Origin of the sequence: Tissierella pigra, assembly GCF_009695605.1 — a bacterium.
GTDB lineage: Bacteria > Bacillota > Clostridia > Tissierellales > Tissierellaceae > Tissierella > Tissierella pigra.
This window is the reverse complement of sequence record NZ_VUNQ01000022.1, coordinates 1-57,671: the sequence shown is the minus strand read 5'-3', so window position 1 is coordinate 57,671 and position 57,671 is coordinate 1. Positions and strand designations below refer to the sequence as shown.

At 31.3% G+C, this 57,671-nt stretch carries 54 protein-coding genes (1 of these 54 running past the window's edge); 47 read left to right on the top strand and 7 right to left on the bottom strand.

All coding sequences use genetic code 11. The features are described 5' to 3' along the window. Positions 1–251 carry the 5' portion of a methyl-accepting chemotaxis protein gene (locus FYJ83_RS11225; protein ID WP_154440608.1) on the bottom strand. Its footprint begins 1,090 nt before the window's first position, so the window shows 251 of its 1,341 coding nt (coding positions 1–251); the start codon lies at positions 249–251; its stop codon lies beyond the left edge, outside the window. A gap of 272 nt (positions 252–523) precedes the next feature. Between FYJ83_RS11225 and dnaX the strand changes: the two genes are divergently transcribed. From dnaX to FYJ83_RS11180, 9 genes are all read left to right on the top strand, one after another. Further along, positions 524–2,155, top strand: coding sequence for a DNA polymerase III subunit gamma/tau (gene dnaX, locus FYJ83_RS11220; RefSeq protein WP_154440606.1), 1,632 nt, complete (start codon positions 524–526; stop codon positions 2,153–2,155). Between the two features lie 16 nt (positions 2,156–2,171). Then, the gene (locus FYJ83_RS11215) at positions 2,172–2,510 is read left to right on the top strand and encodes a YbaB/EbfC family nucleoid-associated protein (protein WP_154440604.1); all 339 of its coding nucleotides are present in this window, start codon (positions 2,172–2,174) and stop codon (positions 2,508–2,510) included. An 18-nt stretch (positions 2,511–2,528) separates the two neighbouring features. Continuing rightward, positions 2,529–3,128 carry a recombination mediator RecR gene (gene recR, locus FYJ83_RS11210; protein WP_154440602.1) on the top strand — a complete coding sequence of 200 codons (600 nt, stop codon included), beginning with the start codon at positions 2,529–2,531 and terminating at the stop codon, positions 3,126–3,128. Positions 3,129–3,645: 517 nt separating this feature from the next. Beyond that, positions 3,646–4,380, top strand: a complete 735-nt coding sequence (locus FYJ83_RS11205; protein WP_154440600.1) for a TrmH family RNA methyltransferase — start codon at positions 3,646–3,648, stop codon at positions 4,378–4,380. 281 nt (positions 4,381–4,661) lie between these two features. Further along, on the top strand, positions 4,662–5,627 hold the full coding sequence (locus tag FYJ83_RS11200; RefSeq protein ID WP_154440599.1) for an ABC transporter permease: 966 nt from the start codon (positions 4,662–4,664) through the stop codon (positions 5,625–5,627). A gap of 14 nt (positions 5,628–5,641) precedes the next feature. Further along, positions 5,642–6,481 carry an ABC transporter permease gene (locus FYJ83_RS11195; RefSeq protein WP_154440597.1) on the top strand — a complete coding sequence of 280 codons (840 nt, stop codon included), beginning with the start codon at positions 5,642–5,644 and terminating at the stop codon, positions 6,479–6,481. A 10-nt stretch (positions 6,482–6,491) separates the two neighbouring features. Further along, the gene (locus tag FYJ83_RS11190) at positions 6,492–7,463 is read left to right on the top strand and encodes an ABC transporter ATP-binding protein (RefSeq protein ID WP_154440595.1); all 972 of its coding nucleotides are present in this window, start codon (positions 6,492–6,494) and stop codon (positions 7,461–7,463) included. Next, positions 7,456–8,415 (top strand): ABC transporter ATP-binding protein, encoded by a 960-nt coding sequence (locus FYJ83_RS11185; protein ID WP_154440593.1) that lies wholly within the window; start codon positions 7,456–7,458, stop codon positions 8,413–8,415. The genes FYJ83_RS11190 and FYJ83_RS11185 overlap by 8 nt, the downstream gene beginning before the upstream one ends. A gap of 154 nt (positions 8,416–8,569) precedes the next feature. Continuing rightward, positions 8,570–10,180 carry an ABC transporter substrate-binding protein gene (locus FYJ83_RS11180; protein WP_154440591.1) on the top strand — a complete coding sequence of 537 codons (1,611 nt, stop codon included), beginning with the start codon at positions 8,570–8,572 and terminating at the stop codon, positions 10,178–10,180. 355 nt (positions 10,181–10,535) lie between these two features. On the opposite strand, the gene FYJ83_RS11175 is transcribed toward FYJ83_RS11180, so the two are convergent. After that, the gene (locus FYJ83_RS11175; RefSeq protein ID WP_154440589.1) at positions 10,536–10,781 is read right to left on the bottom strand and encodes a helix-turn-helix domain-containing protein; all 246 of its coding nucleotides are present in this window, start codon (positions 10,779–10,781) and stop codon (positions 10,536–10,538) included. A 106-nt stretch (positions 10,782–10,887) separates the two neighbouring features. Between FYJ83_RS11175 and FYJ83_RS11170 the strand changes: the two genes are divergently transcribed. The 4 genes from FYJ83_RS11170 to FYJ83_RS11155 all read left to right on the top strand — a co-directional run bounded on the left by FYJ83_RS11170 (position 10,888) and on the right by FYJ83_RS11155 (position 15,640). Beyond that, complete coding sequence (locus FYJ83_RS11170; RefSeq protein ID WP_154440587.1) at positions 10,888–11,616, top strand: GGDEF domain-containing protein; 729 nt, start codon at positions 10,888–10,890, stop codon at positions 11,614–11,616. A 303-nt stretch (positions 11,617–11,919) separates the two neighbouring features. Then, the gene (locus FYJ83_RS11165) at positions 11,920–12,483 is read left to right on the top strand and encodes a pyridoxamine 5'-phosphate oxidase family protein (RefSeq protein WP_154440585.1); all 564 of its coding nucleotides are present in this window, start codon (positions 11,920–11,922) and stop codon (positions 12,481–12,483) included. A gap of 510 nt (positions 12,484–12,993) precedes the next feature. Beyond that, positions 12,994–14,331, top strand: coding sequence for an HdeD family acid-resistance protein (locus tag FYJ83_RS11160; RefSeq protein ID WP_154440583.1), 1,338 nt, complete (start codon positions 12,994–12,996; stop codon positions 14,329–14,331). Between the two features lie 220 nt (positions 14,332–14,551). Next, positions 14,552–15,640, top strand: coding sequence for an NlpC/P60 family protein (locus FYJ83_RS11155; RefSeq protein ID WP_154440582.1), 1,089 nt, complete (start codon positions 14,552–14,554; stop codon positions 15,638–15,640). 77 nt (positions 15,641–15,717) lie between these two features. Here the strand turns inward: FYJ83_RS11155 and FYJ83_RS11150 are convergent, their stop codons facing one another. Then, on the bottom strand, positions 15,718–16,146 hold the full coding sequence (locus FYJ83_RS11150; protein ID WP_154440580.1) for a saccharopine dehydrogenase family protein: 429 nt from the start codon (positions 16,144–16,146) through the stop codon (positions 15,718–15,720). 375 nt (positions 16,147–16,521) lie between these two features. On the opposite strand from FYJ83_RS11150, the gene FYJ83_RS11145 reads away from it, so the two are divergent. The 3 genes from FYJ83_RS11145 (at position 16,522) to FYJ83_RS11135 (ending at position 20,564) form a co-directional block, all read left to right on the top strand. Then, entirely contained in the window at positions 16,522–17,823 is a 1,302-nt protein-coding gene (locus FYJ83_RS11145) for a methyl-accepting chemotaxis protein (RefSeq protein ID WP_154440578.1), read from the top strand. Between the two features lie 156 nt (positions 17,824–17,979). Continuing rightward, positions 17,980–18,705, top strand: a complete 726-nt coding sequence (locus tag FYJ83_RS11140) for a DUF5714 domain-containing protein (protein ID WP_154440576.1) — start codon at positions 17,980–17,982, stop codon at positions 18,703–18,705. A gap of 164 nt (positions 18,706–18,869) precedes the next feature. Continuing rightward, complete coding sequence (locus FYJ83_RS11135) at positions 18,870–20,564, top strand: methyl-accepting chemotaxis protein (protein WP_154440574.1); 1,695 nt, start codon at positions 18,870–18,872, stop codon at positions 20,562–20,564. Between the two features lie 49 nt (positions 20,565–20,613). Here the strand turns inward: FYJ83_RS11135 and FYJ83_RS11130 are convergent, their stop codons facing one another. Next, positions 20,614–21,282: an RluA family pseudouridine synthase gene (locus tag FYJ83_RS11130; protein ID WP_154440572.1), complete on the bottom strand. Its 669-nt coding sequence runs from the start codon at positions 21,280–21,282 to the stop codon at positions 20,614–20,616. A gap of 123 nt (positions 21,283–21,405) precedes the next feature. Here FYJ83_RS11130 and FYJ83_RS11125 point away from each other — a divergent pair, with 123 nt between their 5' ends. The 9 genes from FYJ83_RS11125 to FYJ83_RS11085 all read left to right on the top strand — a co-directional run bounded on the left by FYJ83_RS11125 (position 21,406) and on the right by FYJ83_RS11085 (position 31,438). Beyond that, on the top strand, positions 21,406–21,891 hold the full coding sequence (locus tag FYJ83_RS11125; RefSeq protein WP_154440570.1) for an LURP-one-related/scramblase family protein: 486 nt from the start codon (positions 21,406–21,408) through the stop codon (positions 21,889–21,891). Between the two features lie 88 nt (positions 21,892–21,979). Then, positions 21,980–23,005 (top strand): stalk domain-containing protein, encoded by a 1,026-nt coding sequence (locus tag FYJ83_RS11120; RefSeq protein ID WP_154440568.1) that lies wholly within the window; start codon positions 21,980–21,982, stop codon positions 23,003–23,005. Between the two features lie 164 nt (positions 23,006–23,169). After that, positions 23,170–25,029: a sensor histidine kinase gene (locus FYJ83_RS11115; RefSeq protein ID WP_154440566.1), complete on the top strand. Its 1,860-nt coding sequence runs from the start codon at positions 23,170–23,172 to the stop codon at positions 25,027–25,029. A gap of 79 nt (positions 25,030–25,108) precedes the next feature. Then, positions 25,109–25,492, top strand: a complete 384-nt coding sequence (locus tag FYJ83_RS11110; protein ID WP_154440564.1) for an iron-sulfur cluster assembly scaffold protein — start codon at positions 25,109–25,111, stop codon at positions 25,490–25,492. 106 nt (positions 25,493–25,598) lie between these two features. Beyond that, the gene (locus FYJ83_RS11105) at positions 25,599–26,762 is read left to right on the top strand and encodes a double-cubane-cluster-containing anaerobic reductase (protein ID WP_154440562.1); all 1,164 of its coding nucleotides are present in this window, start codon (positions 25,599–25,601) and stop codon (positions 26,760–26,762) included. Positions 26,763–26,775: 13 nt separating this feature from the next. Further along, the gene (locus FYJ83_RS11100) at positions 26,776–27,531 is read left to right on the top strand and encodes an acyl-CoA dehydratase activase (protein ID WP_154440560.1); all 756 of its coding nucleotides are present in this window, start codon (positions 26,776–26,778) and stop codon (positions 27,529–27,531) included. A 166-nt stretch (positions 27,532–27,697) separates the two neighbouring features. Further along, the gene (locus tag FYJ83_RS11095; protein ID WP_154440558.1) at positions 27,698–28,393 is read left to right on the top strand and encodes a cache domain-containing protein; all 696 of its coding nucleotides are present in this window, start codon (positions 27,698–27,700) and stop codon (positions 28,391–28,393) included. Positions 28,394–28,399: 6 nt separating this feature from the next. Further along, a complete protein-coding gene (locus FYJ83_RS11090; protein ID WP_154440556.1) occupies positions 28,400–29,689 on the top strand; it encodes a methyl-accepting chemotaxis protein in 1,290 nt (429 codons plus the stop codon). A 276-nt stretch (positions 29,690–29,965) separates the two neighbouring features. Continuing rightward, positions 29,966–31,438 (top strand): sigma-54 interaction domain-containing protein, encoded by a 1,473-nt coding sequence (locus FYJ83_RS11085; RefSeq protein WP_229768569.1) that lies wholly within the window; start codon positions 29,966–29,968, stop codon positions 31,436–31,438. A 125-nt stretch (positions 31,439–31,563) separates the two neighbouring features. Here FYJ83_RS11085 and FYJ83_RS11080 read toward each other — a convergent pair whose 3' ends face one another. Then, positions 31,564–32,988 carry a sigma-54 interaction domain-containing protein gene (locus FYJ83_RS11080; RefSeq protein ID WP_154440554.1) on the bottom strand — a complete coding sequence of 475 codons (1,425 nt, stop codon included), beginning with the start codon at positions 32,986–32,988 and terminating at the stop codon, positions 31,564–31,566. 236 nt (positions 32,989–33,224) lie between these two features. On the opposite strand from FYJ83_RS11080, the gene FYJ83_RS11075 reads away from it, so the two are divergent. The 13 genes from FYJ83_RS11075 to FYJ83_RS11015 all read left to right on the top strand — a co-directional run bounded on the left by FYJ83_RS11075 (position 33,225) and on the right by FYJ83_RS11015 (position 48,141). Continuing rightward, positions 33,225–34,052, top strand: a complete 828-nt coding sequence (locus FYJ83_RS11075) for a DAPG hydrolase family protein (protein ID WP_154440552.1) — start codon at positions 33,225–33,227, stop codon at positions 34,050–34,052. Positions 34,053–34,154: 102 nt separating this feature from the next. Then, complete coding sequence (locus FYJ83_RS11070; protein ID WP_154440550.1) at positions 34,155–35,114, top strand: flavodoxin family protein; 960 nt, start codon at positions 34,155–34,157, stop codon at positions 35,112–35,114. Between the two features lie 17 nt (positions 35,115–35,131). Beyond that, complete coding sequence (locus FYJ83_RS11065; RefSeq protein ID WP_154440548.1) at positions 35,132–36,604, top strand: FAD-dependent oxidoreductase; 1,473 nt, start codon at positions 35,132–35,134, stop codon at positions 36,602–36,604. Between the two features lie 83 nt (positions 36,605–36,687). Beyond that, complete coding sequence (locus tag FYJ83_RS11060; protein WP_154440546.1) at positions 36,688–38,778, top strand: FAD-dependent oxidoreductase; 2,091 nt, start codon at positions 36,688–36,690, stop codon at positions 38,776–38,778. Positions 38,779–38,789: 11 nt separating this feature from the next. Then, positions 38,790–39,893, top strand: a complete 1,104-nt coding sequence (locus tag FYJ83_RS11055; protein ID WP_154440545.1) for an NADH-ubiquinone oxidoreductase-F iron-sulfur binding region domain-containing protein — start codon at positions 38,790–38,792, stop codon at positions 39,891–39,893. Positions 39,894–40,077: 184 nt separating this feature from the next. Continuing rightward, a complete protein-coding gene (locus FYJ83_RS20295) occupies positions 40,078–40,911 on the top strand; it encodes a methyl-accepting chemotaxis protein (RefSeq protein WP_326828337.1) in 834 nt (277 codons plus the stop codon). A gap of 84 nt (positions 40,912–40,995) precedes the next feature. After that, positions 40,996–41,898: a bifunctional enoyl-CoA hydratase/phosphate acetyltransferase gene (locus FYJ83_RS11045; RefSeq protein WP_154440544.1), complete on the top strand. Its 903-nt coding sequence runs from the start codon at positions 40,996–40,998 to the stop codon at positions 41,896–41,898. Positions 41,899–41,935: 37 nt separating this feature from the next. Beyond that, positions 41,936–43,003, top strand: coding sequence for a butyrate kinase (buk, locus tag FYJ83_RS11040; protein ID WP_154440543.1), 1,068 nt, complete (start codon positions 41,936–41,938; stop codon positions 43,001–43,003). Positions 43,004–43,176: 173 nt separating this feature from the next. Beyond that, positions 43,177–43,800, top strand: a complete 624-nt coding sequence (locus FYJ83_RS11035) for a hypothetical protein (RefSeq protein WP_154440542.1) — start codon at positions 43,177–43,179, stop codon at positions 43,798–43,800. A gap of 80 nt (positions 43,801–43,880) precedes the next feature. Beyond that, positions 43,881–45,653: an indolepyruvate ferredoxin oxidoreductase subunit alpha gene (gene iorA / locus FYJ83_RS11030; protein WP_154440541.1), complete on the top strand. Its 1,773-nt coding sequence runs from the start codon at positions 43,881–43,883 to the stop codon at positions 45,651–45,653. Between the two features lie 8 nt (positions 45,654–45,661). Continuing rightward, the gene (locus FYJ83_RS11025; RefSeq protein WP_154440540.1) at positions 45,662–46,234 is read left to right on the top strand and encodes an indolepyruvate oxidoreductase subunit beta; all 573 of its coding nucleotides are present in this window, start codon (positions 45,662–45,664) and stop codon (positions 46,232–46,234) included. A gap of 51 nt (positions 46,235–46,285) precedes the next feature. Beyond that, complete coding sequence (locus tag FYJ83_RS11020) at positions 46,286–46,924, top strand: YczE/YyaS/YitT family protein (protein WP_154440539.1); 639 nt, start codon at positions 46,286–46,288, stop codon at positions 46,922–46,924. Positions 46,925–47,250: 326 nt separating this feature from the next. Next, positions 47,251–48,141, top strand: a complete 891-nt coding sequence (locus FYJ83_RS11015) for a LysR family transcriptional regulator (protein ID WP_154440537.1) — start codon at positions 47,251–47,253, stop codon at positions 48,139–48,141. Between the two features lie 37 nt (positions 48,142–48,178). Here the strand turns inward: FYJ83_RS11015 and FYJ83_RS11010 are convergent, their stop codons facing one another. Next, complete coding sequence (locus FYJ83_RS11010; protein ID WP_154440535.1) at positions 48,179–49,897, bottom strand: FAD-dependent oxidoreductase; 1,719 nt, start codon at positions 49,895–49,897, stop codon at positions 48,179–48,181. Then, a complete protein-coding gene (locus FYJ83_RS11005; protein ID WP_154440533.1) occupies positions 49,897–50,151 on the bottom strand; it encodes a 4Fe-4S dicluster domain-containing protein in 255 nt (84 codons plus the stop codon). Before FYJ83_RS11005 ends, FYJ83_RS11010 begins: the two co-directional genes overlap by 1 nt. A 252-nt stretch (positions 50,152–50,403) precedes the next feature. Between FYJ83_RS11005 and FYJ83_RS11000 the strand changes: the two genes are divergently transcribed. From FYJ83_RS11000 to FYJ83_RS10960, 9 genes are all read left to right on the top strand, one after another. Next, positions 50,404–50,622 carry a hypothetical protein gene (locus FYJ83_RS11000; protein ID WP_154440531.1) on the top strand — a complete coding sequence of 73 codons (219 nt, stop codon included), beginning with the start codon at positions 50,404–50,406 and terminating at the stop codon, positions 50,620–50,622. A 227-nt stretch (positions 50,623–50,849) separates the two neighbouring features. Further along, entirely contained in the window at positions 50,850–51,188 is a 339-nt protein-coding gene (locus FYJ83_RS10995) for a cupin domain-containing protein (RefSeq protein WP_154440529.1), read from the top strand. Positions 51,189–51,214: 26 nt separating this feature from the next. Next, the gene (locus FYJ83_RS10990) at positions 51,215–52,003 is read left to right on the top strand and encodes an SDR family NAD(P)-dependent oxidoreductase (protein ID WP_154440527.1); all 789 of its coding nucleotides are present in this window, start codon (positions 51,215–51,217) and stop codon (positions 52,001–52,003) included. Positions 52,004–52,017: 14 nt separating this feature from the next. Next, the gene (locus FYJ83_RS10985) at positions 52,018–52,953 is read left to right on the top strand and encodes a 3-hydroxyacyl-CoA dehydrogenase family protein (RefSeq protein WP_154440525.1); all 936 of its coding nucleotides are present in this window, start codon (positions 52,018–52,020) and stop codon (positions 52,951–52,953) included. A gap of 49 nt (positions 52,954–53,002) precedes the next feature. Continuing rightward, positions 53,003–53,938: a cyclase family protein gene (locus tag FYJ83_RS10980; RefSeq protein WP_154440523.1), complete on the top strand. Its 936-nt coding sequence runs from the start codon at positions 53,003–53,005 to the stop codon at positions 53,936–53,938. A gap of 174 nt (positions 53,939–54,112) precedes the next feature. Beyond that, positions 54,113–54,940 carry a beta-keto acid cleavage family enzyme gene (locus FYJ83_RS10975; protein ID WP_154440521.1) on the top strand — a complete coding sequence of 276 codons (828 nt, stop codon included), beginning with the start codon at positions 54,113–54,115 and terminating at the stop codon, positions 54,938–54,940. 56 nt (positions 54,941–54,996) lie between these two features. Further along, positions 54,997–56,307, top strand: a complete 1,311-nt coding sequence (locus FYJ83_RS10970) for an MFS transporter (RefSeq protein ID WP_154440519.1) — start codon at positions 54,997–54,999, stop codon at positions 56,305–56,307. A 247-nt stretch (positions 56,308–56,554) separates the two neighbouring features. After that, a complete protein-coding gene (locus tag FYJ83_RS10965) occupies positions 56,555–57,244 on the top strand; it encodes an AzlC family ABC transporter permease (protein WP_154440517.1) in 690 nt (229 codons plus the stop codon). Position 57,245: 1 nt separating this feature from the next. After that, positions 57,246–57,581, top strand: a complete 336-nt coding sequence (locus tag FYJ83_RS10960; protein ID WP_154440515.1) for an AzlD domain-containing protein — start codon at positions 57,246–57,248, stop codon at positions 57,579–57,581. The last annotated feature ends 90 nt before the right edge of the window (positions 57,582–57,671 follow it).

The following is a 57,671-nucleotide window of genomic DNA, read 5'->3' as shown; positions in this document are numbered from 1 at the left end:
CCTAGCCCAGAATCTCCATCAATTAATCCATTTATTTTCTTCTCTATTGTCTCTATAAGCTCATCTGCATTTTCTCCAGTTAATTCCAACTTAATAAGTCTCTGACTTCCCCCTCTAACTGAACCTGCATCATTAATTACCCTACTATCAGCTTCCATTTTCTCCAGTTGATAAAATACTGATACTGTACTGACTAGTGAAAAAAATAATAAGGCTATTACTATAACCTTTAGCTTAAAATTTATTTTCATATATTTCCTCCTTAGTTATCATTAAATTTTTTAAATATATTATCAGTCTCTAATCCATACCAGTAATAAATACCCCGTAGCTTAATATTGACGCATAGTATAAAAAATAATTTTTTATACTAATTTATCTTTTATAAATAATGGATTTCAGTAAATTTGTTCCAATAAAAGCTATATTTACTTTTTAAGGATGTAGCAGTATAAGATTAATAGGTGTAATCTAAGGCCAAATCTGATATAATATATTATATTATAAAAATGTAGGTGAGATTATGTACCAGGCCTTATATAGACAATATAGACCTAAAACCTTTGATGATGTCTTAGGTCAGAAACATATAACAATTACATTAAGAAATCAAATCCAAAAGGAAAATATTGGTCATGCCTATTTATTCTCAGGAACAAGAGGTACAGGTAAAACTTCTACAGCAAAGATATTTTCTAGAGCCGTAAACTGTCTTAATTCTCATGAGGGTAATCCATGTAATGAGTGTGAAATCTGCAAAGGAATATTAGATGAAAGCATAATAGATGTTATAGAAATGGATGCTGCCAGTAATAGAGGTATAGATGATATTAGGGAACTAAGGGATAAAGTAATATATCCACCAGCTAGGGCAAAATATAAAGTTTATATAATAGATGAAGTTCATATGCTGACTATTCAAGCTTTTAATGCACTGTTAAAGACTCTTGAAGAACCGCCTAAACATCTAATATTTATATTAGCAACAACAGAACCTGAAAAATTACCTCAGACAATTCTATCTAGATGTCAAAGATTTGATTTTAAAAGAATTACTACAAAAGATATAATTGAGAACATGGAGAGTATTTGTAGCAACTTAAATCTAGAAGTAGATAGAAAGGTACTGAGTTTAATAGCAAGAAATTCTGATGGAGCAATGAGAGATGCTTTGAGTTTACTTGATCAATGTGTATCATTTGGTAAAGGTAAAATCACTTATGAAGATGCCATAGGTATACTAGGCATAGTAAACAATGGACTAATAATTGATATAATAGATAATATAATATGCAAGAATCTAGAAAATGTATTGGAAACAATAGATGAGGTCATTCAAAATGGTAAGGATATTCATCAATTTATTAAGGATTTAATTATGCACTTCAGAAATCTGATGATAATAAAGACATCTAAAAATCCTCTAGAATTAATAGATATAGATGAAGACTTACTGGCAAAATATATAGAACAAAGTAAAAACCTAGAGTTAAATTTTATACTTAAATCCCTAGATACACTTACAATGGCAGATGAAAAGGCAAAATGGTCGACTCAACCTAGAATAATTCTCGAAATGGCAGTAATTCAAATAACTAAATTAGAGGATATTTATTCGTTGGAAGAAAGAATAAGAAGGTTAGAAGAAGGTGCACCAAAAGAAGTAAAGGTTATAGAAGAACAGCCTAAAGTAGAAAGTACTCATGTAGGAAATACACCAGAGATAAAAAAAGAAGAACTAAAAACAGAAGAACATGAGGAGAAAATACCTGAAAAAGAAAGCTTTTCAGATGACGGAAAGGACTTAGCCTTTGAAACAATAGTCAAGGAATGGCAACAAGTACTTCAAAGTATAAAATCTAAGAAGATGAATATTTTTGCTTTACTTATTGAAGGGAAACTTGTTAGTTATTCTAATAATACACTGACCATAGGATATAAAGAAGGTTTTGGTTTCCATAAAGATGCCATAGAAAAACCTGCTAATAAGGAATTTGTAGAAAATACTATTTCTGCTTATTTTAAGAAGAATATAGACATAAGATTTATAATGGGTAATGAAAAACCAAAAGTTGAAGATGAAAAAAAAAACAAGGATAAAGCTATAAAAGAGGTCATAGACTTCTTTGGAGAAGATATAGTACAAATAAAATAAGGAAGGAGAATTAATTATGGCAAAACGTGGATTCCCAGGAATGGGTGGAAATATGGGAAATATGATGAAACAAATGCAAAAGATGCAAAAACAAATGGAGGAAATGCAAAAACAATTGGAAGAAACAGAAGTAGAAGCAACTGCTGGTGGTGGAGCTATTTCTTGCAAAGTAAATGGTAAAAAAGAAGTTCTTGAAATTACCATAGATGAAAGTGTAGTAGACCCAGAAGATGTGGAAATGCTGCAGGATCTAGTTCTAGCTGCAGTAAATGAAGCTCTTAGAAAAGCTGAAGATATGATGACTAAGGAAATGAATAAGCTTACTGGTGGAATGAATATCCCAGGATTGTTCTAATAGAAGGAGAGTAAGATAATGGAGCAGTATGCACTACCAATAGCCAATTTAATAGAGCAGCTATCGCATTTACCAGGTATAGGTAGAAAAACTGCTCAAAGATTAGCCTTTTATATATTGGAAATGGAAGATATAGATGCAGAAAAATTATCTAAATCCATTATAGAGGCAAAAGATAAAATAAGGCTTTGTAGTATCTGCTGTAATCTAACAGATGAAGACCCATGTAATATCTGTAGAGATAACATAAGGGATAAGTCTATAATCTGTGTAGTAGAGGGAGCAAAAGATATTATAGCCATGGAAAAGTCTAGAGAGTATAAGGGACAATATCATGTACTTCATGGAGTTATATCTCCTATGGACAATGTAGGACCCAATGATATAAAAATTAAGGAACTTTTAGATAGATTGTCAAATGATGAAGTCAAAGAAATAATTCTGGCTACTAATCCGACAGTGGAAGGTGAAGCAACAGCTTTATATATTTCTAGACTGGTGAAACCCTTAGGAATAAAGGTAACAAGAATAGCCCATGGTATTCCAATAGGCGGAGATTTAGAATATTTTGATGAAATAACCATAGCAAAGGCTATAGATAATAGAAGAGAGATATAGGAAATAAAATTATATGTTTACATCAAATAAAGTCCTATCATTATGCAAATTTTTGATGGGAGTAAATAAAATTGTTTTAGGAAACATGGTTTAGAAGGGATAAGGAATCTCGGTTAAGCCATGTTTTTTTTATTAGATTTTCAAGAGTAAAGGAAATAAGGATAAGGTTTAAGTCTGGTAAAATCAATGAAATGGAAGGTTAAATAGACAAGCAAAATGGATAAAATTATCCTTTTAAAATATCGTAAGAGTACAAAACGAAAAAATATAGTTATCAAATTGAATTTTAAATATATTTTGAAAAGATAAAGGAATATTATGATATTATAACAGTTAAGGAGGTGATTTTAATGGCAATAAATTTTGGCGTTACACTAGGTGTACTCCATGCAAGGTCTATTGATAAACAGACTGCGAGCTTTGCATGGAGTAGAGATATCGCTGCATAGTATGATTCTGTTTATCATTTAGGCTTTGCACCCTTAAATACTTTAATATTTTAAGGAGCGGGGTCTATATGAAAAACAAATTAATTTTAAAACCATACAAGAAGGAATTTGATTATTCTTATACTTCTGGTGCATATGCAACTTATGAGTTGATAGAAATTAAGCCGGAAATTGTTAAAGCAGTTTATATCCATTCGAGATATTCTAACAAAGAGGAAATGGAAAGGGTTTGTAGAGATAATAAAATCACTTTTTTGTATGATGATAAAACTTTTATTCGAATAAGTCAGAAAGAGAATAGCTATATTATTGGAGTGTTTGAAAAACATTCATATATTTTGGACAAATCAAAACCTCATGTAGTTCTTGTAAACCCAAGTGATATGGGAAATATAGGAACTATAATAAGGACCATGGCAGGATTTAACATACATAATCTTGCAATAATTACTCCAGCAGCTGATATATTTAATCCTAAAACCATTAGGGCTTCTATGGGGGCGTTGTTTAGAATTAATTTTCAGTTATTCAATTCTTTTGAAGAATATAGACAAATATACTCAAGACATTGGTGTTATCCTTTTATGCTTAAGGGAGAAATATGCTTGAATATTGATAATTGTTCAGAAGGAAATCTTTTTAGTTTAATATTCGGCAACGAAGCAACAGGGCTTGATGAAAGTTTTCTAGGTATAGGGACAAGTGTAAAAATCCCTTCTTCAGATCTTGTTGACTCATTAAATTTATCAATTGCAGCAGGAATAGGCATTTTTACTTTTGCAAGTAAAAATGGTCTTATATAAAAAATTCTTTAAAGGCAGGAGAAAGAATGGACTAAAATCCAAGAAATCTCCTGCTTTTTTATTTGAAAAATTTAAATTTTAAGTTATAGATATAAAAAATTATATTAACAGCAATTTGAGTATTATTAAAACATATCAATAAATTTTTAGAATAGATAAATCCTATTTAACATACTGGAGATTAAATGTTATACTACTCAATGAAAAAGGAAATTGTTAGAAGTTTATCATATATTTTAGAATAATTTTTAGAAATGACGGATTAATTAGGAGGAAATATTATGAGAGATTATATTAGAAAGCGTATTACTACTGGAATCTTGACAATATTATTTTCTTTTTGTTTAACCTTTTTTTTAATTAGATATGCTCCAGGAAATCCTATAAAAGTTTTAGCAGGTACAGAAAATCCTAATCCAGAGCTTATAGAACATTTAACAGCTAAATACGGATTAGACAAATCTATTCCAATCCAGTTTGGTAATTATATAAAAAATATATTGAAAGGTGATCTTGGATATTCCTATATGAGCAATGAGCCTGTGTCAAAGTTAATCGGTGAAAAGTTATTTGCCACAATTTTACTTACTTTAACAGGGGTTATATTGTCAGTTATAGTAGGAACATTTTTAGGTGTATATGCAGCAAGGAAAGCAGGGTCTATATTTGATAGGCTTATGTGCAGTGCTTGCTATGTTTTTGATGCTATTCCTGGCTTTTGGCTTGGATTAATTTTGATACTTATATTTGCATCTAAATTTGGAATTTTACCTACTTCAGGAATGTATGATTTAAGAGCAGAACATCAAGGGTTTGCTCGTGTTTTAGACGTTGTAAAGCATATGATTTTACCTGTCAGTACCCTATTTATAATTCAGATGCCAATGTATTTCAGAATAGCTAGATCCTCAGTTTTGCAAACTATGTCAGAGGATTTTATTTTGACTTTAAGAGCAGCAGGAATGAAAGAAAATAAGATATTTAATAAATATGTGTTGAGAAATGCTATAATCCCTACTATTACAAAACTCAGCTTATCTTTGGCATTTATAATTAGTGGAGTAGCTTTGATAGAGATAGTTTTCGCATGGCCCGGTATGGGCAGACTTATTATGGATGCAATAATGAAAAGGGATTATCCATTGCTAACAGGTGTATATCTGATGATCTCTGTATCTATTTGTGTAGTTATGATTATTACTGATATTATCTATGCCTTAATAGATCCAAGAATTAGGCTTGAATAAGGATGTGCTATATTATGAAGAATGTGCAATATATATTGAAGAAAATATGCTCTAGTAAGGAACTATTGATTGGCATTACAATTCTTATAATATTGATTTTAGTAGCAATATTGTCCCCCTTTATTGCTACTAATGATCCTTATTTTTTAAACGATGATTTAACTGCAAGGCCTTCTTCTAAATATATTTTTGGTACTGATGGTTTAGGCAGAGATGTATTTAGCATGGTAGTTTGGGGTGCTAGGACATCATTAAAGGTAGGAATTGTAGTTGCCTTTATATCGTCGATTATAGGAACATTAATAGGAGGTATTGCAGGATATTTAGGGGGAAAGACTGATAAAATAATTTCTGAGATAATAAATATTTTTTTAATGCTGCCAACTTTTTTTCTAATATTAATTATTATTGCAATCTATGGCAGCAGTTTAACTAATATAATAGTTGTTATGGCATTAACAAGCTGGACAGGCACTGCAAGATTGATGCGTTCACAAGCAATATCCTTAAGAGAAAGGACATTTATAAAAAGCGCTCAAACCATTGGTGAAGGCAATATTAGGATATTGTTTAGGCATATTATACCTAATGGAATTTTCCCCATTATAGCAGATTCCACAATGGCTATATCGTCAGCAATATTATCTGAGGCAGGCTTATCTTTCTTGGGTCTTGGAGACCCCAATGTTATAAGCTGGGGCAAGATAATTGCAAATGGAAAAGTATACCTCCCACGAAGCTGGTGGATATGCACTTTTCCAGGTTTGGCAATTGTATGTACAGTGCTTTCCTTCTATTTAATTGGAGAAGGAATGAATCATCTGTTAAACCCTAAATTTAATGGGAAAGACTGAGGAGGATAAAATGTCATTACTTAATATAAATTATCTAAATATTGTATATAAAGTTAAAGGGAAAAAGATTAAAGCAGTGAAGGATTTATCTTTGAATATAGAATCAGAGGATTCTGTTGGAATAGTCGGTGAATCCGGGTCAGGAAAGTCAACATTTGCTATGTCGATTCTTAGTCTCCTTCCCAAGGAAATAACAGAAATAACGGGAGATATTATATTTGATGGAACTGATCTATTAAAAATAGATGAAGAAAGATTGAGACAAATAAAGTGGAAGGAAATTGCATATGTTTTCCAAAAATCAATGAATTCCCTAAGTCCCGTACATAAAATCGGGCTTCAAATGAATGATATATATAAAATTCATGAGGCAAATGCTACAGATAAAGATACTAAGGAGAGAATACTTGAACTATTTAATCTTGTGAATCTATCGAAGGGAGTATATAATCTTTATCCTCATGAATTATCAGGAGGAATGATCCAAAGAGTCAGTATAGCTCTTAGTTTGCTTCATTACCCGAGGCTATTGATATTAGATGAGGCAACAACTGCCTTAGATGTTGTGACACAAGGACAGATACTTGAGGAGATAATGGAGCTTGAAGAAAAGTTAAAATTGACAAGAATAATGATAACTCATGATGTGTCAGTAGTATCTTTAACATGTAAAAAGGTTGCAGTGATGTACGCAGGTTACCTTCTTGAATCAGGATATGTGGAAGATGTCTTTAGTTTGCCTAAGCATCCTTATACTAGGGAGCTTTTGAATTCCTATCCATCTCTTACAGGAGAGAGAAATAGGTTAAAGGGGATTCCAGGTTCTTTTCCAGATCTTAGTGTGGTACATAGGGGATGCATTTTTGCTGATAGATGCAAAGATTCTATGGATATATGCTTTGTCAGAGAGCCAAAGACCGTAGAGATATCAAATGATTGGAAGGTAGCATGTCATTTAGTGGGAGGTGAATATAATGGCTAGCCTCATAACGGTAAAGGATTTAAGAAAATGGTATGTTCAAAAAAAGAAACAAACTATCAAGGCTGTAGATGGAGTTAGCTTTTCCCTTGAAAGAGGAAACATATTGGGAATAATAGGTGAGTCTGGCTGTGGTAAATCTACTTTGGGAAAATTATTAGTTGCTTTAGAGAGTCCCACAGAAGGAATTATTGAATTTGAGGGCAAGTCTATTGAATACATATTGAGAAATAAAGATTTAAAATTCAGGAGAGATTGTCAAATGATTTTCCAAAATCCATTTGATACCTTTGACCCTAGAGATAATGTTAAAAGGATATTGACTACTGCATTAAAGATACATGGTATAGGGAATTCTGAGGAAGAAAGAATAAATATTTGTATAGCGGCTATGGAGAAGGCAGGTATAAGACCAGCAAAGGACTATCTTTCCAGATATCCCCATGAGCTTTCTGGAGGACAGCTTCAAAGAATATCTATAATTAGATCTATGCTATTGAATCCCAAGATTATTATTGCTGATGAACCTGTTTCTATGCTGGATGTATCAGTTCGTGCAGATATAATAAATCTATTGCTGCAACTTACTGAGGAGCGAGGGGCTGGAATGATATTTATAAGTCATGATATTGCAACCACACGTTATATATCCCATAGGATTGCAGTAATGTATTTAGGTAAAATAGTTGAGATTGGGCAAACAGACGATGTAATACATAATCCAAGGCATCCATATACAAAGGCATTGATTTCAAACTGTGGATCTATAAATCCATTTGATAATAAAGATTTAATTAGAATAAAGGGTGAACCGCCTACTCCTGTTGATACAGGTCCAGGATGTTATTTTGCTCCAAGATGCTATAAGGCAGGTGAAAAGTGTAATAAATCATATCCTATTATGGAAGAGGTGGGAGATAATCATTATGCAAGCTGTTTTTATTTATTTAATTAAGGAATTCATTCCTTAATTAAATAAATAAAAAATGAAAGGAGAGGTGAAAAAATATTCCAATGACAAAGAAATTCATTGGATTAGCTTGAGATAAAATAATTAATCAAGCTGTATAAGTAAATATATTACATATAAAAAAATGGAGGGAAAGTAAATGAGAAAAATATCTTTACTTCTTGTTATAGTTCTATGCCTTGGACTATTTACAGGATGTGCTAAGAAAAATGAAGTACCAGAAGCTAATAAAACAGAGGATGTGGCAAAAATTGACTCTGAGCCAGAGGTTTCATCTGAACCTAAGGAAGGTGGAACCTTTATAGCAAGTGTATCTAGAGAACCTCAAACATATAATCCTGATGCTCATTCTGATGATGGTGCATATCCAGTGATTCAAAATATTTTCAATAAGCTTGTAAAGATCAATGGATATGATCAAGTGGTTCCAGATCTTGCTAAAGAATGGGAATTCTCTGAAGATGCTAAAACCGTAACATTTCATCTACAAGAAAATGTTAAATGGCATGATGGCAAAGATTTCAGCTCAGAGGACGTAAAGTGGACTTTTGATCAGATAATAAAGGAAAAGGGATTTGCTTCAGCATCACTTTCAGATATTGAAGAAATTATATGTCCGGACAAAAATACAGTAGTATTTAAGCTTAAGGGACCTAATTCAGGATTGTTAGGATATATAGCATGGTTTGGAACATATATAATGCCAAAGCATATATATGAAGGAACTGATTGGTTAGAAAATCCTGCAAATCAAAGTCCAATAGGTACTGGTCCATTTAAATTTGTAGAGCATAAAAGTGGACAAAGTGTAACTATTGAAAGAAATGATGAATACTGGGGAGATAAACCATATTTAGATAAGGTAGTATTCTCTATAATTCCAGAGCAGAGTACTGCTTACCAAGCATGGCTAAATGGAGAAACAGATGAAAATAAACATGGCGTTCCTGCTAATGAGCTTAGTGGATTTGAAAACAATCCAGATTATGTAATATATGATAAACTTTGGCCAAACAAAGGCTATATACATTTTAATGTAAATAAGGGTAAGTTTGCTGACTTAAAGGTCAGACAAGCAGTAGCTTATGGTATAGATAGAGATGAAATTTTTACTAAGGCATTAAAAGGTATTGGCGAAAAAGCAGAATATTTCATATCACCTCTTTATGATTGGGCAATAAATGAAGATGCAAAACTTCCAGAGAGGGATATTGAAAAAGCGAAAGCTTTACTTGAAGAAGCAGGATATAAGGCTGATGATAATGGAATTTATTTTACTACAACAGTGGATACTTATCCTGGATTTGATGATATAGTAGAAGTTCTTAAATCAAATTTCAAAGAATTTGGCATAGATCTACAAGTTAATGCAATGGATGATGCAGCTTATGATGAGAAGGTTTGGTTTGGACGTGATTTTGAATTGACAATGCTTGGCGGATACCAAGGACCAGATATATCAGCAATAGGAAATCGTATTGGTGTAGGTACTTCAATGAATCTAGGGGAATATAATAATCCTAGAGTAGAAGAATTATTGAAACAAGGGGTAATCTTATCTTCAGAAGAAGATAGAGCACCTGTATATAAAGAAATACAAAAAATATTATCAGAGGATCTTCCAAATATATTTTTATATGAAAAGGGAGCAAAGATAGTAGTTAAATCTTATGTAAAAGGTCATCCGGCAGGAGAGGCTGTGGAAAAAGCATCAGAATCTGAATATACTTATATATGGCTAGATAAATAATATAGATAAAATGAGGGACAATACTATTGTCCCTCATTTTATCTATAAAAATTAAGGGTGTAGAAGAATACTTGGATTATTGTAATTAAATAAAAGTGTAGATAATAACTGCCTCATACTTATTTTGCTTTAATTCTATTTTCTCTTAAAGAACCTTATGTTTATTTACAATAAATCTCCTTAATTATTAAAGTATTATTCCCTTTTAAAAAAATGAATAAATTATTCTATACATTAAATTTGTCATATGTCTCCGTCTATGATTATATAGTATGCGAAAAGGTATATATGAAAACATTAAAATAGATAAATCAAGATATATAATTCTTCTTTCCCTATCTAATTGAATCAAAACTTACTTATCAATCCCCAACAACCAATCGACACTAACCTTAAGTATCTTAGAAAATGCTACCAGTTCCATATCAGTAATAATTCTTTTCTGTTGTTCAATTTTTGAAATACTTGCCCTATCTACATAGACAGCAAGTGTTTCAAGTTTTGCTGATAATTCCTGTTGTGTAAGCTTGCTTTTTAGTCTTGCAATTTTTATTCTAGGTCCTGCAACATTACGCTCTTTAGAATCTAATATTAACTTCATAATATACCACCTTTTTGTTCTTTATTGGAACACTTGTATTTTATCCAAAACTATGTAATAATATGTTCTAATAAAGAACAAAATTTTAAAATGGGGGATATTTATTATGCCTAAAGGGGATAAACATAAGGAAATAATTCGTATTGTATTAGACAAGAGATGTAATATAGAATATACAAGCATAGATAATCAAAATGCTATATCTTATATTGAAAAACTAAAGATTTTACAAAGATTGTCTGATGATTTACCATTTCAATATGAGTTAGGTGATTATTATGTAACCCTTGACAAGGTTAATATTACCAATAAATTATACTATTTAATTACAATCGTAGATGAATATAATAAGTGTAGTAATTGCAGTAAGGTATTTATTGATAAAGTCACAGGACTATATAATCGTAACTACTGGGAGAGATTCATCAATGATGAAATGCTTAATCTTAGGACAGAAAGTTTTACTCTGATAATTATTGATGTGGATAATTTAAAGAGAATAAATGATATACATGGTCATACAGCAGGTGATAAAGCCATTGAGATTGTAGGAGAAGGAATTAAAAAGTGTATAAGGAAAAATGATGTAGGGTTAAGGTATGGAGGAGACGAATTTATAATTTTGCTTTTTAAACAAGATAAAAATATAGCTTATAAAATTATAGAAAGAATTAGGAGAGAAATTCACAATCTATCTGTAGATTATGGATTAAATATTCAATTTAGTGCAGGAGTTGCTTACAGCAATTCATTAAAAAATATGGTAGATATAATCACTATGGCAGATAAAGATTTATACAGAGAAAAAGCATTAAAAAAAACAAATGAGTGTTAAAAAAGATGATTCGAAAATAGAAATTAATAAAAAGATAAGAAAAATATAAATCAGGAAATATTAGAAATAAGCAAACAACTAAATAAATTATAAATATTTAATAGATATATATAAATTTAATTTTGTTTATTTTGATTCCAGTAACAATATTGTTAAGATTTTATTATTAAAGATCTATGGAGTATTATGGGTAAGTACTATATAATGAGAATAGAAGTAGTACAAATATTCTAATAAAGATTAAAATGAAAGCAATATCTTGGTTACAGAATTAAAATAATATATTTTAGGTAGGTGGAAATTATGAGAAGAAAAGATAGAGAAATGAGTAAAGAATTTGGATTAGAAGTTATAGATAAGGCAAGATATGGTGTTATTTCAATGATTGATGAATATAATGAACCTTATGGAATTCCTCTTTCTATTGTAAGGGATAAAAGCACCTTATATTTTCACTCAGCTATGGATGGAAGAAAGGTAAAGATATTTGAGAAAAACCCTAATGTTAGTATATCATTCATAGGAGAAATAAAGATTCCAGAAAAGTATACTAAAGGTGAACTAGATGAAATAGCAAAGGATGAATCTAAATCAGTATTACTTATTAGTAGTGTTTTTACAACGGAGTATGAATCGGCAGTTGTGAAAGGTAAGGTAAGATTAGTAGAAGATGAAGAAGAAAAAATAAAAGCCATGAGGCTAATATGTGAAAAATATACTTCCACAAAAATGGATTACTTTGATATAGCAGTTAAATCAGGATTAAAGAGGACTAATATATATGAAGTAGAGATAGAAGAAATTACTGCTAAAAGAAAGAAATATGATAAGAATGGTGAAGAAATGAAATGGGGTAGAATGGAGTAAGATTTCAAATGAACAAGTAGGAGCACTAAAATATAGAATTGATTTCAAAAGATAGTATTAGTGGTTTTGTTAGAGGTTTAGCATACTTCATCTAATGTATTCTTTACTATATCCCAATAAAATAAAGTCCTTATAATCAGGAGAGAGCATGGGCTAAAGTCTAGGCTCTCTTTGATCTTTTTATAGTTTTTATTTTGTGAAGGATTTATGTTTTGTGGTATTATAAAATGAGAAATATAAATATGACTATTAAATCAATATAATAATGATAAAGATATTTAAAGAAATAAATTGGGAAAAACCCAATACTAACTTAACAAAATACTTTTATGAATATATAATAAAGAGAATAGATATTGATGTAATATGGAAATTTGCACTTAATCACATAAATGTAATTTAAAATTCTTATTTATTGGAAAGAGTATTGAAAGAAAATTTACTAGTAGAAATAGAAGAAAATATTAAAATTCTATTAAATAATTTTGCATAATCATAAGAGGTGAATATATGAATATAAAAGAATTAAAAGTAAAAAATATTGACATTTATTCTATGATATTTTCAGGCATATTATATTTAGGCCTTGGAATATTATTTTTAACTCAAAAAGCAACTGTCATATTTGCAGTAAAGAATATTTTAAATCTACTAGTTATACTTTTTTGTATAACAGCAATCTTTCAAATCATAGGATTTTCTCCTATTAATAAAAAGAAATTTACTTCAATATCTAGATTATTTGGATTTATACTTAATCTAACTATGGCATACATTATTTACTTTAAACCTAAACTGATTATTTCAATCTTCCCGATGTTTTTTGGAATATATGCCTTTTTTGGAGGAATAATTAGACTTTTAATCTATATCCAATATAAGAAAAATCATGTAGAAAGAAGATTCTTTGTGGTTATAGAATCCATGATTTTAATATTTCTTGGAATAATTATAATGATTTATCCTCTATCAGCTATTTTACCTATCTCCAATGCAATTGGAATGTTTTTTATTCTCTACGGAATTTCATTTATTATAGATGCTTTATTAGATGGATTATCCATAGAGACAAAAGATTCTTTTAAAAGGAGAGTTAGAATTAATCTTCCCATATTTATGGTTGCATTCATTCCACATAAGATCTTGATGAAAATCAATAAGGCTTTTGAAACTGAGAAATTAAGTCTAGAAGATTTAATAATATCAAAAGAAAACACTGATTTTGATTTAGAAGTTTTAATACATGTAGGAGATAAAGGAGTTTCTGCTTTTGGTCATGTGGATATTTGGTTTGAGGATAGGGTAATGACTTATGGCAGTTATGATGAGGATACTTATAAATTAGCAGGAATCATATCTGATGGAGTTTTAATAGAAGTCTTTGATAAAGAGAAATATATAGAGTTTTCTCAAGAGTATATGGGAAAAACCTTATTTGGATTTGGTTTAAAGCTTAATAAAAATCAGAAGAAAAGGGTAAGGGATAGAATCGAAGATATTCGTAAAAATTTGTATGAATGGCATCCTAAAAGTCAAAAAGATAAAGAGTTAGGGATAATACCTGCAAACCCACATAAAGATTATGCAAGTATAGTATATGAACGGTTGAAAGGGAATTTTTATAAGTTTATGAAGGGACCATTTAAGACATATTTCGCTTTAAATACAAATTGTGTTCTTTTAGCAGATACTATAGTTGGCCAGGCAGGAATAGATTTAGTAAAAATCCAAGGATTGATTTCACCGGGAGCTTATTTTGAGTATTTTAATAGGGAGTTTTCAAGAAAAAATAGCTTTGTAATATCCAGAATTATATACTACAAAGATGGTAGAAAAAATGAAAAATAGTCAAAGAATAGATGAATAAAAATTGATTAAATCCTAGAAGTATTTTCAAGAGAAATCTTGTAAGTATTTTTAGGATTTTAATTTTACCTTATGCCTTATTCCATTATATGGAATATATTCCATAACAAGTCAAGAACAAATTCAACGATTCTATGTTAATATATAAATATTACAAAATTGTAACCTATTTTTTACTACTTTTGAAGAAAGGCGGAAACCAATGATAAGTAAAATTCAAAGACTTTGGCTAACTTTAGTATTTACCATTATGGTAATCATAATTCCTAAAACTACATATGCTAATTTAGAATCATCCCAAAATAAAGGAGATGTTCCAAGTAAATGGGCAATATCAGAAGTTGAGAAAGCTAAAGAGAGGGACATTGTACCAGATAAACTTCAAGGAGATTATAGAAAAAATATTACAAGGGAAGAATTTGCCGAACTTGCAGTAAGACTATATCAAGTTTTAAGTAAAAAAGAGACTATGATACAAGGACCAAGTCCGTTTAGTGATACAAACAATCCATATATTACCATGGGAAATAAGCTAGGTATAATAGATGGAAAAGGAGATGGAACTTTTTCTCCAGACAAAAATATAATTAGAGAACAAGTAAGTGTAATTTTATATCAGACACTAAAGGCCGCAAAACCAAAATATGATTATACAAATCCCAATAATTATGATTTTAAGGACTATAATATGATTTCAAGTTGGGCAAGAGAATCTGTAAATTATTTATATGGTGTAGAAATTATAAATGGTGTTGCTGATAATGAATTTAATCCAAAGGGTTATACCAGTAGAGAACAGGCAATAGTCCTTGCAATGAGAACCTATGAACAGGTAATAGCATCTGACAGGGCTTCTAGGAATGGATTAACTACATCAAGAGCTGGGACAAGCAGACAGTTAAATATTCAAGAAAGTGATTCAAGCGAAAAGATAAAGAGCATTATATCAGCTCAAATGGGGAAACCTTATCAATGGGGAGGAATAGGCCCCAATAGTTTTGATTGTTCAGGTTTAACTCACTATATATTTAGTAAGCTTGGCGTAGCAATACCAAGAACCTCAAAGGATCAAATAACAGCAGGAGTATATGTAGAAAAGAAGGATTTACAGTATGGTGATTTAGTTCTTTTCGCCAGAGACGGAAGAAATATAAATCATGTAGGAATATATGTAGGAAATGGAAACTTCGTACACGCTCCTCAATCGGGAGATGTAGTAAAGACAACTACCCTTACTACAGGATATTATGCAAACAGTTATTATACTGCTAGAAGAATTATCTCTAAATAAATTATAATAAAAATCTAAAAGAATAAAGGACTATTCTTCTATATAATAGACAGAAGAATAGTCCTTTTATATTTATATTAATTCCATTCAGTATTAACTATAATTTCTTTTTTTAATGTAATAGGATAATTACTATCTTTAGTTCTTTCGATTACATTATTGATAAATGACTTAGGTTCTAAACATTCTTCTGGAACTAGTACGCCAGTTTTTTCTATTTTGCCCTGTGCAAGTAATTCAGCTCCTAAAGCTAAAGGAATACTTGTTACTGATCTTATTGTAGATACTAATAAACTTCCAAAAGGAGAGCCAAAGTCATAAACTTCTTTTCCCTGGAAGGCATTTCCATAAACTTTATTTCCATCTTTTATTAGAGGAACTCTTCCAAAGAAATTTTCAATAGTATGGTCCAATACAGCAGGACCTTCTGGTTCTCTATTATTAATAGCCATATATATATTAATATCTTCAATCTTATCTAACTCCTTTGCACTATGTACAGCCATTAAAGGAATCAGTCCAGAACTAGGACCTAGTCCAACAATAACAGAAATATTTTTTTCTTTAGCTAATTTTTGATTTTCATGTGAATTCCTCCTTTGATTTATAATAAATATTTACCAAAGGATTATAAAAAAATAAAGATAGGCAGCAGGTATTTACATAATTTTACATATTTATAATTATTATACTATAATCCTGTAGAATGGATAAAAATATATATTAAGAATTATAAATATAGGAAATAAGTCCTAATATATAAGATTACAAATAATGGTAAAATATGTATATAATAAATTAATAGAGAAAATATTGTTTTAATATGGCAATATTTGGGATAGATGATAAAATTATAGCATAATTAAAAGGAGGGGTTTAAATTGAAAAGCATTAGAACTAAACTTATTGTCTATTTTTCGGTTTTACTATTAGTAGCATCTATTTCTACAGGTCTTATAACTATACTCACAGCTGACAAACTTCTTACACAAGAAATAGGAGAAGCATCCCATATCGTCTCCGTATTAAGAGGAAAGATTATAAAGGATACAACTATTAATATAATATGTGGTATATTTATTGTATATTTTATAGGAAACGCAATAACCAAGCCAATTATTGCTGGGGTAAAGCATTTAGAAGAAATAGCCGAATATAATATAACTAGAGAAACACCTCAAAAGTATGCTAGAAGAAAAGATGAGATAGGTAGCTTTATTAGAGCCATAGAACATATCACCGCTAACCTTAAAGAAATTTTAGGGGATATTAGCAGTTCATCGGAGCAAGTTGCCACTGCTTCAAAAGAGATGACATCAGTAACTTATCAATCAGCCATTGCCATAGAAGAAGTGGCAAAAACAGCAGAAGAAATAGCCAATGGTGCATCTGAACAGGCACAAAACACAGAAGAAGCCTCAGCAAAAGCTATGGAATTAGGGGAAATTATTGAATTAGATATTGAATATATTAAAGACTTAACAAATGAATCAAACAAAGTAATGGAAATAATTGATGATGGCATAGAAAAGATGGAAAATTTATATAATATAACACTGGAAAGCAATAGGGCTGTAACAGAAATACATACATCTATATCTAAAACTAAAGATAGTTCCAATAAAATTAGTGAAGCAAGTAATTTAATATCAGCAATATCAGAAAAGACAAATTTACTAGCTTTAAATGCTGCCATAGAAGCAGCAAGAGCAGGTGAAGCTGGAAGAGGATTTGCAGTTGTAGCAGATGAGATTAAAAAACTAGCAGAGCAATCGTCTTTTTCAATAGAAACCATTAATAAAGTAGTTGAAGAATTACAGGATAATGCTGAAAATACAGTAAACATTATGGAACAAGTGAAAGCTAGAGCTGAAGAACAGACAGAAAATGTTGTAAGTGGTAAAGATAAATATATACTAATATCTGAAGCTATGAAAGATACAGAAAGAATTATTAAAGAGATAAACTTATCAGAAAAAAATAAGGAAGAAAAGAAAGACGAAATACTTAACTTTTTACAAGGTCTTTCCGCCATTGCTCAAGAGAATTCAGCAGCTACACAGCAAGTAACAGCATCTATGGAAGAACAATCAGCATCTACAGGAGAAATATCTAAAGGCAGTGAAGGTTTATATGATTTGGCACAAGATTTACAATCTATTGTTAAAAAATTTAAAATCTAGTAAATAACATATATAAAAAACATAGTTGAGGAAGATTCCAACTATGTTTTTGTCATTTATTGTCGAAATAAATCTAATATGGAAGAAAGGTCAGAATAATGATATAATAATTTTAATAAGAGTCATTATATTAAATTGATAATAAAGGAGATAATTATGGATATAAAAACTAATGAAAAAATACATTCAAAGGATTGTATGATTTGTGGACAAGAACTTGAATATTTTGAAGAGTATAAGGACTTGGAATGCCTATATTGTCATGAAAAATTCAAATCCAATGTAAGCTGTAAAGATGGGCATTATGTATGTGATTCCTGCCATTCTATCAGTGGAAATGATTTAATAGAAAGATATTGTAAAAATACAGATAAAACTAATCCCGTTGAAATGGCAATTGAAATTATGAAAAGTCCTATGATAAATATGCACGGCCCAGAACATCACTTCTTAGTACCAGCAGTTCTTATAACATCTTATTATAATATTAAAGATGAAAAAAAGAATAAAATCAAAAAGCTTGCAGTTGCCAAAATGAGGGCGAAGGATGTGAAAGGTGGTATATGTGGATTTTATGGAAATTGTGGTGCAGCAGTAGGTACAGGAATCTTTATTAGTATAATAACAGAGGCAACCCCTCTGACAAAGGAAAACTGGGGATTGGCAAACTTAATGACTGGCACAAGTTTAATAGAAATATCTAAAACTGGTGGTCCAAGATGTTGTAAAAGAAATGTATTTACTGCAATAAAAACAGCAGCAAAGATTTCAGAAGAACATTTTGGAATGAAAATGTATGACTATGAAAACTACAAACCTATTTGTGGATTTAAATCTAACAATAGAGAGTGTTTAAAATTAGAGTGTCCTTATTTCAAATAGAGAATATAATAAACCATAGGGACAAACATATAATAATCTATATGAAATATTAGCAAATAGTATAATTTATTTGAAAAATATAATCAAGTGATTTAGTAGCTTCAAACCTTGTAGATTTACAAAAAATATTGTAATGAAAAAATTGAGGAAACAGGTGTGAAAAAATGAAAATTTCAAAGTTACTAAAAATAATAGGTGGTATAAGTATTGTTGTAATAGTAGTAAATGTAATGGCTTTACTTGGACTTAATTCAGCCATAAATCAAGAGAGAGAGGCAAAAGAAAAACAAATTGAATTTGAACATTTGGGACTAGAACTTAAAAAGGCATCAGATTATTTAACAGAGCAGACAAAGAATTATGTACTGTTAGGAGAAAAAGTATACTATGATAATTATTGGAAAGAAGTAAATGAAACTAGAACAAGAGAAAAGGTTTTAGTTAAATTGGAAGAATTAGGAGCAACGGAGGAGCAAATTCAAATATTAGATAAAGCAGAAAATGCTTCAAAGGATTTAGCAAAGGTAGAAGAAAGGGCTTTAGATATAGTATTAATTGGAAATATGGAAGAAGCTAGAGAGTTAATATTTAGTAGTGGTTATAATGACGCCAAGGCTGGAATTGATAAGTTAGTTAACGAATTCATAGAAGAGATAAACACCATGGCAAGGATAAATGCAGAATCAGCATTAAATAAGGCTAAACTTCAATTTATAATAGTATATATTCTCATGGCCTTACTCATAACTATTATAATTTTAACTTTTATGGTACTTTTGAAGAAGATTAAAGGATTGATAACTATAACAAAACAATTAGAAGAATTAGCAACAAATGATGGAGACCTTACTTCAAGAGTAGATATAAATAGTAAAGATGAAGTAGGGGATATTGCCAATAGTTTTAATATATTTGTGGAAAAGGTTAGAAATATAGTAGTGGAAATCGCAGATATATCTCAACAAGTGGCAGCTTCATCAGAGGAATTAAATTCTACGACGGAACAATCATCTGTTGCAGCTGAAGAAGTTGCAAGAGCCATAGATGAAATAGCAAAGGGAGCAACAGACCAAGCTAAAGATACAGAGGACGGATCAATTCATATAAACGATTTGGGAATATTTATTGAAAAAAGTTCGGAGTTAATTGAAAACCTAAATGAATCTTCAGACGAAGTTATAAAGTTAATAGAAGAAGGATTTGAATCCATAAAGGTTCTAAATACCAGTGCTGAAGACAACAATAAAATAAGTATAAGTGTAGGTAAAACAATAATGGAAACCAATACTAGTGCAGAGAAAATATCTGTTGCCAGCGATATGATAAGAAATATTGCAGAACAAACTAATCTATTGGCGTTAAATGCGGCTATAGAAGCCGCTAGAGCAGGTGAATCTGGTAGGGGGTTTTCAGTTGTAGCAGAAGAAATCAAAAAACTAGCAGAACAATCTACTGGATTTGCAAATGAAATAACAGAAGTAATTAAAGATTTGATTCAAAAAACAGAACATTCAGTCATGCTAATGGAAGAAGCAGAGAAGATAGTAAATTCTCAATCAACAAGTGTAGTAGACACAAGCAATAAATTTAAAGGTATATCAGAATTCATTCAAAAAATGAAAGATAGTATTGAAATAATAAATGAAAGTACTCAAGAAATGGGTATAAGAAAGGACGAAGTTATAAATATTATGGAAACCCTATCTGCTATTTCTGAAGAAAATGCTGCTGGAACTCAGGAAGCTTCTGCATCTATAGAAGAACAAACAGCTTCTATGGAGGAAATAGCCAATGCTAGTGAGGAATTAGCAAAACAAGCTGAGTCCATATTGAAAAGTATAGGAAGATTTAAATATTAGGCTTTATATAAAAAAATCATCTCAAGATAATTATCTTGAGATGATTTTTTTAATTGTTAATATGAAATTTATTCCAAGGAAACTCTTTATAAGGCAAAGATGTAAAACTCATATACTCCTTGGCGTTAGGATGCTTAAATCCTATTTTGTAAGCCCAAAGAGAAATTTGAGTCCATTCCTTTTTCTTCACAAAAGTCTTATTATACTTATTATCTCCCCATATAGGAAAGCCAGCATGAGATAGCTGAACTCTTATTTGATGATGACGTCCAGTCTTTAATATAATCTTTAGTAAGGTTAATGCTCCGTATTCTTCAGTATCTATTGTATCCAGTACACTATATTGAAGTATGGCTTCCTTAGAACCATGGGTTTTGTCGTCAACAACTTTACTCATATTAATAGTACGAAGTTTCTTCAGATGATTCCTTAACTCTCCCTGAGTTTCAAGGGGTTTTCCACATACAACAACTAGATATTCTTTATATAAGTTTCGGGCTGAAATTTCTTTAGATAAAAAGGAATTAGCCTTCTCTGTTTTTGCATATACCATAACGCCACCAACAGGTCTATCTAATCTATGTACCAATCCTAGATAGGGTCTATCTAATATACTCATCAAATCATCATCAGAGGTTTTATCACCCTGACAGGGGATTTTAGGTGGTTTTTCCACCACTAATATATCTTTATCTTCAAAAATAATTTTAATGTCCATATTTCCTCCATAAATTTATTCTATATCTTATTATTCTCTTATATAAAAAATATAGTTATAATAGTATTATAATAATAGTGTAAAATAAAGAAAAGAAAATAATCTATAATAGAGGTGGATTTTATGAGATATTTAATCAAAGAAAGGATATTTTCCTTTTCGGATAGTTTCACAATAAATGATGAAAATGGAAGACCTTTCTACGAAATAGTTGGGAAAATATTGTCTATAGGTAATAAATTAAACTTATATGATATGGAAGGAAGGAATTTATTCTATATTGAACAAAAGATATTTAGATTTTTACCAGAGTATAATATTTATGAAGGTGACAATCTGGTGGCGAAAGTTCAAAAAGAATTTACCTTTTTTAAACCTAAATTTACAATAGACAGTTTCTATGGAAACTTTACCATAGATGGAGATATTTTGGCCTATAACTTTAATATAATAAAAGATGGCAGACCCATTGCTTGGATAAGTAAGAAGTTCCTTAGTTTTTCAGATACCTATTCTGTAGATATATCAGATGAAGAAAACCAACCTTTTATACTAGCCTTAGTCATAGTATTGGATCAGGTATTTCATGATAATAGAAATAACAATTAAATTTAATGTAATCATAATGTAATACTAATGTAACCACTTTCCTATAAATCATTGATATACTATAGAAAAGATAAGGAGTGATTAAAAAATGAAAAAAACTACTAAATATATAGCATTGTCATTAGCAACATATATGACTTTAAGTCCATTAGCAGTTAAGGCTGAAACAAATGAAAATTTAGATATAATACCTATTTCTGCACCTATAACAGATAAGGAAGTACAGATTAAAGATTATATAAACTATGAAGGAAAAATTGTTGAAATAAAAAATGATGGAGATAAGCTTTCCATGCTTATAAAAGCCGAGGATGATGAATATGGACTAATACTCCATATCAATGAAGATGTGATTTTATTAAACCAAAAAACTAAAGATTTTACTGATAAAGATAAATTAAAAGAAGGAATGACTATTACTGCATATTATGCTAAACATACTCCAATGTTATTGAGCCTTCCAGGACAATTGACACCAGGAGTAATAGTTGTAAAAGAAAGTGAAGAACCGTCATTTATTAAGGTATCTGGTTTTAATGAAGATTTAGTAAGCGGAGAAAATGATCTAAAATTAAATATTAGTGAGGATACTGTTATAGTAAATAAAGATGGTGAAAAGGTAGAAAAAGAAGATATTAAAGACAAAGATTTAATAGTTTTCTATACTGCGTCAACGAAAAGTATTCCAGCACAAACAACTCCAGAGAAGATAATTGTAATTAAAGAAACATTAAAGGAAGAAAATGTTGAGATTACAGAAATTACAGCTTTAGACAAGATAATAATAGATGGAAAGGAAGTTAAATTAACCAACTTAATTTATACAAATGATGAAGGTATTAAGATGATACCCCTTAGACAAATAGCTGAGGCATTGGGATATGAGGTAAAATGGAATAATAAAGCAAGAAGTGCAGAATTAACAAAGGGAGCTCAATACACATCTATAGTTATTGGAGAAGATAACTATAATTTTGCAAAGATGCTGATTAAGCTTGGTACAGCACCAGAGTTTAAAGACTCAACTTCTTATGTACCCATTAGTTTTCTAGAGGAAGTTCTAAAGTTAGGAGTAGAAATAACAAAAGAGGGCATAATCAATATAGGTCTATAATATAAGATCTCCTTTAAAATCAGGAAATTATGATTTAATCATAGTTTCCTGATTTTTTAATTTAACGCATTAGCTTATTGTTAAAATATGGAAAAAGTGTTACAATGGTGAAAAAGAACCAATTTGTAAATCAAATTTTAGTATAAATAATAGGAGGGTAGATATTGAAGAGTAAAAATATAAGACTAAAAATAATTTATATAATCTTTGTAACATTAATCCCCTTATCAATACTAAAGTTTATAGATATACAAAAACAATTTAATGAAAGTATTGAAAATCAAATAGAGGTAAATTCTGATATAGCAGAAATGCTTAGCAATGTATTTGTAAATTTTTTGGAAAGAATATGGGACAACCAGTACACTATAGGTATTTCCATAACTACACATACTAACTGGAGCAATGCAAGTATAAAGGAATACTTGAACAAAATCAAATACAGAGACAACAACCTAGATATGCAATATTATTGGGCCACTGATGAAGGCATTATAACTACAGATCTATATAGTGATAATTTAGAAATAGATATACGTGACACTACATATTTTAATGAAATCTTATCTGGCAAGGAAAAAGCTGTGGGAAATTTGCAGCATAGTATTATTAGCAAAGAGTTAATAATACCTATAGCAAGAGGAATAAGAGTGGACGGAAAATTAAAGGGAATAGTTATAAATACACTAAACGTTAATGATATGGAAGATATAATACCATTAAATAAGCCAGATGATAAAAGCACATATGGAATAATCGATAAAGAGGGAACTTATGTATATTGTTCTATTAAAAATGATATGTCATTGGAAGAAAGAAAAATAGCCTTAGATTCACCTAGTATAATGGCATTAAAGGGACAAATAGTTAGAACCTCTGCAAGGTATTCTAATATAGAAGGCAAAGATAAATTAGAAGTGAATTTCCCCCTAGATGAAATAGGATGGTCAGCGTTTGCAGTTACTTCTATAGAAGAATTACTAATAGACAATAGACAAACCTTTACAAAAGATATATTTGTTCTTGTTTTCTTTTATTTTATATCGTTTATTATAGCAATGTTTGTATCCAATGGACTTATTAGATCAATAGATAAACTAAAGGATACGGCATATAAAGTTATAAAAGGTGACTTAACTATACGAACTGAAATAGAAAATGATGATTACTTAGGTGATGTGGGGCAAGCATTTGATAGTATGATAGACACTGTTAGTGAGAAGGTAAAAGAAGTAGAAGAATACAATGAATTAAAATCTCAATTCTTGGCAACTATGTCTCACGAATTGAAAACACCTCTTAATATAATATTAGGCTGTGTACAATTACTAGAAAACTGCGATATAGAAGATGAGGAATTTGAAAGTTACTTTAATAAATATATTTATATGCAGAAGCAAAATAGTTATAGACTCCTTAGACTTATAAATAATATTATTGATATAAATAAATTAGAGACAAACCATTTCCATTTCAGACCTATGAATAATGATATAGTCAAGGTAGTAGAAGATATTACTATGTCCATTGTTGAATACACCAAATTAAAAAACATCAATATTATATTCGATACAGATATAGAAGAAAAAATAATTGCTTTTGATTCAGATATGATGGAGAGAATTATTTTGAATCTATTATCAAATGCAATCAAATTTACAGAAGCTGGCGGAAAAATTGAGGTCAATATAAAAAATACAGAAGAAGTAGTTATGATCTCCGTAAGAGATAGTGGAGTAGGAATACCGGCAGATAAACTTCATATGATATTCGATAGGTTTTCTCAAGTTGACTCTCCATTGAATAAAAGAGCTGAAGGTTCAGGTATAGGACTGCATTTAGTTAAGGCATTGGTAGAATTGCATGAAGGCTATATATCAGTGGAAAGCGAACTGGGGCAATGGACAGAATTTATAATAGGGTTACCAAATAAAGTTTTGGATGAATTTTATGATATAGAAGATAGCAATAATCCAGTTAATGCTGAAAAGATACGAGTGGAATTCTCAGATATTTATGTATAAAGTGGAAACAAGAAAACCTTATACGGAAATATAAATTTATGTTAAAATATATATATTATATATAACAGGAAGTGATTAAATGTATTCAGAATACTCAATGAAGGTAATAGAACATTTTATGAGTCCAAGGAATGTTGGAAGCATGAAAGACCCTCATGGTGAAGGAACTTATGGAGATTTAAAATGTGGTGATTCCTTAACTATTTACATTAAGGTAAAAGATAATATAATAACAGATATTAGTTTTCTAGTATTTGGATGTACTGCATCTATAGCTACAAGTAGTATGATAACCGAAATGGCAAAGGGCAAAACCATAGAAGAAGCTTTAAGTATAACAGAGAAACAGCTAATAGATGCCTTAGATGGACTTCCTCAAAGTAAAATTCACTGTTCAGTTCTTGGGGTAAAGGGGTTGAGAGCTGCCATAGATGACTATTTAAAAAAGAATAAATCCTTATAAGAAATATCTATATTAAACCATGTACCTATTGATAAAAACAATTGGAACATGGTTTTTTTACATGATAATATTTAGATGTATGTAATTCTTAAAAAGGAGCGATAATATGAGACCAGTTGTAATGGAAGAAGTTGAAGCGTTAAGAGGCGTGAATTCAGTTAAAATAAAAGAGGCTCACGAAGCAGGAAAAAAAGTAGTAGGAATGTACTGTGTATTTTCACCTTCAGAAATAGCATTAGCAGCAGACGCAATTTCTGTAACTTTATGTGGGACAACCCAGGCACCAATAGAAGATGCAGAAAAAGAATTACCAAGAAACCTATGTCCACTAATTAAATCTAGTTATGGTTTTGCAATTACAGATAAATGTCCATACTTCTATTTTTCAGATGCTTTATTAGCAGAGACTACTTGTGATGGAAAGAAAAAGATGTATGAATTAATGGGTAAAATAAAACCTATGCACATAATGAATTTGCCACAAACAGCTGATGATGAAGATTCACTGGAATTGTGGAAAAAAGAAATGGTTAAATTTCAAAAGTTTCTAGAGGAAAAATTTGAAGTAGAAATAACAGATGAAAAACTAAAAGAAGCTATTAAGCTTATGAATAGAGAAAGAGATGCAATGAAAAGATTACATAAACTAAATGCTCACAAGCCTGCACCTTTATCTGGAATGGATATGATGTTGGCTCAATGGCTAAAAGGATTCAATGTAGATAAAGAAGCAGGAATAAACTTAATTGAAAGACTAATAGCTGAAGTAGAAGAGAGAATGGAAAAGGGAATATATGCCTTTGATGAAAATGCACCTAGAATATTGCTTACAGGATGTCCAATAGGAGCTGGTTCTGAAAAAGTGCTAAAAGCATTGGAAGAAGCAGGAGCATCAGTAGTAGCTTTAGAAAATTGTACTGGATATAAGGGCCTAGATGTAATGGTAGATGAAAATAAAGACCCTATAACTGCTTTAGCAGAAAAATATTTATCTACTCCTTGTTCATGTATGACCAATAATAATGGAAGATTGGATTTAATAGAGAGATTAGCTAAAGAATATGATGTAGATGGAGTAGTAGATTTGACTTGGCAAGCATGTCATACTTATAATATAGAATCCTTTACAGTTAAGAAATTTGTTCAGGAAGAACTAAATCTTCCGTTTATTCAAATAGAGACTGACTACTCAGATTCAGATACTGGACAAGTAAAAGTAAGAGTTGAGGCTTTCTTAGAAACCATAGAAAAACCATCAATGGCAAAGTAAAGGATGAGAAATAATGTATTATATAGGGATAGACATAGGATCAACGGCAGCAAAGGTATCTGTATTTGAAGAAGATAATCTAATAAAGAACTTCACCATGCCTACAGGATGGAGTAGTGTAGAAACTTCAAAATCAATAAAAGAGAAACTAGAAAAAGAAAATATAAAAATAGATGAGTCGAAGGTCATAGCCACTGGATATGGAAGAATCTCCGTTCCCTATGCAGATAAAACCATAACAGAAATAACCTGCCATGGTAAAGGCACTCACTATTTACTAGGAACAGATGCAACTGTAATAGACATAGGGGGTCAGGATACCAAAATCATTACATTAGAGAATGGGAAAGTATCTAACTTCACCATGAATGACAAATGTGCAGCAGGTACTGGTAGGTTTTTGGAATTAATGGCAAACACTTTAGGTGTCAGTATAGACGAATTAGCAGAAATGGCTCTTTCAGGAGATGATGTAAATATCACTAGTATGTGTACAGTATTTGCAGAATCTGAAGTCATAAGCCTTATAGGAGCGGGGACAAAAAGAGAAAGCATAGCAAGAGGAATAGTAAATTCCATTACAGGAAGGGTATATGCTCTTCTTCACAAACATGGTACTACAGATACTATTTTTTTAACAGGTGGATTGTGTGAAGTAGAACCTTTTGTTACTCTTCTGTCGGAAAAACTTCAAAATGAAGTAAAAACAAGTGATTTGGCTAGATATGCAGGTGCCATAGGAGCGGCATTATTAGCAAAAAGTATATAAACATAAAAAGGCTAATTGATAATTCAATTAGCCTTTTTATGTTTATATATAGTGGGTATAAATATAAAAAATTAATACTAATTTGATAGTTATAAAATTAACTAATATATAATAGAATATTGTCGATAAATATTTATAATAGTAATGATATTAGGGGGGAGAAGAATTGAAGAAAAATAAGAAAAGTATTAAGACTCAGTTGACAGTATTACTTCTATTTATATCAGTTGTTCCATTAGTATTGTTGGGAGTATTGTCATATAAAATATCTTTTGATACATTATATGATAAATTAAAAATTATGTCTTTACAGAATATAGAGGAGGTTCAAAATTCCATAGATTTTTCCTTTGGAAGATTTGAATCACTAATTAATATGTTCAGTGAAGATCCAATGTTTAAAGATGTGTATTTTGATTATGAACTTACTGGTGAGGTCTTTGAAAAATTAGGATATGCACACAAAAGTGATGCGGCGATTTTAGGAGCATATATAGGTTTAGAAAATAAACAGACCATATTATATCCTGAAACTGAATTAGCACCTGATTATGACCCTACAGCAAGGGATTGGTATAGGGATGCAGTAGTAAATAAGGGAAACATAACTTACTCAGACCCATATATAGACGCATTTACAGGAAAAAATATAATAACTGTATCTAAAACTGTAGAACAAAATGGAAATATAGTAGGTGCCCTTGCAATAGATATAGCTTTAGAGGACTTGACTAATATATTATCATCTATTAAAGTTGGAGAAAATGGCTACTTACATATAATTGATTCAAAAGGGGTAACAGTAGCCCATCCAGATTCTCAAGAATTAAGCAAGGAGACAGCCAAAGAAATGCCTTGGTAGGATGATGTGCTAAATAGTGACCAGAACTTTGAAACCTATAGAATCCAAGGGAAAAGAGGATATATAGGACATACAACAGATAGTAAGAGGGATTGGAAAATAGTAGTTACTTTAGACGAAAAAGAACTATTAGATGACATTAATAAACTAAAGTCAATAATTCAAATTATAGTGGTTATTATAGCTATTGTTTCAGTGGCATTATCTTTAATTGTAGTTAAAGGTATGAATAATAGTATAAACAAAATTTTAGAGGCATTTCAAAAAGTATCCAGTGGTGATCTCTTAGTGCATACAGATATAAATACTAAAGACGAATTTCAAACTTTAGGAGAGGGATTTAATAATATGGTGGATACTATTAAGGAATTGGTTTTAGATATAAATAACTCCTCAGATATTATATTCTCCACATCGGATAATATGAGTACCAGTGCAAATGAAACTTCCATAGCAGTAGATGAAATAAGTATTACAATTGACCAATTAGCTCAAGGAACCATAACTCAAGCAGAAGATATTAACGAAGGAGTAATAGCTCTAAATAAAATTGTAGAAGAAATTCAGAATATAGAAGAATTGGCAAACAATATGAACAACATATCTTTAAAGACCAATGACTTAAGTCAAGAAGGACTTAAACATATGAATAAATTAACGGAAAGAACAAGAGAAGTAAATATATCCACTGGGGATATGTCTAAAGTTATAAAGGAAATGGATGAAGCAACTGGAGAAATTGGAATCATAACTGAAGCTATAAATAGTATATCATCTCAAACAAACCTTTTAGCATTAAATGCAGCAATAGAGGCAGCTCGTGCTGGAGAAGCAGGAAGAGGATTTTCTGTAGTAGCAGACGAAATAAGAAAACTAGCGGAACAATCGAGTACCGCTACAGCAAAAATTCAATCCTTAATAGAAAGTATAAAAGGAAAATCCCAATTAGCAGTATATTCCATGGATAATACTCAGTCAATAGTTAAAGACCAAACTGAATCTGTTGAAGAAACAAGAGAAATATTTGGTAAAATATTGGAGAGTATCAATAGTTTAATGGAAGGTATAGGGAATATAAAATACACTATAGAAGATACCAATAAGGATACGGATAATATAGTAAATACTATGGCAAGTATAGCAGCAGTAGCAGAAGAATCCTCTGCAAGCACAGAGGAAGTATCTGCATCTGCAGAAGAAATAAATGCAACTATGACAGAATTTAATGAAACAGCATTAAAATTAAAGGAATTATCACAAGAACTAAAAGAAAGGTTGAATATTTTTAGAATATAGATATATTATTTTCAATAACTCCGATTTTTGATGTCTAGCTTCAAAGATTGGGGTTATTCTATAATGACACAGAATTAAATTTGTATCTAAATTTATCATAGTAATATATAATACTATGTTTACTATTCCAAGATTAACTAGCTTTTTATATAACAAATATAATGGACAAAGAATTTTAATATATGATAATATATATTTACAACTTGACTTAAATATAGTAACTAATTATTTCTAAAGGAACTGCTTAAGTAAATATTAGGCTAAGGAGGAAATAGATTGGTATTTAATGAAGAATATATTGAAAATGAAAATCATAACGAGAAAATAATGAAAATGGAAAGAAAGATAAAGGAATTAGAAAAAGAAAATAAATTTCATAAAGAAAGAGCATTAACTGCATTGGAGCTAGGAGATGCAGTGTCAGATGGTATTTGCATAGTAGATAGTCAAGGTGTAGTAACTGAAATTAACAAGGGTTATACAGAAATAACAGGAATTTGCAGAGAAGAAATAGTTGGTAGACATATACAAGATATGCTAGATAGGAAATACTTTACCAGTGCAGTTTCTCTAGAAGTTCTAAAAAGTAAAAAAAAGATATCTGCAATTTCAATAATTAAAAACAATAATAAAAAGGTACTAATAACTGGAAATCCATTTGTAGACCAAAAAGGAAATATATCCCAAGTAATTACTGTAATGAGAGATTTTACGGAAATTAATTCATTGCGAGAAAGATTAGAGAAGGCAGAAAACGAAAATAAAAAGTATCTCAGTGAATTAAGATACATAAGAGATAGTCAAAATGAAAGTGAATTTTTAGGAAATAGTCTTGATGCCAGAAAAATTAGACAAACTATTAACCAAGTTGCAAAAACAGATGCAACTGTTTTAATCACAGGTGAAACTGGAGTAGGTAAGGAAATTATATCTAGAGAGGTCTATAAAAATAGTAATAGGAGTGATGGACCATATATAAAGATTAACTGCGCTGCAATACCTGAAACTCTTTTGGAGTCGGAATTATTTGGATATGAAAAAGGTGCTTTTACTGGAGCATTGCAGAAGGAGAAGATAGGGTTATTAGAAATGGGACATAAGGGAACCGTATTATTAGATGAAATCGGAGAGATGCCCATGCAATTGCAATCTAAAATATTGAGATTTTTGCAGGAAAGAGAGATCACTAGAGTAGGAGGCACTATACCTAAACTATTAGATGTAAGGATTATTGCAGCAACAAATCAAAATCTATTAGAGCAAATAAAGCAAGGTAAATTTAGAGAGGACTTATATTATAGATTAAATGTTATTCCAATAACTATACCACCTATTAGAGATAGAAAAGAAGATATCAGAATTCTTGCATATAAGTTTTTAGAAGTATTTAATAAGAGGTATAAAAAGAATTTAGAGTTTGATGAAGCTGCATTACAAGCATTAGAGTATTATAATTGGCCTGGTAATGTTCGTGAATTAGAAAATACCATAGAAAGACTTGTTATTATCACTAATGAAGAATTTATAACTATGGATTGTGTAATGAATACTTTAAGCACAGACAAGATTTCTATTGATTTGTTTACTAAAGATGATATTACCTTAAAAGAGGCTATTGATATGTTGGAAAAAAATATAATAGAAAAGGCCTTTAGAAAACATGGTAGCACCTATAAGGTAGCAGAGATTTTAGGAGTATCACAATCAACCGTTGTGAGAAAAATGCAAGCCTTAGGTATAGAAAATTAATACAATAATGAATTTCAATAATGCAATATTGAATTAAAAAATCACAATTAGTAAGAGTATTTATACTAATTGTGATTTTTATTTATATGGCATATTTATTGCAAGTATTAATAAGGTTTGTCAATTTACTCTGTTAATTTAGGGGCTATATTTATTTTATATTTATTTAATTTATTATATAATGTAGGTCTGCTTATGTTTAATATCTTTGAAGTCAGTGAGATATTATAGCTACAATACTCTAAGGCACGTAAAATGGCTTCTTTTTCGGCTTCTTCAATAGTAGCTATTTTTATATCTGTCGAAGTATTTTTAGAGCATCCATGTAAACTAATAGTCGTATTTTCTGGGAACTCTATATTGGAATATAATATATTGTGTATATCTTGGTCGTCGATAGTACCTTCTTGCTTTATAATGTTTAGTCGGTTTAATATATTTCTTAACTGTCTTACATTACCAGGCCAACTATAATCTATTAACCTTTCCATTGCATTCTGCGTAAAAGAAACCCTGAGTTGATCTAATTCAATAAAATGTTCTACTAAAATAGGGATATCTTCAGTCCTAGCCCTTAATGGTGGAATTATAATTTCGATAGTATTTAGCCGATAATATAAGTCTGAACGAAACTTACCCTCCCTAGATAGTCTGTGTAAATTCGCATTAGTAGAAGCAATTATTCTAGCATTTAAGGGAATAAGTTTAATATCACCTACTCTTTCAAATTCCTTTTCTTCTAAAACTCGTAGGAGTTTACTCTGTAGTCTTAAATCCATATCTCCAATTTCATCCAACAATATAGAGCCACCGGAAGCAATCTCAAATTTCCCCTTTTTATTTTCTGTAGCCCCGGTAAATGCTCCTTTTACATGACCAAAAAGTTCTGATTCTAATAGTGGTTCTGGTATTGCATTACAATTTATCTTAATAAAGGGAGATAGTTTATTATAAAACTTGGATGAATGTATGGCATTGCTTATAATTTCTTTTCCTGTACCTGTTTCTCCAAGGATTAAAACTGGATGATTAGATATAGCAGCACTTTCGCATTGAACAATCATATCTTTTACTATCTTACTATTACCTATGAAATCTTCAAATAGATAGCTAGTTTCAAGTCTTGATATCTGATCATATAAATCCTTAGGCAAAGAAGGATCCATATTGGTTATATTCCATAGGATATTTTTTAGCATAGAAATATTTCTATACAATATGGTACCTAAAGCACCAATAGTCTGTTCTTCCCATATAATTGGAAATATATTTGCAAGTATTTTTCTTCCATGTATTACCTCTATAATACCCATTTCAGCTCTTCCGGTATTCAATACTTTTTTAAATGGTAAAGCATCATAAAGGTAATCAATGTTTTTTTCTATAATTTGATTTTTTGATTCTTTCCTTAATTTAGGGATACTAGAACTAACATGGATTATCTTTTCTTGGGAATCAACTAATGTGGCCATATCGAAGAGTTTTTCCATTATTTCATCAAGAATACCATTTCTTTCATATATTTGATCCTTAGACAAATTTATATACATAATTTACCTCCGAAAAAGATTAATTTGTATATAAGATACCACATGACTAGTTAAATGTAAATTGATAGTGGAAGAAAAATATACAATTGTAAAAATAAGTGTAAAAAAATATTACAAAGCTAAAACATTGACAATTTTAAAACTAACAAATTTAGTTATGAGATAACTGGCATATTAATTGCAATATTATAAAGTGGAATTCTTCATATAAAAATATAAATAAGGGAGATGAAAAGATGAGTATAAGAGAATTAACAAAAGAAGAACAATCAAAATCTTATTCTAAGTATTTTTATAATCCAATAACTCCACCTAATAAAGAGCTATTGGAGATTTTAGCCCAAGGGTCAATGGAGCCCAGTAAGGCTTTATTGCCTGAAGATATTAATGATCTTTTAAATCCGGGATATTTTGATGTGGAAACAGGATATTGTAATTTAGAAAATGGTACAGGGTATATTGCAGTATTAAACAAGATGCCAGGGGTTACAATTGATATGGTGAATTGGTGGTTTGCATGGCATGGACTTGAAGACTTACGTTATATGTTATGGTTCAATAAAGGCCATTATGGTGTTTCAATAGATGAAAAAGATAGAGAAAAAATATTAGACCCAAATACTTCTATGACAGATAGATTTCAAGGAATAACACACTATGTAAAAGAAGATACAGGAATAGGAATTGAAAATATTGCAATTAATTTCTTAAAACCAGAAGATGTTGGTTTTGATATGAAGAGATTTCATTCTCCAAATGTGGGAACTGTAGTTATAGGGAATGGACTATCATCTATGGAAGGAGCTCCAGAAGATGCACCAAAGATTCCTGCAATTATGTGTCATTTCATAAGGGAGATAGAAGGTGGAGTGGAGTTTCGTACAAGATTTTGGATGGGATATAGAATCATAGACAAAAAAACTGTTAAACTATTGCCACCAGGAATACAAGTACCTATAGAGGCTATAAAAGCCTTGGCTAACCATGCAGTTGAAGAATATACGCATTTGGCTTCTTTTTTGCCTAAGATCTATGAAGAGGAGAAAGAGAAATCTTTTATCTAAATCAATTTAGTAATTAAGGTTTTGTTATTTTAAAGGTATTTGCTTGTGTAATAATTTCCAGTATAGTTTTATATTAAAATTTTAAGCAAGGGGAGAATAATAATGAAAAAGAAGATAATGGGGATTACTGCAGGTAGGAAAAATAGTAATAGTGAAATTCTTTTAAAAGAGGCTTTATTATATTGTCAGGAGGCTGGAGCGGAAGTTACTATGATTAACTTGAGGGATTATAATATCATTGATTGTACAGGCTGTACTGTATGTACCCATGGTATGTCTCAGGGAAAAAATCTCGGATGTACCCTTGACCAAAGGGATGACAAAAAAGAAATTATGGAAGTAATGTTAGAACAAGATGGAGTTATTTTTTCTGCTCCAACTTATGACTTAATGGCTACTGCTACCATGGCCAGGTTTTTACAAAGAAGTCTTAGTTATGAAACTGCTTTTCTAGAATCAATTAATGCCATAGAACATAGAGATCGTGTTGGTGGATTAATTGCAGTAGGAGGTTCTACTCGTTCGTGGCAGTCTATGGCTCTTGAGACATTACAAGCAGGAATGTTTACGACGGATATTAAAGTAGTTGATATGTATTTAGCAACTAGAGTGCCAGCTCCAGCACAATGCTTGCTTCACGATGATATGATTGCTCGTGCAAGAGAAGTTGGGGAAAATGTGATGAAGGCAGTTAATACTACTCCAGAAGAAAGAACATGGCTAGGAGATCCAAATATGGGATGGTGTCCAAATTGTCATTCCAATGCCTTAATTCTTGGAGAGGAACAATGGGATGGTCTTCACTTTCCTATTGAATGTCAAGTTTGTGGGGCAGGTGGAACATTGGAGAAGACTGACAATAATAAATGGGAGTTTGTAATTCAGGAAGATGGGCTTTGCCGTGATAGAACAACAGTAGAGGGACGTGCTCATCATCTAGTTGAAATTGGTCACACTCAAGGAGGATTTTACACAGAAGAGAATAAGGCAATTGTGAATTCAAAGATTGGAAAGTATAAGGAATTAAACTTCCCGTCTATAGAAACAAATAAATCTGAATAATAAAGGAGGAACAAGATATGAAAAAGTTGGAAACAGATGTAATTGTAGTTGCGGCAGGATTATCAGGTTTAGCAGCAAGTATTGCAGCAGCAGAAAATGGAGCTAATGTAATAACCTTTGAAAAATCAAATACAACAGGTGGAGCTGCAAATATGGGTATGGGGCCTTTAGGAGTAGGATCCTCAATACAAAAACAACAAATGGTTTCTTTATCACCGGGAGAAGCATTTAGAAAACATATGTATTTTACACATTATGGCGTGAATGCACGTTTAGTTCGTGATTATTATTTCAAATCTGGTGATACCATAGATTGGTTAATGGATATGGGTGTTGAATTTGTTGGAGTACAAAGAGCATTTAGTGCTCCAGAAGCAACTAGGCCATATTCCGATGGTGAATTTACGTGGCATGTTGTAAAACCAGAAGGTGGTGGACCTCCAGGACCACGTTGTGCATCAACTATGACAAAGAAAATGACCGAAAGAGCTATAGAATTAGGTGTGGAAATTTTATTAGAAACTCCAGTAACGAAAATAATCATGGAAGACGGCAAGGCAGTGGGAGTTTTTGCAAAGGATAAAGATGGGCAAGAAATTGAAGCTAGAGCGAAATCTATTATATTAGCAACTGGCGGATTCGGTGATAACCCAGAAATGATTAGAGAAGAAACTGGATATAAATTTGGAGAGACTATTTTTAACTTTGCTATTCCAGGCATGAAAGGTGAAGGAATTAAGATGGCTTGGGAAGCAGGTGCAGGTCAAACTAAATGTACAATGGAGCTAATGTATCAATTACCAGATAACATGAATCACTTTATCCTTGATGGAGTTTTCCGCCAACCTTGTCTATGGGTAAATAGAAATGGAGAAAGATTTATGCCAGAGGATCAAATTGGAAATACAACATTTACAGGTAATGCAATATCTGCACAGCCAGGTCATGTGGCGTTTTCAATTTTTGATAGCAGAATGTTAAAGAGATATAAGAAACATGGAGCAGATATAGTATCACACGTACACCCTCATGACTTATTTGATCATTTTGATGAGCAGTGGGAGAGAGATATTGCAGAGGGATATGAGCCAATAACACAAGCTGATACAATTGAAGAACTTGCAGAAAAGGCAGGGATTGACGTCCAAGGATTGCTAGATCAAGTAGAAGAATATAACAGTATGTGTGAAGCAGGATTTGATGAAATATTTGAAAAAGATAGGGCTTATATGCAACCAATTGCCAAAGGGCCATTTTATTGCTGTCGTCAAAATGTAGGAGCATATGGAAGTTTAGGTGGAATTTTAATTAATCATAGAACAGAGGTAATGACTCAGGATTCAAAAGTAATTCAAGGTCTATATGCAGTGGGTACTGATGCCTGTAATATTTATGGGGACAGCTATCCATTTATACTGGCAGGAAATACAATGGGATTCTGTCTAAATAGTGGGCGTATTGCTGGTGAAAATGCAGCAAATTCATTATAAAAATTATAATAAATATTCCTTATAGGATATATGGTCTGGCTGATAATATTCAGCTAGACTAATTTAAGGAGGAAATGCTAAAGATGAAAATAGTAATTGATGGAAAAGAAATAATAGCAGATGAAGGTAAGTTCATTCTGGATATGGCAGCTGACTCAGGCATATACATACCGCATCTATGTAAACACCCAGATTTAGAGGCAGTTGGTGGATGCAGGTTGTGTTCTGTAGAAGTGGAAGGAATAGAAGAGCCAGTACCAGCCTGTAAAACAATGGCAAGAGATGGCATGGTTATTAAGGTTGATTCGCCAAAAGCAGATAAAACAAGAAAAATGGCCATGGAATTAATATTAGCTACCCATCCTGCAGATTGTACAGGATGCCCTAAGTATGGAAATTGTGAATTACAATCTCTATATCAATATATGGGTGTAGGTCCAGAGGGATGGAGAAGAAAAACAAGAACAGTACAAACTGATGAAAGTAACCCATTGATTAGACATCTATTTACTAGATGTATTCGTTGTGGACGATGTATCAGAGCCTGCAGGGAATTACGTGGAGTTAAAGTTTTAGATTATCAAAGAACCAAGGATGGTATTCAAGTGGGAGTAGATGAAGGAGTATCCTTACGTGAAGCTGGCTGCAGGTTCTGTGGTGCTTGTATAGAGGTTTGCCCAACTGGATCTATAATGGATGCTGTTGGTGTTCTTAATGAAGATATATCATATAGAGAAGCAATAGTACCATGTAAAACTGCTTGTCCTGCCCATATAGATATTCCAAGATATATTAGATATATAAAAGAAGGTGATTTTTCTAAAGCCACAGCAGTAATCAGAGAGAAGGTACCATTTCCAGAGATATTAGGAAGTGTATGTAATCATTTGTGTGAAGATAACTGTAAAAGAAATGAATTAGGAAAACCTATTTCCATTTGCAAATTAAAGAGAGCTGCCTCTGTAAATGATAATGCTCAATGGAAAAACAATGCACTTAATTCTAATAGAACAGGAAAAAAGGTAGGAGTTATAGGTGCTGGGCCAGCAGGTTTAACAGCTGCATATTATTTAAATAAAAAGGGACATGAAGTTACAGTATTTGAAGAGAATGAAAAAGCCGGTGGTCAATGTAGATATGGAATTCCATCATATAGATTGTCAGATGAGCTATTGGATAAAGAAATATCAACTATTATTGATGAGGGAGTAAACTTAGTTACTGGAAGAAAAATTAATTCGCCAAAAGAGTTATTGGAAGAAGGCTATGATTCTGTATTGATTACTATAGGAACTCATAACGGTACTAAGCTTCCAATAGATGGAAATGATTTGGATGGAGTTTATGTAAATACAGACTTCCTAAAAAGAACAAGGCGAGGAGAAAGGATAAAACTAGGTAAAAAACTCATGGTTCTAGGTGGTGGTAATGTGGCTTATGATTGTGCCAGAACAGCCATTAGGCTAGGAGTGGAAGAGGTTCATATAGCTTGCCTTGAAACAATAGACAAAATGACAGCAGGAAAGGATGAGATTCAAGAAGGTAAAGAAGAAGGCATTATATTGCACTCTGGACACTCATTCTTAAGGATTACGGGAGAGGAAAAGGTTCAAGGAGTAGAATTAAAGAAGGTAGATAAGTTTTATTTTGATGAAAATCGAAGAGCAGTTTTAGAATTAGTAGAAGGCACGGAGGAAATAGTAGAAGTTGATAATGTAATATTTGCAGTAGGACAGAGACCTTATGGAACCGATAAAATGAATTTAGAATTAATAAATAATTCCTATATTAAAGTAGATAATAGTTTAAAAACAAATATAGAGGGAGTATATGCTGCAGGAGATGTAGTTACAGGAACCAAGTCTGTAGTAGAAGCTATTGTAGCAGGAAGAAAAGCAGCAGAAGAAATAGATAAATATTTTGGGGGGGATGGGGATATTACTGAAAAGCTATTAGAATATGAAATTCCAGATCCGTATATTGGACAATGTCCAGGTTTTGGAGACCTAGAAAGAAATAGCCCATCTATGATATCCTTAGATAGAAGGAAGAGTAGTTTTGAAACAATTGAAAATGCATTTGAAGAAGAGTTAGCAATGAAAGAAGCTAATAGATGTTTGCAATGTGATCTAAGGTTAAATCTAAATAATCCAAAATTTTGGAATGAATATTAGAGGTGATGAAAATGGACAACACAATAGTTTGCAATACTGTACCTATATATTCAGAAGCACCAGTTTCTCTAGAAATATTAAAGGATAATATCTCACAGGTTATAGATTCAATATCAGAAGATCCAATGATTAAAAAATATTTAATTGTTGATAAAAAGGACAAAAAGACAATAGACTTACTAAAAGAACAAATAAAAACTTTACCAGATTCAAATATAGAAATTTTAGAAACAGAAGTCATAAATAATTTTGTTTATGGGAACTTAACAGCAATTGAAAGTTTAATTAAAGGCGAAAAACCAATACCATATGGAATTAATAAAAAATTACCAATATACTCTGTTGAAGAACTATTAGGGTCTAAAAATAAGGCTGTGTTTATTAATGGTAATATTAAAAACAAAGGATTATTTTCTTTTAATAAAAATGTAAAACCAAGGGATATATTGAATCAGTGCAGATCTGATAATAAATTTAAGGGAATGTACTTTGGATATCCTATGGGAACTTTAATATCAGATGAACAATTAGATGATGAAATTGAACTGACTACAGATTATATATTTATTTTTGATGAAAGTCATTGTATTTTAGATAGGCTTGTTGATATTTCAAAAAGATATTTAAGTGAATCTTGTGGACGTTGCGTTTTTGGGCATGAAGGGACTACACAGATTTATATGATTTTATCTGATATTGCAAATAAAAGAGGAAAAGCTGAAGATATTGAGCAATTGTTGGACTTATGTAATCAGATGCGGAATCAATCTTTATGCGATATTGGGATAGCAGCTGGTAATACAGTAATAACTGCTATTAATAATTTCAAAGAGGAAATCTTAGGACATATAATAAAAAAAGATTGTAAAGCTGCTGTATGTAGTAAGTTTATAACCTACCATATCCTTGATGATAAATGTAATGGATGTAATGAATGTCAGAATATATGTGAAGAAGAAGCAATATTAGGGAAGAAGAGGTATATTCACATAATCGATCAAGATGAATGTATTCAGTGTGGATCTTGTATTAGTGTCTGTGGGGAAGAGGCAATTATAAAAGCAGGAAGAATAAAACCTAAAACCTTAAAGAAACCAATTCCCTGTAAAAATTAAGATAGGTATAGAAAAATAATACAATAATGAATTTCAATAATGCAATATTGAATTAAAAAATCACAATTAGTAAGAGTATTTATACTAATTGTGATTTTTATTTATATGGCATATTTATTGCAAGTATAATGTTGTGAGTTCATCAAATGGAATTTATTTATAATGAAAATTGAGGGGTGATTTTGTGGAGGGAAAAACTAAAGAGGAAATTTTTAATCATTTTATATATATAGCATCTTATCTTCCAGAACTTTTTAGTGAAGATATAATAATAGGAGTAACAGATAGGAAAAAATTTCTTTATCAAAGTATAAATGATAATATTCCAGTTACTGCTAGAAGAGGTGATGAAGTAACAAAAGGGGATGGTATGTATGAAACTATGGAAGAAGAAAAGACAATATCGGTGATTGTTCCAGAGGAAAAATTTGGTGTAACCTTTAGATCAGTATCTGTACCTATTCGAGATGAAAATGGAGAAATTATTGGTGCCTTTGGTGTAGGAAGAAGTTTAGAAAAACAAGTAAAGATAGGTTTGTTGTCAGAAAACTTATCAAGCTCTTTACAAGAAATTTCCCAAGCTATAACACAAATTTTTGCAGGAGTACAAGGTGCTACCTTATCCAATACTAATGTATTAGATATAGCTAAAGATGCCTATGAAGATGCTAAAGGTACCGATGAAATAATAAGATTTATAAATGGAGTTGGTAGACAAACAAATTTATTAGGGTTAAATGCTACTATAGAAGCTGCAAGAGCTGGAGAGTATGGCAGAGGTTTTGGTATAGTTGCAGAAGAAGTAAGAAAACTTTCAACATCCAGTAGTGAATCAATACAAAAAATAGAGGTTGTATTAAACAGGATGAAAGAATCCATAAATCATATATTAGGAAATATAAATGAAACCGATATTCTTTTTCAAGAACAAGTTGCAGCTTTAGAAGAAATGACAGCAAATATTGAGGAACTAAATTCTACAGCAATGATATTAGAGGAAATGGCTAATGAATATTAATTTATTCTTTCATATAATTATAATTTGCCATATATAAAAGAAGAATGGAATAATACCTTATAGGAGTTTATAAAGGAGGATAAAATGATTTATAGAAATTTCGAGGAATTAATTAAAAAAGTCCAAAGTACTGAGCTTAAAAAACGAGTGGCAGTGGTTTCAGCTCAAGATGAACATACTCTTGAAGCTGTATTTAAAGCAAAACAAAATAATATAGTAGAACCTATATTAATAGGAGATAGATTGGAGATAAAAAGAATCTTAAATAATCTACATATTGAATTAGATGACAAGCATATTATACAAGTCGAAGATGATGTTGCAGCAGCCACTAAAGCTGTGGGGTTAATTCACAGTGGGGAAGCTGATTTTATAATGAAGGGAAAAATTCAAACAGCAGATCTTTTGAAGGCAGTAGTGAATAAGGAAAAGGGACTTAGAACAGGAAGGGTAATGTCTCACGTTGTACTTCATGACATACCAGGATATCATAAGTTATTAGCAGTAACAGATGGTGGGATGATGATGTATCCAAATTTAGAGGAAAAAAGGCAAATCATAGAAAATGCAGTATCTACTTTTAAAAGTATGGGATATGAATGTCCTAAAGTAGCAGTTCTTACAGCAGTAGAAAAAGTGAATCCTAATATGCCTGAAACTCTAGATGCAGATAATCTTAAGAAAATGAATCAAGAGAATATATTAAAGGATTGTATAGTGGAAGGACCTATTTCTTATGATTTGGCCATGAGTAAAGAATCTGCTGAGATAAAAAACTTTATTAGTCCAGTTACTGAAGATGTTGATATTTTAATGGTTCCTAATATTACAGTTGGAAATATACTAGGTAAATCTCTAGTATATTCAGCAGGAGCTAAAATGGCAGGTTTTATAGTTGGAGCAAAGGTGCCTATTGTTTTAACATCAAGAGGATCAACTGCTGAAGAAAAATATTTATCAATTGTATTGTCTGCAGCCATCAACTAGTGCAAAATTGTATTATTGAAAATCAGGAGGTAATGAAATGGATTATAAGATATTAGTAATTAACCCAGGTTCTACTACAACTAAAATAGCTATATATGAAAATGAAAGGGAATTGTTCTGTGAAACCTTGGAACATGATATTAATGAATTAGAAAGATTTCAAACAATCCAAGACCAATTCCATATGAGAAAGGACATGATTTTATCTTTTCTAAAGGATAAAGGGTATAATATAGAAGAACTATCTGCCATAGTAGGTAGAGGAGGGATGCTTCCCCCTGTTAAATCAGGAGCCTATAGAGTTAATAATATAATGGTAGACAGGCTTAAAAATAGACCTGCTTTTGAACATGCTTCTAATCTAGGTGCTTTGATAGCTTATGAGATAGCAAGTATTATTGATGTACCTTCATATATATATGATTCTGTAAGGGTAGATGAATTAACTGATATAGCAAGGATCTCGGGAATGCCAGATATATCAAGAACTAGTACAAACCATGTACTTAATTCAAGAGCAATGGCTATGAAAGTGGCAAAGAAACATGGTAAAAATTATAATGAAATAACCTGTATTGTAGCACATTTAGGAGGAGGAATATCGGTTAACGTTCAGAAAAAAGGAAAGATGATAGATATTATAGCTGATGATGAAGGACCTCTTTCCCCAGAAAGGGCAGGAAGGGTTCCTTGTAAAGCTCTTATAGATTTATGTTATTCAGGAAAGTATGATGAAAGAACAATGCATAGGAAATTAAGAGGCAGCGGAGGATTAAAGGCCTACTTAAATACCCATGACGCAAGAGAAGTAGAAAAGAGAATTGAAAATGGTGACAAGCATGCAGAATTAGTATATGAGGCTATGGCATACCAAGTTGCTAAAGGGATTGGTGAGTTAGCTACAGTAGTGGAAGGTGAGATAGATTATATTATTCTTACAGGAGGAATAGCTTATTCAGAAATGTTTACCAATTGGATAATAAAAAGAGTGAAATTTATTGCTCCAGTAGAAATAATGCCTGGAGAAAATGAAATGGAATCTTTGGCATTAGGTACTCTTAGGGTACTTCGAGGAGAAGAAGAAGCTAATGAATATATAGAGTGACTATAATAAGATGCTCAACTAGATACTGACTTATATTAAATAGGGATTAATTATATATGGTCATATCCTTATAACCATATGGTTATAAGGATATGACCATATATGTATTTTACAATCTATAATTATGATGCTAATCTAAAGGTAGTAATGATTTTTATAAGGAGGAAATAATAATGAAATTAATACAAGATGGCATGGGGACACATTTAGATTGGAGTCATGAGATGGTTACTCCAAAAATGATAGATTGGTTTTGGAGTAATATGGAAAAAGGTTTTATATTATGGCATCCTGAGGAACATGAGCATCTAGAATGGGCAAAGGCTCCTGTTAATGGAAATCCAATAGGTTCTATTCATATAGCACCTCAAACATGGGATGATGGTATAAGACAAAATTTATATATAAGATTTGAGGACTTGTATACTTTACCCGCAGAAGTTAAGGACTATATAGTATATGAGCATGTTGTTGTTGTTGCTGGAATTGGATTAGGTGATGAAGCATTGAAGAATCCAGTAGTTATGGGATATAGGATTCATCAATGGCAAAAGACAGACTTTGGTGTAGTTGGAAAATCTTCTGCAATTGGAATGGCTAAAAAAGAGACTAAAGAGGAAGGGCTTATATGGGCAAAACATTGCGAAGAGGAAATAGGAAATTGGGGTGTATTTTTACCATCTCTATATAATCTATATAAGGTAGTAGATAATCCAATAACTAATCCATTTGCAGATTTGTCAATAATTGAACCAGGAAGAAATGCTAGATATAAATATATTGAAACAAATAAATAGAAATTAATATGACGTATTTAAAATCAATAAAAACTATAAAATGTTTGGTAAATAGATGATTTTAATGGAGGTTAAGATAGATGAAAAAACTTATGACGGGGAATGAAGCAGTTGCACAAGGTGCATATGAAGCAGGAATTTCATATGCATCGGCATATCCAGGAACACCTAGCACAGAAATCCTTGAAAATATTGCACTTTTCAAGGATAATATAATATCAGAATGGGCACCTAACGAAAAGGTAGCATTAGAAACAGCAATAGGTGCTTCTATTGCAGGTGCAAGATCACTTTGTGCCATGAAAATGGTTGGAGTAAATGTTGCGGCTGATCCATTGTTTACATACGCCTATATGGGAGTAAATGGAGCCTTGATATTAATTAGTGCAGATGACCCTGGAATGGCGTCTTCACAAAATGAACAGGACAATAGACATTATGCAAAGTTTGCAAAAATTGCTATGCTAGAGCCTTCAGATAGTCAAGAATGTAAAGATATGATAAAGTCTGCAGTGGAAATATCTGAAAAATACGATACTACTGTATTATTTAGAATGACTCAAAGAGTATGTCATAGTAAGAGTTTAGTTCAATTAGGTGAAAAAGTAGAAGCTCCAATCAAGGATTATGCTAAGAACAATGCTAAATTTGATGCTATGCCAGTTTATTCAAGAGCCTTAAGATATAAATTAGAGGATAGATTAAAAAAACTTGAGGAGTTTTCAAATGAAACAGATCTAAACTTTATTGAATGGAATAATAGCAAAATTGGGATTGTTACATCCGGAGTTTCTTACCAATATGCTAAGGAGGTTTTTAGTAATAAAGCGTCCTATCTTAAATTAGGATTTACTTACCCATTACCAATGAAAAAAATAAAAGACTTTGCATCTAAAGTAGATACCCTTTATGTAATTGAAGAGCTGGAGCCATATATAGAGGAACAATTAAAGGCAAATGGAATCAACTGTATAGGTAAAGAAAAGATACCTAATATAGGAGAATTAAATACAGATATAGTTGCAAAAAGCTTATTGGAAATAGAGAAAGAATTAATAGAGACTGCTGAAGAAAAAGTAGTTAATAGGCCACCAACTTTATGTGCTGGTTGTCCACATAGGGGATTTTTCTATGAGTTAGGGAAGTTTAAGAATGTAATGGTAGCAGGAGATATAGGATGCTACGGCTTAGGTGGATCAGAGCCACTAAAAGCTAAGGATACCTGTATTTGTATGGGCGGAAGCGTGGGAACTGCCCATGGAGTTCAAAAAGTATTCGATAAGTTTGGTAAAGAAATGAGAACAGTTGCAACCATGGGAGATTCAACATTTTTTCATACAGGAATAAATGGATTGATAGGTACACTATATAATGGTGGAAAAGTAATTACTTGTATACTAGACAATAGAACAACAGGGATGACGGGACACCAAGAAAATCCTGGTACAGGATTTACTCTGGAGGGAGAAGTATCAGCGGATATAGATATTGAAACTGTAGTTAGAGCATTAGGATGTAAAAATGTAAGAACTATAAATCCACATAGATTGGAAGAAGTAAGAGAAGCTTTACAATGGGCACTTTCCCTTGAAGAGCCTTCCGTTATTATTACAAGATATCCATGTGTTTTAAAGAAGTATTCAGATGCTGATAAAGAAGAATTTGGAGTATTAAAGGATAAATATTTTGTAAAGAAGGATTTATGTATTGGATGTAAAATTTGTATAAAGACTGGTTGTCCAGCAATCAGGTTTAATAATATAGAAAAGAAATCCTTTATTATGGAATCACAATGTGTTGGCTGTAGTGTATGTTCGCAGGTGTGTCCTAAAGATGCTATTGTAAGAAGGTAGGTGATTAAATGTCAAGTATTAAAAGTGTATTATTAGTTGGTGTAGGTGGTCAGGGAACAATATTAGCTAGTAATGTATTATCCAAGGGCTTAGTAGAAGCTGGATATGATGTTAAAATGTCTGAAGTCCATGGTATGGCTCAGAGAGGTGGAAGTGTAACTACTCAAATCAGATTTGGAGAAAAGGTTTACTCACCTATAATTGGAAGGGGAGAAGCTGATATATTAGTATCCTTTGAATTAATGGAAGCCTTAAGATTGATAGAGTTTTTAAAACCAGGTGGCAAAGTCATTGTAAATAATCAACAAATTCCTTCTGCCCCAATACTAGCAGGTAGAGTTGATTATCCAGAGGGAATACTAGAAGAGCTTCAACTAAAGGCAGATACTAAAGCCATTGATGCTGTAGGAATTGCAAAGGAACTTGGAAATGAGAAGGCAATGAATATAGTTTTATTTGGAGCTTTATCAAAGGTGTTAGAACTTGATAATATAGACTGGGAAGATGTTATTAGAAATACAGTAAAAGAAAAGTTTATAGATTTAAATATAAATGCATATAGGGCTGGAAGAAATATTTAGAGGTAGATGGGATGGAATTCATTCCTAAAGTAAAGAAATGAGGAAAAGGTTTTGAAAAAATTCATAATAAGATTTTCACTATATATTGTAGGACTATTTACACTTGCCATAGGAATTGCCTTATCATTAAGATCAAATTTAGGTGTATCTCCTGTAACCTCAATTCCCTCTGTATTTAGTCAAATATCTGGTAAATCAGTAGGCACCACAACATTTTTATTTTACTCCATATGTGTAGTTCTGCAAATAATAATTCTAAAGAAGGATTATAAACTAAAAGACTTACTTCAAGTAGGATTTTCATCAGTTTTCGGTGTGTTTACTGATATTGCACTATATTTATTTCAAGGTTTATCTGTTACAAATTATTTAGGAAAGATACTACTTTTAGTTCTTAGCTTAGTTGTAGTGTCTATAGGTCTTTTTTTAATATTAACATCAGATATAGTAATAAATGCACCAGAAGGCTTATGTATTGCTATATCAAAGAAGTGGAATGTTGCGTTTTCTAAAGTAAAATCCTCTTTTGATATATTTTGTGTCATATTAAGTTTGGGAGTATCTTTATTGGTATTTGGAAACTTAGGACAAATCAGGGAAGGTACTATTATAGCTGCCTTAAGTATAGGGCGAATTACAGGATTTATAATGAATAGATATTCTAAAAAGCTAAAAGGATTGTATTCATAAAATTAAATTACAGTTTCTCGGTGGATACTAATTATAAATCAAAGGATAGTATTACTATACAAAGCACTGATGACATTTAAGTTATAAAACCTTTTATCTTTATGATAAAGGGTTTTATATGTATTTAGAAGATAAATGAATATAGTTATTTCCAATTGTACACAACTCTCATAATGGTAATATATCCAATAAATATATTTTGTCATTATAATTTAAGAAGTTAAAAAAACACTTACTTATAAAGGGGTGTATAAATAAGTGATTTTTACTAGAATATGATATAATATTAATATAGTACAAACTATGACTAGGGGTTGGTAATAGGAATGATTACTATTTTACAGATAAATTATTTCATTGAATTAGTAAAGAATATGAACTTTTCAAAAACTGCAGAAATATTGTATATTTCTCAGCCTGCCTTAAGTAAACAAATTTCTAACTTGGAAAAGGAGTTAGGATTTTTGCTATTTGACAGAAGCGGTAAAAATATTAAACTAAGTGCTGAAGGGAAATTAATATACGACTTTTTTATAGAGTCTAGGGATGAGTATAAAAAGATTGTAAATAAGATAATACAAAGCAATGGTAATGACATAACAAAGTTGAATATTGCATTTCTTTCTGGATGGGATATATCTAGATATATTGCTGAAGCAGATGAATTATTAGCTGAAGAACATTCAGATATAATGATTCATTTAGAGAGTGGTGATTTTAATGATCTATCAAGTAAACTAAATGATGGGTCTGTAGATATTGTATTGTCATTACCCAATAACTTTGATAATACTAAAAATATTAATTTGAAACACCTTACAGATATTCAAAGGTTTATAGTCTATTCTAAATCAAATCATTTGAACAATAAAAATAATTTAAGTATAAGCGATTTTAAAAACGAAGATTTTTTTATATTTATTGATTCCCTAGAGCGAACTAGTTTAGAAATACTTTTAGATATATATAATTGCTTAGGATTCGAACCAAAGATTATTCAAGTTTCTAATATTGAATCTATGATGTTGAATGTTGAAGCAGGAAGAGGAGTCGCTATTTTTGATGAATGGCATAGGGTAATAAATAACAATATGTTAAAGGTCATAGATATCGGAAGTGAACATAAAGTATTTGCAGGCTGGAGAAAAGATAATAAGAACGTAGCTATAAAATTATTTTTAGACAAATTTATATATGTTATAAATAATAAAAAATAAAGTAAGAGTACAATCTTTTTGTACTCTTACTTTATTTTTATTCAGGTTTATATTTATAATTATCTATAGGAACGTTTTCTGTTGAAAGTGTCATTTCTCCATTTTGATTTGAAATATCTATCCACTTCAGATAATTTTTATCGTCTCTTTCTTTGTAATCTTCTCTCATATGCCATCCACGACTTTCTTTTCTTTCTAAAGAAGCTCTAAAGAACATTTCAGCACATAAAACATGGCTTTTACATTCGTTTACAGCACTTAGACCATGAGGATCATCTGCTTTTAATAAATTAAGTTTTTCTTTCTGCTCAAGAACATAATCTAAAGCTTCTTGAAGTCTTTTTTCACTTTTGTAACCAGTATATTCTATAGGTTGCATTAAGTTTTTAATTTCCCAAATAACATCTCTAGGATTTATTCCTTCTTCCACATTTAAAGGAGACTTAAGTGTATTTTCAAGTATTTCTACTTGCTCATCAGATATGCTTCCAAACTCAGCATTCTTTGCGTAGTCTGTAGCAGATTTAGCAGCAATAGTTCCTGTAAACACTCCATGGATTAGTCCTGAACCTCTGTTTCTTCCTGGTGGTGTAGGGACTGCACCTGACCATGAGCTACCGTTAGCACATATATCTCCTGATGCAAATAGACCTTCTAAGCTGGTTCTCATATGATGATCAACATAAAGTGGACTTTGTTCTGCAACAACTCCAGGGATTACTTCTTTTAATGGATTATCATCCTTGTAACTTTCAGCCTTATTCTTATTCCATAATTTATCCCAGAATTTTTGAGAATAAGGTCTTGCAAAAGGAGGGTCTGCTTGTCCTAAAAACATAAGGTTTCTGCCAGGGAAGGAACCTGGGAATTTATTTTCAGCAGTGTTTTCATAAATAGGACCTTTTCCATCTCTTACGGACATATACATTAAGATAGAATCCATGCTGCCTAGATCAACTCCACCAACTACTGTACGAAGGCTTTCGTCTAAGTCTCCTCTTGTTGAAGGATTTTCTCCAGCTGAATTGACTAAGCAGTCTTCAGAACCATAAGTTACTTGATTGTTTTCAACCTGCATTATATTGAAGAAGCTGCCAAACTCTGCATTTCTTATCTTTGCTCCAGCTCTATATGCTGCTGCAATACCATCGCCTTTTGCTGAAGCCCACATTCGCATAATGCTAAAATCTTGATTTCCATTTGCCAATATAACAGATTTTGCTTTAAATACATAAGTTTTGCCAGTCAATAAGCTCATTCCAAATGCCCCAACTACTCTATCTCCATTGGTTAATAAATCAGTTATTGTGATTTTTTCCATGGATTTAACGCCAATTTTTTTTGCGTGTTTTCCCATTTGTATCATTACATCGCCGTCAACTAACATAACTTTCCAAGGTATAATTGGATGTGAGTCAAATGGTTTTTCTTTGGCTACAAAATTTACTCCCCATGATTCCCATCTATCAATTACTTTTCTAGTATTCTCTGCGTATTTTCTTAACATATCTTGGTCATTTAAATAGTCTCCAAGATTTCTTGTATGATATTCAATGTATTGTTCGGAGGCTCCATCAGGAATAAAGGATACATGACCGCCACCTTTATTAGCCTTTCCAGCATAACCTACAAACGATTTGTCAACAGTTAATACATTTAATTCTGGAGCATCTTCTTTTGATGAAATGGCAGCACTTAATCCAGATATACCATGTCCTACTACTAAAACATCAGTTTCTATTATATGCCTACTCATTATTTTAACCCCCTTTCCTCTTTTGTACTATGTGCGAAATATGGTTCTGGGAAAGGTTTGTTATAGTCGATTATTACATCTACTGCATTTTGATCACAAACTACTTCACAGAAATTACATTCTACACAGTCTTCAGGGTATGCTGCTATAGGTCTTTTCTTTTCTTCATTCCATCTAATTACATCTAACCAACAAGATCTATAGCATTTTTTACAACCGATACACTTTGAATCATCAAACTTAATAGTATTCATATTGTCCCCCCCTAGATTTATAATAATATTTCCTTATACTGATTTTACATTAGCATATGAGAACAGATATTGTACAATACATATTATGTTATGGAATGTATAACCGGTGGGTTATATAAAAATGTTCTAAAATAAATAGTTAGAAAATTGTTAAATTTATTTGCCAAGACAAGTTTTTGGCATATTGATTGCATTAAATTATAAATAGGTATGGTATATCATACTTAAAAAATAATAAAAGGGGGTCATTTGATGAATGTAAAAAAAGAGGCTTTTAAGGGTGGGATAATAGGTGGGGTCATAAGTGGAGTCATAAGTTTTTTAATAAACTTATTGATAATACCAGTTCCACAGACTGCCTTTCAAAGTGGAATGGGTAATGGAATAAGCGGATTTTTAAGTGGACTATTTAGTGGATTTATTGGTGTAATGGTATTTTATAAGATGTTAAAGGCTTCAGAGGCAAAATAGTAAAGATTATGAAAGGATGCTTAGACATCCTTTCATAATTCAAATGTGAATTATCAGATTCATATCTGAATTAAAAGTTACTAGAATTATGATGAAAAGAATTAAGTCAAAATAGATTAATTGAGTAAACATTAGATAATATGCCTTATGAAGATTAATTTAAATTACTTAGAGGTATTGGCATGGTTGTTGCTATAGTATATAGACAAAGATAAAGGAGGTGCCATATGAAATTAGTTGAATTTAAAGAAGTCAAGCCATATAAAGCTCCTAAACACTTTGATTGCGTTTCCCTAAGGGTTCAAGGTAAAGAAGAAACAGGAGTTTCAAAATTCTGGATGGGAGTTACTCATTTTTTACCAGGGGGAGGAGCAGAATATGATTATACAGAGTCTCCAACAGAAAAGGTATATTTTGTTTTGGAAGGTGAAATAACTGTTAAATCAGATAAGGAAACCTTTGTACTTAAGAAGAATGACTCATTATATATCCCGCCTTTTGAAGGTAGAACCATAATAAATGAAACAAATGAGCCATGTAAAATGTTAGTAGTTATAAATAATTAAATTCAATAAATAGGAGGTGCTGATTTATGGTAATGGTAAAAACAGATTTTGTAAATAGTTTATTTGATATAAAAAATAAGGTAGCCATAGTTACAGGAGCAACTGGAAATTTAGGAAAAGCCGCTTCTTGGGGTTATGGATATGCTGGAGCAAAAGTAATGCTTACTGGAAGATCAGAAGATAAGCTTAAGAAACTCCATGAAGAGATGAAAGATAAAGGAATAGACTGTGATTATATAGTTGGTGATCCAGTAAAAGAAGAAGATGTAAAAAATGTTATAGAAGAAACTGTAAAGAAATATGGTGGAATAGATATATTACTATGTACAGCAGGTATGAATAATCCTAAGCCTATTTTAGAACAACCTAAGGAGGAATGGCAGGCCATTATGGATGCCAATGTATTAGGAACTTGGTTATACTGCAAATACGCAGGACAAGTTATGAAAGACCAGGGAAGAGGTGGAAAGGTTATCTTAGTATCCTCTGCAAGAGGAAAATTAGGAATGAAAGGCTATACTGCATATAGTCCATCTAAGGCAGGAATAGACCTTATGGCTAAATCCCTTGCTTGTGAATGGGGAGAGTATGGAATAAATGTAAATGCCATTGGACCTACAGTATTTAGATCAGAATTAACAGAGTGGATGTTTGAAGATGATACTGCTAGAACCAAGTTTCTAACCAGACTTCCTATTGGAAGATTAGGTGAACCTGAAGATTATGTTGGTGTATGTATATTCTTAGCCTCAGCAGCAAGTAATTTCTGTACAGGAACTACTATATATGTTGATGGTGGATATTTGGCAGGTTAGAGGAGGATAAAACCATGGATTCAAAGATTAACAGCATAGCAATATTCGGCTCCGGATTAATGGGAAGTGGAATTGCACAAATATTTGCATCAAAAGGAATAAGAGTAAGAATATTCTCAAGGAATCCTGAAAACTCTAATGCCCATGAAGTTATAAGAAAGAATTTAACAACTATGGCTGATAATGATGCATTTCCAAGAGAGAAGATTGTAGAAGTATTAAGTAATATAGAAATATCTGCTGATAAATTATATGTAACTAGGGATGCATCACTGGTTATAGAAAATATTCCAGAAGATATGGAATTAAAGCAAAACTTATTTAAGGAATTAGATGAGATTTGCGGCCCAGATACAATACTTGCTTCAAATACATCAGTAATGAGTATTACTGAGATTGGAAGCAAGTGTAAAAATAAAAATAGAATAGTTGGAACCCATTTTTGGAATCCACCTTTTTTGATTCCCCTGGTGGAAATTGTAAAAACAGAGTTTACATCTGAAGAAATAGCAGATAGAACATTTGAAATAATGAAATATGTAGGAAAGAAACCAGTAAAGGTAAATAAAGATGTTCCTGGATTTTTAGCAAATAGATTGCAACATGCATTGTGGAGAGAAGCAATATCAATTGTAGAAAGAGGTATAGCTGACGCCAAAACAGTAGATGAAGCTATTAAATATAGTTTTGGACTTAGGATACCTCAATTATCTCCTTTGGAAAATGCAGATATGATAGGTACAGATTTAACTTTATCTATTCATAATTACATCCTAAAGCATATAGAAAACTCTACTGAACCATCACCTTTATTGAAAGAAAAGGTTGAAAAGGGTGAATTAGGTTTTAAAACAGGCTTAGGATTTCAAGAATGGTCAGAAAAAGATATTGAAGAATCTAGAAGAGGATTAATAGAATATCTAATAAAAGCAACAAAGAATATAGAATAACAATAAATTAATAGATTTAAAGAAAGTTAAAATCGAGGAGGAATTATTAATGAGTAAAAAAGTATTTGTAGATTTAACCCATCCATTTAGTGCAGAAATACCACGTTGGCCTTATTTTGCAAAACCAGTAATTGATTCAATGCATACTTTGGCAAAGGGTGGTGTTCTTACACAAAGAATCGATTGTGTTCAGCATACTGGTACACATTGTGATGCACCACGTCATGTTATGGAAACTGAATTTGACGGTAGAAGAGCTCGTTATACTCACGAAATGCCTGTAGATGCATATACAGGTGATGCAGTTTGCCTTGAAATCAACATTGAGCCTTGGGGACTAATTTTACCAGAACATTTAGATGATGCTTGTAAACGTGCAAACATTAAACCAGAGGAATTAGAAGGAATGGTTGTTTGCTTAAATACAGGAATGCACCGTAAATTTGATGATTCAAAAGAATATTATCATTACTCATGTGGTACAGGAGTTGAAGCTGGAAAATGGTTTGTAAAGCATAAGGTAAAATGTGTAGCCATGGATATGCAAGCTCTAGACCATCCACTTCATACAGCAATGGGAAATAATGGTGGTACTCGTATGAACTTAACAGGTGCTTCAGGAAGACCAATTACAGAAGAATATAAAGAAAAATTTGGTGAAGAGGCATATGCAGAATTTGATAAAGAAGAATATATCAGAATCCATGGTCAAGAAGCCTATGATGCTAAATTTGGTGATTTAGAAGCAATAGGATGCTGGGGAACATGGGAACCTTGTCATAAACAAATGTTGGGACATGGTATCGTAGGTGTTGAAAACCTTGGTGGAGATTTAGATAAAGTTTCTGGAAAACGTTTCAGATTCTTCTGTTTCCCAATTAGATGGTATATGGGAGATGGATCTATGGTTCGTTGCGTAGCAGAAATAGACGAAGATGATATAAATGACGTACCAGATAGAGTGTACACATATGGAGGACTTTAATCATAAGTCTATATATTTTGATTTAGAGAATAGGGTCAGTAATTAAAAAACTAGGGAGTATTTATAAATTATAGCAAATCTTAATTTCAAGATACTCCCTAATCTATTCTAATAAGTGTTTTATAATTAACAAAATCATATATTAACAAATAAAATAGAATGAGGTGTAGAAATATGGACAATAAAGTAATATTAACTGTTGCCACTACAGGAGCGTGGCCTAAAAAAACTGATACTCCTTATGTACCTTTACAACCTAAGGAAATAGCAGATGAAGTATATGAATGTTGGAAGGCAGGAGCATCTGTAGCTCATATACATGTAAGAGATGATGATGATAATGCATCAATGAGTTTTGAGAAATTTGAAGAAACTGTAAAATTAGTTAGAGAACGTTGCGATATAGTACTAAACCTTACAACATCAGGTGGATTAGGATTAACAGATGAAATAAGGATGAAGCCATTTGTAGAATTGAAACCAGAAATGGCATCCTATGATTGTGGCTCAATGAACTGGTTACATACATCAGTATTTGAAAATAGTCCATCATTTTTAGAAAAGTTAGGTAAAACAATGGAAGAAAATAATGTAAAACCAGAAATAGAAATATTTGATGCAGGAATGGTTTACAATGCCTTATATTACTTGAAGAAAGGAATATTAAAAGCTCCATTACATTTCCAATTTGTTTTAGGGGCGGCAGGAGGAATGGCTGCAACAGTGGAAAACCTAGTTTATCTTAAGGGATTAATACCAGAGGGAAGTACATGGGGAGCATTGGGAATAGGAAAACAACATCTGCCGATTTTATATGCTACATTAGCTCTTGGTGGGCACGTAAGAGTAGGAATGGAAGATAATGTATACTACGGACCAGGAAGGTTAGCAAAATCAAATGTAGAGTTTGTAGAAAGGACAAAAAGAATAGTTGCAGAAATAGGAAGAGAGATAGCAACACCTGCTGAAGCAAGAAAAATACTGGGATTAAAGAATTGCTAGGAAAACCTGAAGAATTCATATTCAGTTGAAAATAAGAATACTGAGGGGGCATTGGTATGAATAGCAAATCTAGCAATCAACTAGGAAAATTTGGAAAAGCAGGATGGGGAACAATAATTTATTGTGCTGCAATGTTTTGGTTGTATGTTGGAATGGTAAATGATGGATCAAACATTACTGCTCCAGCCTTTACGGAGAAAATGGGTATAGAATATTCTACTGTTCTAAGCATGGGAACAGTAGCAGGATTAGTAGGATTTATCTTTTTTCTTATTTTTGGGCAAGTAAATAGAAAGATTGGTGCCAGATATACATCAGGTATCTGTATGATATTGTCAGGTGTTGCATATCTAGGATTAGGTTATTCAAATTCTTTAGTTATGTATGCTATTTGCCTATGTATAGTAACAGGTGCATCAATGTCAGCTGGGTATATTGCTGGTGGAACATTGGTTGCAAAATGGTTTCCTAAGAAAAAAGGAATTGTCATGGGATATACTACAATGGGGCATAATCTTGCTTCAGCCTTTTATGTTCCCTTAATTTCAGCTACAGTAGGATCTTTCGGACTTTCTAAAGGAGTAGTACTGCCTAGTATTGCTGCCATATTTCTAGGTATAATAGGTATTATTTTTGTTAGAGATACGCCAGAAGCGAGAGGGCAGCTTCCAGATAATGTAAATAGGGAAGAATATGAAAGAGAATATCATACAGATGTAGTAGATGAAGATGGAGGATGGACTACATCTAAGCTATTAAAAACTAAAGAGCTTTGGTTAAGTGCAATTACTACAGGAATGTATCAGCTAGTTACTGTTGGCATTATGACGCAGTTAGTAGTAAGGAATATGCAGCTTGGATTTACTCAGAGTCAAGCAATAGGTATTATGACAGTTTTAGCATGTATTGGAGTAGTTGGTTCATGGGGATTTGGTGTAATTGATCAAAAGTGGGGAACTAAGAATTCCATGTTAATATTTGGAGCTTGGTATGTTTTAGCACTTATAGCTAATATTACAGAAATCAAAATACTTGTTTATATATCTATATTTATGATTGGAATGTCTATTGGTGGCTCTGCAAACTTTACAACCTCTCTTCCAGCAGCTATTTTTGGCAGACATGGATTTGAAAAAGTAAATAGCGTAGTATTTCCGATACAAGGTTTAATCACAGCACTAAATTTCTTATTAAGTGGTATTTCAATAAAATTAACTGGGAGTTTAAGAGGTGTATATATTATAAATGTTTTTCTAATATTAATTAATATGATATTAATTAATATCATAGATGAACACAGATATAATAAGGACTTTCAATTAAACAATGAAGACTTAAAATTTAGTAATATTGTAGATGATATTTAATTATATATGCATAAATTTAAACATAATTCATGGAATTTAATGAAACAGCATTAAAATTAAAAGGATTATCACAAGAATTAAAAGAAAGATTAAATATCTTTACAATATAATGACCTCAAAAGACAAGTTCACAATTTATACTAAGTATAAATTGTGAACTTGTCTTATTTTCCTTGTGTTTTCATAGTAATACTAATATAATATTATTAATTTTTATTGTGATAATGTAAGAAAGGAAGATGGGAATATGACAAAAGATAGAATAAAGGAGGGAATTATAGCTGTACTACCAATAGTAATAGGGTATTTTCCCATAGCTATGGCTTTTGGTTTACTATCAAAAAATACTGATGTTACTTTTAGAGATACAAGCCTTTTATCTGTAATGGTATATGCAGGGGCTAGTCAATTTATGGCATTGGATTTTATAAGGGCAGGAGTATCTGTAGGCAGCATAATACTTGCAACTTTCTTATTAAATCTTAGGCATATGATGATGTCAGCATCATTGGCAGTAGAATTTCAAGATATGAATAAAAAATTTCTACCCATAGTGGCCTTTGGAATCACTGATGAAACATTTTCAGTAATTTCTTTTAATAAAGATAAGATTGACTTACCCTTTGTGCTTACAATAAATATATTAGCCTATAGTTCTTGGGCATTAGGTACAATTGCTGGGTATTTAGTGGGAGAAATACTTCCTGCTTCTTTGCAGTCTAGTCTGAGTATAGGATTATATGCAATGTTTGCAGCATTACTTTTTCCAGAAATAAAGAAATCAAAGAATATTTTATTCCTATCCATAATATCAGCAGTAGTTTATGTAATATTATTTTATTCTAAGATATTTACTTCAGGCTGGGATATAATCCTTGGAATTATAATATCTTCTTCCATAGGAGTAGTCATCTTTAGGAAAAATGAGGAGGAATAAGATGAAAAGCTATTTTCCATTAATAATAGGTATGACTCTAGTTACATATTTGCCAAGGTTAATACCATTAGCATTATTAAACAACAGAAATATAAATAAAAGTTTGAAGGAGTTTCTCCTATATATACCCTATACCTCTTTGAGTATCCTAATCATAAGAGGTATATTGACTGCTGCTGACGGAATGAAAATAGTAACTGTTATAGGTGTTGGAATTGCAGCTATTATATCATATATAAAAGGAAATTTAGTTCTATCGGTTTTAGCTGGAATAATATTATCATTTCTAGCAATAAATACCCTCTTTAAATCAAGTAGTATTTTTCAATACTTCTGATTAATTTTTTATTATTTTAGTAGATCATTTTAAGCAAAATAATTTTATTTTACATGAAATGTCTATTTTAATCCTCACTTAATAAAAGTA

Excerpts from the sequence above, each read along its gene's own strand:
- FYJ83_RS11105 (WP_154440562.1), top strand. The coding sequence starts at position 25,599 with ATGAGACCAGTTGTAATGGAAGAAGTTGAAGCGTTAAGAGGCGTGAAT.
- FYJ83_RS11165 (WP_154440585.1), top strand. The coding sequence starts at position 11,920 with ATGAGAAGAAAAGATAGAGAAATGAGTAAAGAATTTGGATTAGAAGTT.
- FYJ83_RS11160 (WP_154440583.1), top strand. The coding sequence starts at position 12,994 with ATGAATATAAAAGAATTAAAAGTAAAAAATATTGACATTTATTCTATG.
- FYJ83_RS11190 (WP_154440595.1), top strand. The coding sequence starts at position 6,492 with ATGTCATTACTTAATATAAATTATCTAAATATTGTATATAAAGTTAAA.
- FYJ83_RS11070 (WP_154440550.1), top strand. The coding sequence starts at position 34,155 with ATGAAAAAGAAGATAATGGGGATTACTGCAGGTAGGAAAAATAGTAAT.
- FYJ83_RS10965 (WP_154440517.1), top strand. The coding sequence starts at position 56,555 with ATGACAAAAGATAGAATAAAGGAGGGAATTATAGCTGTACTACCAATA.
- FYJ83_RS11080 (WP_154440554.1), bottom strand. The coding sequence starts at position 32,988 with ATGTATATAAATTTGTCTAAGGATCAAATATATGAAAGAAATGGTATT.
- FYJ83_RS11140 (WP_154440576.1), top strand. The coding sequence starts at position 17,980 with ATGGATATAAAAACTAATGAAAAAATACATTCAAAGGATTGTATGATT.
- FYJ83_RS11170 (WP_154440587.1), top strand. The coding sequence starts at position 10,888 with ATGCCTAAAGGGGATAAACATAAGGAAATAATTCGTATTGTATTAGAC.
- FYJ83_RS11135 (WP_154440574.1), top strand. The coding sequence starts at position 18,870 with ATGAAAATTTCAAAGTTACTAAAAATAATAGGTGGTATAAGTATTGTT.
- FYJ83_RS11205 (WP_154440600.1), top strand. The coding sequence starts at position 3,646 with ATGAAAAACAAATTAATTTTAAAACCATACAAGAAGGAATTTGATTAT.
- FYJ83_RS11100 (WP_154440560.1), top strand. The coding sequence starts at position 26,776 with ATGTATTATATAGGGATAGACATAGGATCAACGGCAGCAAAGGTATCT.
- FYJ83_RS11185 (WP_154440593.1), top strand. The coding sequence starts at position 7,456 with ATGGCTAGCCTCATAACGGTAAAGGATTTAAGAAAATGGTATGTTCAA.
- FYJ83_RS11065 (WP_154440548.1), top strand. The coding sequence starts at position 35,132 with ATGAAAAAGTTGGAAACAGATGTAATTGTAGTTGCGGCAGGATTATCA.
- FYJ83_RS11045 (WP_154440544.1), top strand. The coding sequence starts at position 40,996 with ATGATTTATAGAAATTTCGAGGAATTAATTAAAAAAGTCCAAAGTACT.
- FYJ83_RS11195 (WP_154440597.1), top strand. The coding sequence starts at position 5,642 with ATGAAGAATGTGCAATATATATTGAAGAAAATATGCTCTAGTAAGGAA.
- FYJ83_RS11000 (WP_154440531.1), top strand. The coding sequence starts at position 50,404 with ATGAATGTAAAAAAAGAGGCTTTTAAGGGTGGGATAATAGGTGGGGTC.
- FYJ83_RS10985 (WP_154440525.1), top strand. The coding sequence starts at position 52,018 with ATGGATTCAAAGATTAACAGCATAGCAATATTCGGCTCCGGATTAATG.
- FYJ83_RS11215 (WP_154440604.1), top strand. The coding sequence starts at position 2,172 with ATGGCAAAACGTGGATTCCCAGGAATGGGTGGAAATATGGGAAATATG.
- FYJ83_RS10960 (WP_154440515.1), top strand. The coding sequence starts at position 57,246 with ATGAAAAGCTATTTTCCATTAATAATAGGTATGACTCTAGTTACATAT.
- FYJ83_RS11200 (WP_154440599.1), top strand. The coding sequence starts at position 4,662 with ATGAGAGATTATATTAGAAAGCGTATTACTACTGGAATCTTGACAATA.
- FYJ83_RS10990 (WP_154440527.1), top strand. The coding sequence starts at position 51,215 with ATGGTAATGGTAAAAACAGATTTTGTAAATAGTTTATTTGATATAAAA.
- FYJ83_RS10980 (WP_154440523.1), top strand. The coding sequence starts at position 53,003 with ATGAGTAAAAAAGTATTTGTAGATTTAACCCATCCATTTAGTGCAGAA.
- FYJ83_RS11010 (WP_154440535.1), bottom strand. The coding sequence starts at position 49,897 with ATGAGTAGGCATATAATAGAAACTGATGTTTTAGTAGTAGGACATGGT.
- FYJ83_RS10975 (WP_154440521.1), top strand. The coding sequence starts at position 54,113 with ATGGACAATAAAGTAATATTAACTGTTGCCACTACAGGAGCGTGGCCT.
- FYJ83_RS11120 (WP_154440568.1), top strand. The coding sequence starts at position 21,980 with ATGAAAAAAACTACTAAATATATAGCATTGTCATTAGCAACATATATG.
- FYJ83_RS11035 (WP_154440542.1), top strand. The coding sequence starts at position 43,177 with ATGAAATTAATACAAGATGGCATGGGGACACATTTAGATTGGAGTCAT.
- FYJ83_RS11015 (WP_154440537.1), top strand. The coding sequence starts at position 47,251 with ATGATTACTATTTTACAGATAAATTATTTCATTGAATTAGTAAAGAAT.
- FYJ83_RS11175 (WP_154440589.1), bottom strand. The coding sequence starts at position 10,781 with ATGAAGTTAATATTAGATTCTAAAGAGCGTAATGTTGCAGGACCTAGA.
- FYJ83_RS11025 (WP_154440540.1), top strand. The coding sequence starts at position 45,662 with ATGTCAAGTATTAAAAGTGTATTATTAGTTGGTGTAGGTGGTCAGGGA.
- FYJ83_RS10970 (WP_154440519.1), top strand. The coding sequence starts at position 54,997 with ATGAATAGCAAATCTAGCAATCAACTAGGAAAATTTGGAAAAGCAGGA.
- FYJ83_RS11075 (WP_154440552.1), top strand. The coding sequence starts at position 33,225 with ATGAGTATAAGAGAATTAACAAAAGAAGAACAATCAAAATCTTATTCT.
- FYJ83_RS11150 (WP_154440580.1), bottom strand. The coding sequence starts at position 16,146 with ATGGCTGTACATAGTGCAAAGGAGTTAGATAAGATTGAAGATATTAAT.
- buk (WP_154440543.1), top strand. The coding sequence starts at position 41,936 with ATGGATTATAAGATATTAGTAATTAACCCAGGTTCTACTACAACTAAA.
- FYJ83_RS10995 (WP_154440529.1), top strand. The coding sequence starts at position 50,850 with ATGAAATTAGTTGAATTTAAAGAAGTCAAGCCATATAAAGCTCCTAAA.
- FYJ83_RS11130 (WP_154440572.1), bottom strand. The coding sequence starts at position 21,282 with ATGGACATTAAAATTATTTTTGAAGATAAAGATATATTAGTGGTGGAA.
- dnaX (WP_154440606.1), top strand. The coding sequence starts at position 524 with ATGTACCAGGCCTTATATAGACAATATAGACCTAAAACCTTTGATGAT.
- FYJ83_RS11155 (WP_154440582.1), top strand. The coding sequence starts at position 14,552 with ATGATAAGTAAAATTCAAAGACTTTGGCTAACTTTAGTATTTACCATT.
- FYJ83_RS11180 (WP_154440591.1), top strand. The coding sequence starts at position 8,570 with ATGAGAAAAATATCTTTACTTCTTGTTATAGTTCTATGCCTTGGACTA.
- recR (WP_154440602.1), top strand. The coding sequence starts at position 2,529 with ATGGAGCAGTATGCACTACCAATAGCCAATTTAATAGAGCAGCTATCG.
- FYJ83_RS11005 (WP_154440533.1), bottom strand. The coding sequence starts at position 50,151 with ATGAATACTATTAAGTTTGATGATTCAAAGTGTATCGGTTGTAAAAAA.
- iorA (WP_154440541.1), top strand. The coding sequence starts at position 43,881 with ATGAAAAAACTTATGACGGGGAATGAAGCAGTTGCACAAGGTGCATAT.
- FYJ83_RS11060 (WP_154440546.1), top strand. The coding sequence starts at position 36,688 with ATGAAAATAGTAATTGATGGAAAAGAAATAATAGCAGATGAAGGTAAG.
- FYJ83_RS11055 (WP_154440545.1), top strand. The coding sequence starts at position 38,790 with ATGGACAACACAATAGTTTGCAATACTGTACCTATATATTCAGAAGCA.
- FYJ83_RS11110 (WP_154440564.1), top strand. The coding sequence starts at position 25,109 with ATGTATTCAGAATACTCAATGAAGGTAATAGAACATTTTATGAGTCCA.
- FYJ83_RS11125 (WP_154440570.1), top strand. The coding sequence starts at position 21,406 with ATGAGATATTTAATCAAAGAAAGGATATTTTCCTTTTCGGATAGTTTC.